The organism is Mesorhizobium sp. M8A.F.Ca.ET.208.01.1.1, assembly GCF_004791315.1.
Lineage (GTDB): Bacteria > Pseudomonadota > Alphaproteobacteria > Rhizobiales > Rhizobiaceae > Mesorhizobium.
In genome coordinates this window covers 1-55623 of the sequence record NZ_SRUT01000015.1, presented here as the reverse complement: position 1 = coordinate 55623, position 55623 = coordinate 1, and the positions used below count along the sequence as shown (strand labels likewise).

Genomic DNA, 55623 nt, shown 5'->3' with positions numbered 1-55623 from the left:
GCCAGCTTGCTGCTTTCGATCTCGAAGCGGTTGGCGCTGACCACCGTCTTGGTGAAGGTGTCGGTGTCGACCTTGTTCTCCGAGACCGCCGGCAAGGTGCTGACCGCCTGCTGGGAAAAGGCCGAAGGCGTTCCGGCCAGAAGGGCCAGCATGGCAATGGCGAGATGCGGTTTCATCGAAACGCTCCGTGAAGGTGTCCTCGCAGACCCAACGCGGCAGATGCGGTGAGGTTGCCAGCCGCGTCCCTTCTCTCGTGCGGGGAGAAGGGGAAGCAGCCTTGCGACCGCGGCGTGCTCTCTCCCTACGGGCGGCGAGGCCCCAGCAGAAAGGCTGTCATCATTGCGCTCACGCACGCCACCGCCAACAACGCCACGGCGCCCGAAGAGCTGGGCTTTCGGCGCATTGAAACAACGTTTTGTAGAGCGGGAGCAGTTTGAACCCACCCGTCCAGGTCGGACCTGCTCCCATGGCGAACGGAATAGGCGCGGGTCAACTCTGCACCGAGCAGAAAGATCTCCGATGAATAATAGACCCAGAGCAGGATGACGAGCAGCCCTCCAGCCGCACCGTATGACGATGCGATCGCACTCGTGCCGATATACCAACCGATGAGCGACTTCCCCAATGTGAACAGGGCGGCGGTCACGACAGCACCGATCCCGACATCCCGCCATTCCAAGGCGCGGTCCGGCAACACTTTGTAGATCGCGGCAAACATCAACGAGATCAGGGAAAAGGAAATCAGGGTGTTGATCGCGCTCAGAACAAACTCGCCGAACGGCAAATGAGCGCTGATCAAATTGCCCAGGGCGGAGATCGCCGCGCTCGCCACCAAGGACACCAGCAACATAAAGCCGAGGGCGGCGACCAGGCCGAGACTTGCCGCACGCGCCCGCAAGAGACGCGACAGCGAACTCCCTTTCGCTTCAACCTTCCATATTGCATTCAGGGCCTGCTGCATCTCGCCAAACACGGCGGAGGCGGTGACGAGCAAAGTGGCCACGCCGATGATGGCCGCCAGGGTCCCCGATGATTTGCTGGATGCCCCTTCGAGTGCTGTCTGAAGGAGCGCCGCACTTTCCGAACCCATCAGCCCCGATATCTGGGCCGACAAAGCCAACTGTGCCGCGTCATGGCCAAATGCGATGCCAGCTATGGCGACGACAATTATCAGAACCGGGGCCAGCGACGTGGCGGCATAAAAGGCCATCGCCGCGCCATGACTAAGCGCATTGTCGTCGACAAAGCCAACCACGCTTTCTCGCACCAGGTCCCATACGTTTTTAAGTGTGGGTCGCACTTCGAATCCGTGAAAGGGGTCGCAAACCGTCTCCTATCAATGCAGCGGGTCTTCCGATGTTCCGGCCGACTTGAGCGAGAGTTTCAGCAAGAGCGCGCCTGCCTCAGTGACAGCACGCCTCGCCATATTGCAGCTGCTCGTTCCAGTCCGGCCGGCCTTCCGGGGTGAAATCCATCAGATTCCACAGGATCTCGCAGGTGCCGATGGCGCGCGGGTCCTGGCCGGGTTCGGTTGGCGCGAAGCCGAGTTCCGACGACCAGAAATGCCTGATGCCGTCACCATCCCTATGAAACACCGATAGCAGCGGGATCTGCGCACCGTCGGCCGACTCGGCGTTGTAGTCACGCTTGAAGCTGTTGTTGGCCGAAGACACCAGCCGCATGTTGCGCCAGCCGCGATCCCGGCCCAGCGTGACCAGATTTTCCAGCGCCGTCTTGGCCACGACGGCGAAGTTGAAGCTTGCGGCTTCCAAATGGCCGACCGCGCCGTCGAACTGGTCGAGCAGCGCGGTGCAGGACGGGCACGGCTGGTCGGGCCGCGCGAGCTTCGCCGTGCCGCCGCTGGTCGCCACCTCGCGCGTCTCCTGCGGGTGGCGCGGAAACATCATCTGGTAGAGGATCAGCGTGTCCTTGCCGGGCGCGAACAGCTCCGACAGTCTTATCTTCGCGGTCTTGCCGGCGATATCCAGCCCTTCGAACACATAGTCCTTCGGCACCAGCCCGCCCGGCGGCAGGGTGCGCCGCGCCTCGGCCACGGCTTCCATGGCGCGGCGCAGCTCGATTTCCTTTTTCAGCAGCTTTTCGCGCGCGGTGCGGTATTTGGCGGATTCGTTGGGAAAGGTGATCATGATCTGCTCCTTCAAGTCGTGCCGGCGTCCCGGCAGGGTGCTCTACCCCCTAAGGACGCGACACGCCGGCCGGTTCCGACATTTTGCATCGGAACCGCTCCGGCTTTGCGACATTCCCTTCATCGGCTACAGCTTCCAGCACGGGGGGACGAAATGAGCGAGACCGACGAGATCGACCTGCGCTGCCCGCAAGTGGTGGCCGATAACGCCACCAAGGGCTTGCGGCTGCGCAAGCAGTTCGGGCGCGGCGGCACCGAGATCGGCGTCGCGCGGGCCACCGAACTGAAGAACCGCGACAAGCTGGCGCCGTCTACCATCCGCCGCATGGTCAGCTACTTTGCCCGCCACGAGGTCGACAAGCGCGGCAAGAATTACGGCAATGAGGACAATCCCTCCGCCGGATACGTCGCGTGGCTGCTGTGGGGCGGCGACGAGGGCCGCGCCTGGGCGCTGGAGCTCAAGCAGAAGATTGGCAACGCGCCCGATATCTGAGCGCTGGTTCCCTGCTCACCCCTTGACCCCACCGGCGGTGAGGCCGGAGACGATCTTGCGCTGGAAGATCAGCACCAGCACCACCAGCGGCACCGTGACGATCACCGAGGCGGCCATGATGTTGCCCCATGGAATCTCGAACTGCGAATTGCCCGAGAGCAGCGCGATCGCCACCGGCACGGTCCGCCGCGCATCATTGGAGGTGAAGGTCAGGGCAAACAGGAACTCGTTCCATGCGCCGATGAAGGCCAGCAGTCCGGTGGTCGCCAGCGCCGGCCACATCAGCGGCAGAAAGATGCGGGTGATGATGATCCACGGCGTCGCGCCATCGAGGATCGCTGCCTCCTCGACCTCGACCGGCAGGTCTCGCACGAAGGCGGTGAGCACCCAGACGGTGAACGGCAGCGTGAAGATCATGTAGGAGAAGATCAGCGCGAAGAGCGAATTGTAGAGGCCGAACATCCGCACCAGTTCGAACAGCCCGGCCAGCACCGCCACTTGCGGGAACATCGAGACCGACAGGATGGCGAACAGCAATGCCGAGCGGCCGCGAAAACGGACACGCGCCAGTGCGTAGGCCGCGGTGACTCCGAGGAACAGCGAGAGCGCCACCACCGCGCCCGAGACGACCAGCGAATTCAGGAGATTGCGCATGAAGGCACCCTCGGCCAGCACGTTGCGATAATTGTCGAGGCTGGGTGCCTTCGGCCACGGATCGGCCTGGAACAGCTCGGTCCCCGATTTCAGGCTGGTGACGATGGCATAGTAGAACGGGAACACCGCGATCAGCACGATTGCCCCGACCAGCAGATAGAAGGCCGTGCGCTTCAGGAGCCACATCTCAGCGGCCTCCTTCCAGGCTTATCCGGCCGACGCGGATGGTGAGGATGGTGAGCAAGGCGAGGATGAGGAAGAGCAGGGTCGAGGCGGCCGAGCCATAGGCGAACTTGTCGAACTCGAACAGGTTCTCGCGGGCGAACACCGACATCGACTTGGTGTGCGCATTGTTGGGCGTCAGCACATAGATCAGGTCGAAGATGCGCAGCGCATCGAGCGCCCGGAAGATCACGGCCACCATCAACGCCGGGCGGATCAGCGGCAAGGTCACCCGCCAGAAGATCTGCCATGGATTGGCGCCGTCGAGCCTGGCGACCTCGATGATCTCGCGCGGCAGCATCTGCAGCGCGGCCAGGATCAGCAGCGCCATGAAGGGCGTCGTCTTCCAGATGTCGACGATCAGCACCGCCGCCATCGCGGTGTCGGCACTGGCTGTCCAGGCGATCTTGGTGTCGATCAGCCCCAGATTGATCAGCACGACATTGATGATGCCGAACTGGTCGTTCAGCATCCACTGCCACATCTTGGCCGAGACGATGGTCGGGATCGCCCAGGGGATGAGGATCGCCGCCCTGACGATGCCGCGGCCGGGAAATTCGGCGTTGAGCACCAGGGCGACGACCATGCCGAGGATCGTCTCGCAGGTCACCGAAACCACCGCGAACCGCACTGTGTTCCACACGGCGCCCCACCAGACCGGGTCGAGAAGCAGCCCGTCGTGGATGACCCTGCCGCTCGGCATGCGCAGAACCGAGACATAGTTGGCGAGGCCGACCCATTGGCGGGCGTCGAGATCGGACAGCGAGGCATCGGTGAAGCTGAAATAGACCGTGCGGGCAAGCGGCCAGCCGGCAGCGACGGCGAGCACCAGAAGCATCGGCGCCAGGAACAGCCACGCCGAGCGCACACGCTGGCGCATCAGCCGCGAGCCCTGGCGCCGGTCGGCGGCATCAGACGGTCGCGCGCTCACCAGCCCTTGCCTTTCAGCCGGGTCAGCGTCGCCTCGAGGTCGGCCAGATTGTCGGCGGCGCTGCCTTCGCCGGACAAGGTCTTGTGGACGGCGTTCCAGAACTGGCTCGACGCCTCGTTGTACTTATTCCTGGTCACCGCCGAGGGCCGCGGCCCGGCATTGAGGAAGACATCCTTCCAGTGCGGTATGATCGGCTGCTGGCCGGCGATGTCGGCATCGTCATAGAGCGCCTGGATGGTCGGCAGGTTGGCGGTCTTCAGCGTGCGGTATTTCTGCATTGCCGGCGAGGCAATGAACTTGACCAGTTCGATCGCCGCATCCGGGTGCCTGGAATATTTCGAGACCGCGAGGTTCCAGCCGCCGAGCGTCGCCGCCGGGCGGGCGCCCTCGCCCGTGCCCGCCGGCAGCGGCGCGACGTCGAACCTGCCCTTGATCGGCGACCCCTGGCTGTTGCCCAGCGCATAGGCATAGGGCCAGTTGCGCATGAAGACCGCATTGCCCGTCTGCCAGACGCCACGCGATTCTTCTTCCTGGTAGGCGAGCACGCCCGGCGGCGCGATGGTGCCGATCCAGCCCTTGGCCATGTCGAGCGCGGCCGCCGCCTGGGCGTTGTTGATGGAAATCGCGCCATCCGGCTCGACGATATGGCCGCCGCCGTTCGACACGACCCATTCGAACGCGTCGCAGGTCAGCCCCTCATAGGCGTTGCCCTGGAAGACGAAGCCCCAGATATCCCTGTTGCCCGAGGCACGCTCCTTGTCCATCACCAGCCTGGCGGTGTCGCCCAGCTCCTTCCAGGTGGCCGGCACCTTGGCGCCGTATTTGTCGAGCAGATCCTTGCGGTAATAGAGCGCCGGTGCATCGGTGAAGATCGGCAGCGCCACCAGCCTGCCATCGACGGTCTGCGACTGGATGATCGACGGGAAATGCGTGGCCACGACATCCCTGGTCGCCTCGGTCAGGTCGACGAACTGGTTGGCGAGCTGCGGCGCCCAGATGACATCGGTCTGGTAGACGTCGACGTCGCTGTTGCCGGCGGCGAGCCACAGCCTGTACTGGCCGAACTGGTCGGTCCCGGACGACGGCATGGCGACGATGGTGACCTTGTCGCCGCTCTCTTTCTCATAGCGGTCGAGGATCTCGCGCAGCACCTTGAGGCCGTTGCCGGTGTCGCCCGACACGATCGACAGCTCGACGGCCCGCGCCGAACCCGCAGCGAGCACGGCAGCGACGCTCAACGCCAGCAGTGCGTGGAAAACCTTCATCGGTGGATCTCCTTGGCAGCCGGCGGCGCATAACACCGGCAGCCGGTCAGACCCCACCGTTCATTGAATGCGGAGCAGCGCTTTGGGTTCCGAACAGGCCATCACCAGTGGTCGAACAGGCCATGACGGTGACGGGTGGGTTAACGCCCCCGGTCAGCCTTCCCAGGCGACCGGCCGCATGCCCAGCCGCTCGTAGAGCCGCACGGCGGCCGCGTTCTCGAGCGTATTGGTCTTGAGATCGACATGGGCGGCACCCCGGTCGCGAAAAATGGCGAAGGCGTGCCACATCAGCGCTTCGCCGACACCCTTGCCGCGTGCCTCCGGATGAACGGCCAGGTCCTTGACGAATGCCGAGCTCCAGCACAGTGCGGCCGCGGCCAGCCGGCCCTTGGCATCGATGACGAGGAAACACAGCGCCGGGTCGAATTCGGGATCTTCGGATATGCGTGGCCACCATTCGTCGAAGGGGCCGTCTGTGCCATCGTCGAACACTTCGCCCAGCAGCGCATGCAGCGGCAGCGCGTCACCGCGCTCGAAGCTGCGCATGACAAAACCGTCAGGCCAGTGCGGCGCAACCAGCGTCTCGTCGAGGATCTTGCGCAGCCGGATGTCGTTTGGAGCCGGCGGACGCGGTTCGGGCATCGCGCTCAGGCGTCGGGCTGAAGACGTCCGCGCTTGCGGTCGACACCGAGGCCGGTCGCCTCCAGCAGGCCCTTGCGCTTGGCGTCGAAATAGTAGCCGGTCTGGTAGAGCCAGTCGGCCTTCTTGGCGTTGCCGTTCGACACCAGCCAGGCGCCGCGCAGATATTTGACCGCGTATTTGAGATTGGTCTCGGCGTCGAACAGGCCCTTGGCCGGCCCGTCATAGCCCATGCCGCGCGCCGTCGCGTGCTTGATCTGCATCAGTCCCCAATGGCCGTTATTGTAGGCCTTGGGATTGTAGGTGCTTTCGCGGTTGACGACATGGCGCACCAGATCCACCGGCACCTGGTAGAAGGCGGCGTATTTGACGATCAGCCGGTCGACGTCGCCGCGCATGCCGGTCGCATGCTGTTCTTCCGCCGGCTCGACCGGCGCCGACGGGAACTGCACCAGGGCAGCCGGGTTCTGCGGCACGACATAGGCCACCTGCTGCACGCCGGGCATTTTCTGGCCGCCCTTGGCAACCGCCGGCACGATGAGCCCCGCGGTCGTGTAGGTCGCGGCGACCCCGACCGGCTGGCCGGCCTTGGACGGCGGCGGCGCCTGCCAGGCATTGGCGGTCATCACGGCGGGGACTGCCGGCGTTGTAGGCGTTGCCCCGGCAAAGGCGGCGGTCGCCGCGGCCGGCTGGGCGGCGGGATCGAGTGCCGGGGTGGCCGGGCCGGGGGTCAACTCGGCCGTCTGAACCGGCGTGATTCCGGAGGATTGAGGCAGCACCGAAACCGTGTCCGGCAGCGGCACGGTGAAGCCGGCATCGCTGCCTGCCATGGTCGCGGTTTCGGTCAGGGACGGCGCGGCCTTCATCTGCGAGGTCGAGGTGCAGCCGCTCATGCCGGCTGCCGCGACGATCACACCGATGGCGATAAGGGTTTGTTTTGCTGGCAAGCCGCGCTCGGAGTCCGGTTTGTCGGGTCGTTAAGATTTCCCTTACACCAGCGATTCTTGGGTAGCAATCGGGGCCATCTGGTGGTTTTCGGGTGGCGGGATGCAGGCGGCGATGCCATATTGTTCCTGATATGTACCAGCAGGAATCCCGGATTCCGCCGCTTTGCGGAAAGGAGCGCAGCATGGAAACGACCTCTTCGATCACAGCTGGCCACGCAGTGTTAGAAACAGTGATCGGCTTCATGGGCATCGCCTGGAGCGAAAAGGGCCTGATCCGGCTCTGCCTGCCCGAACGCAGCCGCGAAGCGGTGGAGCGGCGGCTGATGCGCCACGCCGGTGTTTCCGCCTCCACCGCCCAGCCGTCATGGGTGGTCGAGCTGATTGCCTCGATCAAGGCCTATGCCGCGGGCGAGGACGTCGATTTCACCGGCTTTCCCGTCGATCTCGACGGCATCGACGATTTCCGCCTCGCCATCTACGACGCCGCACGAAAACTCGGCTATGGCGAAACCACCACCTATGGCGAACTCGCCAAGCGCGCCGGCCATGCCGGCCTGCCGCGTGAAACCGGTGCCGCCCTTGGCGCCAATCCGGTGCCGCTGGTCATCCCGTGCCACCGCATCCTGGCCGCCGGCGGCAAGATCGGCGGCTTCTCGGCGCCCGGCGGCTCCGTCACCAAGGAAAAGATGCTGGCCATGGAAGGCGTGCGCGTCGGCCCGCCGCCGCCGGCGCAGGTGTCCTTCGGGTTTTGAGAGCAGTAAGCTGCTCCCGGGTGTGTTGAGATTCAGGTCAGGCCAAGCCGAAAACTGTGGCTTTCGAGAACCGGAGCGGAGCGTACTTGAAGTACGTGAGCACCGGAAGCGGAGGAAGCCACGGTTTGCAGGCCGGCATCACCTGAATATCGGCACACCCTAGTGGCGGCGTATGAAGCGATGCCTGAAACGCTCATTGTCCGGCCGCTTGCAGATATAGACCGGGCAGGACTTGGTGTCGGCGCTGGGCACATAGGCCCGCGTCCTCACCTCGCCCATGGTGCAGAACTGCTGGCTCTGCACGTAGCGGTCGTAGAGCGGCAGCCCCGGCACCCGTTTCGACTGATAGCGCAGGATGACCGCACCTTGGCGCGCGATCGTCGACTGAACCTTGCCGCAGCTCATGCGCGTCGGGTCGTAGCGCGAGATCGCCTGCGCCTGGGCGGCCACCAGCGTGAGGCAGGCGGCAAGCAGGATGGTTTTCATGGTCCTCTCCCCTCGATCCGCCGCCCGGGGACGGCGCGATCGTGCGTCACGGTTTCACCAGATTGGGGCGGCCGTTGGGCGGCCCCCGATCACGGCTTTTTCACGCAGTCTTGTTTTTTGTGCGAAAGCAGCCTATATCAGCCCCATTGATATTTCGGCCGATCGATCCGGGCCTCGCGATCTTCGCGTTTGCTGACGTCTATCTCCAAAATCTCGATGCACACCGGCTGGATTTCGGTCCGGTCATACCAAAGCAAATGTGAAGGACTATTTTTATGGCAACTGGAACGGTCAAGTGGTTCAACGCCACCAAGGGTTTCGGCTTCATCCAGCCTGACAGCGGCGGCGCGGACGTTTTCGTCCACATCTCGGCTGTCGAGCGCGCTGGCCTGTCGACCCTGGTCGAAGGCCAGAAGATCAACTTCGAGATCGAGCAGGACCGCCGCACTGGCAAGTCGTCCGCTGGTTCTCTGAGCAAGGCAGCCTGATTTTGAAAATGGCGCGCGCCGGACGAGAGTTCGGGGCGCGCGGCAAGTCACGGATGTACTGACGGTCGCGCGAGAAGCGCGCCGGAGTGGAAAGACCCGACAAGCTGGAACAGCAGATAGCTGCCAGCCCGGACCGGACGCTCCCGATCAGGCTACCGAAATGGGAAGGCGGGATTTATCCCGCCTTTTTATTTGCCTGGATTTTGGCCATCTAAGCCCGGCCTATGTCCCACCGGTGGCACCATATGGCCAACAATGGTACCATCCAGGTCATGACCAAGCTTGAACAAATCGAAAAATCCATCACCGAGTTGAGCCCGGAAGAACTGAAGGCGTTTGCCGCCTGGTTCGAGGCACTGCAGGCGGACATCTGGGATCGGCAGATTGAAGCCGATGTCAAGGCAGGCAGACTGGACAAATTGGTGGCCGAGGCTCGCGCTGAGATTGCCGCCGGTAAATTGCGCGACCTGTGAGACATCGCGCCACGGCAAGTTTTTGGACGATGTATCGGTCCTTGCCGAAATCGGCTCGCCGTTTAGCCGACAAGAGCTTTACATTGTTGAGGGAAAACCCACGTCATCCCTCCCTCCATTTCAAGAAAGTCGGTGAGCTTTGGTCGGCGAGAATAGATAGCAACTATCGTGCCTTGGCTCTGGAAAGTGCTGACGGCTATAACTGGATATGGATCGGCAGCCACGCAGAATACGACCGCCTTACAAATAGCACACAGACCCCAACGCACAATTCGGAACGACCGAGACAGACCTACCCCACCCACTCGATCGGCACATGCCCCGGATCCGCCTCCACGCGGCCGAGCCAGGCCACCACCTCGGGATAGGCGTCGAGCTGGAAGCCGCCCTGCTCCGCGGTGTGGGTGTAGGCATAAAGCGCGATGTCGGCGATGCTGAAGGCGCCGCCGGCGAAGAAGGCGTTGTTTTCCAGATACGTGTTCATGACGCCGAGCGCCTTGTTGCCGCGCTCCAGCGTCGTCGCCAGCCGCTCGGGCGTCGCGTCCGCGGCCCGTTCGGGAAAAGTCAGCAGCGCCTTGCGCACGGCTATGTAAGGCTCGTGGCTGTACTGCTCGAAGAACAGCCACTGATAGGCGAGCCCGCGCTCGTATCTGTCGGCCGGCAGCAAGCGCGTGCCTTCCGCGAGATAGAGCAGGATGGCGTTGGATTCGGCCAGCCGCCGGCCATCGTCCAGTTCCAGCAGCGGCACCATGGCGTTCGGATTCTTGGCGACGAAATCGGCTTTGCGCGTGTCGCCGGTATGCGAGCTCACCTCGACGGTGGTGAAAGCGAGGCCGAGCTTGGCCATCAGCAGCCTGGGCTTGTAGCAATTGCCGCTGTCGATCATGCTGTAAAGTATCATTGCCGGTCCCCGAGCGCTGCTTCTGCGCTGACTATCGCAGCGGCGGCATCCTCAACCAATGATTTGTTTTGGCGCGACCATCAGCGCCGCTTATGCAACGGCACGACCTTGTTGTCGAAGCCCAGCAGCCCATCGACCGCAAGCGGCTCTTCGTTGAAAATGGTGCCGGCAAGCGCCGGACGCCCGAGAAGAAAACCCTGCAGCAAATCGACCCCACCTTCGAGCGCGACGCGCAGGTGGGTGGGCTGCTCGATTCCCTCGACCAGCACCTTGGCGCCACGGTCGTGCAGGCTGGACACCAGCGGGCGGAAGAAGCGTTCCGCGGCGGCGTGGCGGCAGAATTCCGCGAACCAGCCGCCATCGATCTTGACGATGTCGGGCTGAAGCAGGCTCACCCGCTCCTCGGTCGAATGGCCGGTCCCGAAATCATCGATGGCGATGCGGATGCCGTCGCGCCGCATTTCACGCACCAGCCTGGCCAGCAGCGCATCGTCCGCCGCCTGTTCGGTGATTTCACAGACCAGCATGGCGGGCGCCAGGCCGAGTTCGTCGAGATGCCGGCTCATCAGCCGGATCTCGGCCAGCGCCCGGCCAGCATGGTCGTTGACCAGTGGATTGTAGTTGAAGAACAGGTCGAGCCTATCGACGCCGATATTGTGGAAATTCCTGAGATGCAGCATCCGGCACATGGTTTCGACGAACAGGCGGTCCGAGGCCGCGACGCTGTCGAAGAACATCCGCGGCGACCCCGGGCGGCCGGCCCGGTGCGGCTCGATCAGGCCTTCCACGGCCACCGGGTGCAAGCTGCCGCCGTGCGGGGCGTAGATCGGCTGGTAGGCGCTGCGCAGGCGGAAGTCGCCATGGATGCCATATTCGATGCCGATCTCATCGACGAAGATCGCATCGCCAATGGTGCGCCGGCGCTCGACACTCATGGCACGATCCTGCGCCCGAAAGCCTTTGCCCGCCGCCCCGTGCGCGGCGCAACCGCGGCGGGAGCGGTCGTATGGCTTGCGGCGGGGACAGGTTCGGGACTGCTCATCGCGAAAACACGGAAACTTGTCGGCGCGAGTTCTGGACGGGCCAGCACGTAGCCCTGGACCATCGAGGCGCCCGATCGCTCGGCCAGCTCCAGTTGCCAGCCTTCCTCGATGCCCTCGAACACGGTGCGGATGCCCTGGTCCTCGAAGCTCCTGACCATGGATGTCAGCAGCGCGAAACCAGCGCCCGATTCCATCAGTTGCGTGATCCAGTGCGCATCGAACTTGACGATGTCGGGGCGCAACTCCTTGACGCGGGTGATGTCGGAATCGTCGGCGCCATAGTCGTCGACGGCGATCCGGAAGCCGTTGGCTCTGAGCGCGGTGACGAAGCTGTGCAGGGTCTCCTGCGATGCCGATCTCTGCTCCGTCACCTCGCACACGACGCGGCCCGGATCGATACCGGCTTCGTGCAGGACCAGCCTCATGTCACGCAAGGCGTTGTCGACGATCGATCGCTCGGTGAACACCGAGGGATCGAAATTCACGAAGATCGATGCCTCCTGCGGCAGGCAGGCGCCGGCATTGAGCAGATGCAGTGTCCTGGTCAGCGCTTCGACATGCAGGCGGTCGGCCGCCGGACATGTCGAGAAGAAGGTCATCGGCGATTGCGGCTCGCCGTCGCGAAACGGGCGGATCAGCCCTTCGAACGCGGCGACCGACAGCTTGCCCTCGCTGAAGGCAAAGATCGGCTGGAAGGCGCTTTGCAGCGTATAAATGCCCCAGACACCGCTCGAGGTGCCGTCATCATGACGGATGATATGGGCAAGTCCGATGCTGCGTGACAAGGGTTCCTCGCTCCGCGACCTGGCGGAATTGAACCGCGATCCTGCCATGCAAGCCTCTACCGCCCGTTAATGAACTTTCTTTTGCCGATCACGCCTCATTGACCGCGCCACGCCACCTGGCCCAGCCGACAAGGCTTGCGCTGGGGGGAATGATGCGACATGAGAAGCGCCGCGGCCGCTCCTGGCCGCGCCTATCCTTTGGAGAGACAGAAGGTCATGGCCTTTCTTGCCGACACCCTTTCCCGCGTTAAGCCTTCCGCCACCATCGCGGTGACGCAGAAAGCCCGCGAGCTGAAAAATGCCGGCCGGGATATCATTGGCCTTGGCGCCGGCGAGCCCGATTTCGATACGCCCGACAACATCAAGAATGCGGCGATCGAAGCCATTCGCCGTGGCGAGACCAAGTATCCGCCGGTTTCGGGCATCGTGCCGCTGCGCGAGGCGATCGCGAAAAAGTTCAAGCGCGAGAACAATCTCGACTACAAGCCCGAGCAGACCATCGTCGGCACCGGCGGCAAGCAGATCCTGTTCAACGCCTTCATGGCGACACTGAACCCCGGCGACGAGGTCATCATCCCCCGCCCCTACTGGGTCAGCTATCCCGAAATGGTGGCGATCTGCGGCGGCAGTTCGGTGTTTGCCGACACTTCGATCGACAACGGCTTCAAGCTGACCCCGGCGGTGCTGGAAAAGGCGATCACGCCGAAGACCAAATGGCTCTTGATGAACTCGCCGTCCAACCCGTCGGGCGCGGCCTATACCCACGCCGAACTGCGCGCGCTGGCCGATGTCCTCCTGAAGCATCCGCATGTCTGGACGCTGACCGACGACATGTACGAGCACCTGACCTATGGCGACTTCGTCTTCAAGACCATCGCCGAGGTCGAGCCGAAGCTCTACGACCGCACCCTGACCATGAACGGCGTCTCGAAAGCCTATGCCATGACCGGCTGGCGCATCGGCTACGCGGCCGGTCCGGTTCAGCTGATCAAGGCGATGGACATGATCCAGGGTCAGCAGACGTCGGGCGCCTGCACCATCGCGCAATGGGCTTCGGTCGAGGCGTTGAACGGCCCTCAGGACTTCATCGCCAAGAACAAGGCGATCTTTCAAGGCAGGCGCGACCTCGTCGTCTCGATGCTCAACCAGGCGCGCGGCATCACCTGCCCGTCGCCGGAAGGCGCCTTCTATGTCTATCCGTCCTGCGCCCAGCTGATTGGCAGGAAGACCAAGGCCGGCAAGGTGATCGACACCGACGAGACCTTCTGCTCGGAACTGCTCGAGGCCGAGGGCGTCGCGGTGGTGTTCGGCTCGGCCTTCGGCCTCGGCCCCAACTTCCGCATCTCCTACGCCACCTCGGAGACGCTGCTGGAGGAAGCCTGCACCCGCATCCAGCGCTTCACGGCATCCCTGACCTGATCTGGTAAGTCCAAAACAAAACCCGGCGTCAACGCTCAGGCGTTACCGCCGGGTTCGTCAATCCAGGCTCAGCACTCAGCCGCCATATTGCGCCGGCGTCACTGCTTCCAGCCAGTCGGCATGGATGCCGTCGAGCGCCTCCTGCATGGCGATATGCGTCATCGCCGATTTCGGCGCCGCGCCATGCCAATGCTTCTCGCCGGGCGCGAAGGAGATGACGTCACCGGCCCTGATCTCCCGGATTGGCCCGTCCCATGTCTGGGCCAGGCCGGCGCCCGCGGTGACATAAAGCGTCTGCCCAAGCGGATGCGTGTGCCAGTGGGTGCGCGCGCCGGGTTCGAAACTGACCAGCGTGGCCCTGAGCCGCGCCGGCGCCTCGGTCTCGATGATCGGCGTCTGCAGAACCCGGCCGGTGAAGTATTTGTCGGGCGCTATGATGGTCGGCACGCTGCCGCAAGCAATTATTTTCATCGTCTGTTCCTGGAACTGGTCGGAGCTGGCGAGGCGCCGGCCCCTTGAAGTCAAATGCATTCTCGGCCCGGATTGGCCCGGACGCAACCGGCCGGGTCGCCCGCTCGGCCTGATTTTTCTTGACTACGAACCTTGCCCGCATGGGACGGCCGCGCTGTTTGCCGGGCGCTCGGTCGAACCGCTCGCGCTCAGCGCCTGAGCCGGCCAGCCGCGCCGGCTTCCTATTTTTCTTGCCCTGCCGGCAAACAAGTGGGACGATGCATCAGGGCAGGTGGACATGAAAAGAACCCCGCCCGCGACGGTCGAACAGGCCGGCCGCCGCTCAGGACCGATTGACCACGCCTGAACCATGCATGCCAGTCGGTCCTACGGGAAACGCCTGAGTGGAGGTCAGCCATGGGTACTCGCGCCGGAGGACGACGCACGGGACCGAAATGCATTGCCATAGTCGGTCCCTTCGCAAGCGGTAAGACGACACTTCTCGAAGCCATATTGGCCCGTACGGGCGCCATCCCCCGCCAGAATCCGGTTTCATCGGGCAACACCGTTTCAGATCATTCGCTCGAGGCCCGCGCCCACGCCATGAGCGTCGAGGCGTCGATCGCCACCACAGAATTCATGGGCGAGCAATTCACCTTCGTCGACTGCCCCGGGTCGATCGAATTCTCCTTCGAGGCCGAACCGGTACTGGCGGCCTGCGATGTCGCGGTGGTCGTGGCCGAGGCCGACGAAAAAAAGATTCCAGCCCTGCAGCTCATCATGCGCAAGCTTGACGATCTCGGCGTGCCACGCATCCTGTTCCTCAACAAGGTCGACAAGGCGATCGCGGGCGTGCGCGACACGCTGAAGATGCTGCAGCCGACAAGCGCGGCGCCGCTGCTTCTGCGCCAGATTCCGCTGCGCAAGGACGGCGTCGTCATCGGCTCGATCGATCTGGCGCTGGAGCGCGCCTACATCTACCGCGAGTACGCCGAGAGCGAGGTGGCCGAGATACCCGGCGACGACAAGGCGCGCGAACTGGAGGCGCGCTTCTCCATGCTGGAGACGCTGGCCGACCATGACGACCAGCTGATGGAGCAGTTGCTCGAGGAGATCGAGCCGCCCAGGGACGCGATCTTCGACGATCTCGCCGCCGATCTGCGCGACGGCGCGGTGACACCGGTGCTGATCGGCACCGCCGAGAAAGGCAATGGCGTGCTGCGCCTGTTGAAGACGATCCGCCACGACGCGCCCGACATCGAGGCGACCCGCAAGCGGCTCGGTGCCCCGGACGGCAACGCGACGGTGGTCCAGGTGATGAAGACCATCCACACGCCGCATGGCGGCAAGCTGTCGGTGTCGCGCATTCTGTCGGGCCAGGTCGCCGACGGCTTGGAACTGTGGCTGCCCGGCGGCGACACCGCCAAGGTTTCCGGCATCTACAGGATGCTGGGCAAGGACCAGGTCAAGCTGACCGCCGCCAGAACCGGCGACACCGTGGCGCTCGGCAAGCTGGACGCGGTCAAGACGGGCCAGACGCTCAGCTCCGCCAAGGGAGGCATCAAACAGCTCTTCGATGTCGAGCCGCCGCAGCCGGTCTTCGCCTTCGCGCTGCGCCCCAAGGAGCGCAAGGACGAGGTCAAGATGTCGGCGGCCATCCAGCGCCTGGCCGAGGAAGACCCCTCGCTCAGCCTGCGCCACAACCAGGACTCGGCCGAGACCGTGCTGTCGGGTCACGGAGAGATGCATCTGCGCGTGGTGCGCGAGCGGCTGGAGGGCAAGAACCAGATACCGGTCGAAGGCCATGCGCCGGCGGTGCCCTATCGCGAGACGATCCGCAAACCGGTGCAGCAGCGCGGCCGTCACAAGAAACAGTCGGGCGGCCACGGCCAGTTCGGCGATGTGGTGATCGAGATCAAGCCGCTGCCGCGCGGCTCCGGCTTCCAGTTCACCGACACCATCACCGGCGGCGTCGTGCCCAAGACCTACATCCAGTCGGTCGAGACAGGCATACGCGACTATCTGAAGACCGGCCCGCTCGGCTTCCCCGTGGTTGACGTCGCGGTCAACCTGTCGGACGGCTCCTACCATGCGGTCGATTCCTCCGACATGGCGTTCCAGATGGCGGCAAAGCTCGCCATGAAGGAAGGCATGGCCGCCTGCTCGCCGGTGCTTCTGGAGCCGGTGATGAAGATCGAGATCGTCACGCCGTCGGACGCGACATCGAAGATCATCGCGCTGATCCCGCAGCGGCGCGGCCAGATCCTCGGCTATGACGCGCGGCCCGATTGGCCCGGATGGGATGTCGTCGAGGCGACCATGCCGCAGGCCGAGATCGGTGATCTGATCATCGAGCTGCGGTCGGCCACTTCAGGCGTTGCCAGCTACCGCGCCGCCTTCGACCATATGGCCGAGCTGACTGGCCGTCTCGCCGACGAGGCGATGAACGCCAACGGCAAGGCCGCCTGATTTCACTCGTTTCATGAGAAGCCCCCTCGAAGGATCGAGGGGGGCAAAAACCAAAAACGGCGCCCGGGGGGCCGGACGCCGTTTTGTTGTGCGGACCGTTTTCTTGGGAGGAGAAACGGCAGGTCCGCCGCATGTAGGTCGCCGAACTTCGGCGGAAAAGGTTCGGACGCGGTAGCCGCCTGAGCCCGGGCCGTACGAGTGATGCCCCCATCTCCCGTCCGAACCACACCGCGTCCTAGCATCTACATAGCAGCGGAAGGCATCGTTGTCATGTTACCAGAGGTTACATGACACTGTTACGTGGCAATTCTGATGAAATTTTCGCTCGTCCCGCCCGGGTCCGGGCAACAAAAAAGCCGGATCAACGAAGATCCGGCTGAGTTTGATTGGAAGTGCCTGTTAAGGCTAACCTCCAGAGGGGAACACTCGAGGGCGCTAATGGGAGGAGAACGCGCCCAGGAGATGATCTATATATGTGCTCATCATGCCCAAGAAACAAGCATCTATTTTGCAACACACGCATGCAAAAAGGCACAGGCTGTGGTCCAACCCATTTAGGGAGCCAATAGGACCAGCAGAATCGTGAAAATGAAGCGTACTTTCGGGTCATTGTCGTCTCGAAAACGCCAATCCCAACCGATTTTGTTCCAAAATGCCGAAAAACACTGATGATGTGGAATGAGGCACCGGCGGTTCAATTCCAAGGCAGTCAAGCGGAGATCAACCAATGCGTAGGTTTTCGGCGATTGCCGGCAGCGGCATTTTCCTGATTGCTGCCCCCGGCGTGGTCGCCGGGCTGATTCCCTGGCTGCTCAGCGAGCGCTGGAGCCTGCCATGGTCGCCCCTGCCCGGCCTTGTCGTCGCCGGCGGCGTCCTCATTGTCGCCGCGGCCGCCGTGCTGCTACATGCCTTCGCCCGCTTCGCACTGGAGGGGCTGGGCACGCCGGCCCCCGTCGCACCAACCGAAAGACTGGTGATCGGCGGCATCTACCGCCATGTCCGCAATCCCATGTATGTCGCCGTGCTGTCGATCATTATCGGCCAGGCGCTGTTGTTCTCGAGCTGGTCGATCGCCACCTACGCGGCGATCGCGGCGGCTGCCATGGTGACCTTCGTCAAGCTCTATGAGGAGCCGACGCTCGCCGGCCGCTATGGCGCCGAATACAAAGCCTACCGCCACAACGTACCGGGGTGGCTGCCGCGGATTACGCCCTGGAAAGGATAGGCTCGCGGAGCTGACCCTGGATCAGAAGGACCAGCTTCTGGCCTTGGCGATGATGAAGTCGCGGAACACGTGCAGCTTGGCCTGGTTCTTCATCGCGTCGGGATAGGCGAAATAGGTGTCGAAGGACGGCACCTCGGTTTCCGGCAAAAGCTGCACCAGGCCGGAATCCTTGCTGATCACATAGTCCGGCAGCATGGCGATGCCGGCGCCGCCCTGCACGGCGCGCTTGATCGACAGGATGTCGTTGATCTGCAGTGTCGGCACGCGCCGGCCGCTCTCGAAATCACCGACCGTCTCCAGCCAGTTCAACTCCGACAGATGCGACGGCACAGGCAGGCCGAAGGTGACGATGCGATGGCTTCTCAACTCTGCGATCGAGCCCGGCTTGCCGTATTTGGCGACATAGGACGGTGCCGCGTAGAGATGGAAATGCACGGTGAACAGGCGGCGCTGGATCAGGTCCGGCTGTTGCGGCTGGCGCAGCCGGATGGCGCAATCGGCCTGGCGCATGGTGAGGTCGAGTTCCTCGTTGGCGAGGATCAGTTGCAGGCTGATTTCGGGGTAGAGTTCGATGAACTCCTGCACCCGCTCGGTCAGCCAGCCGGCGCCGAGGCCGACGGTCGTCGTCACCCTGAGCACACCGGACGGGCGGTCCTTGGTCTCGGTCAGCCGCGACTTGATGGTTTCCAGCTTCATCAGCACGTCATGCGCCGTGCGGAACAGCATCTCGCCCTGTTCGGTCAGCACAAGGCCGCGTGCATGACGATTGAACAGCGGCACGCCGACATCATGTTCGAGCGCGCTCACCTGTCTCGATATCGCCGATTGCGACAGATGCAGCGTCTCGGCCGCATGCGTAAACGACCCCGCTTCCGCCGCAGCGTGAAACACGCGTAGCTTGTCCCAGTCCAACGCCATGATTTCCCCTCGTTCCGGTTGGCGTTTGAATGAAAAATCAGGCTTTTACACGGCGCTTCTAAGCCGTTCTTTTAACAGTTTTGCGAGCCGCTTATTCCGCTGCCTCGCGATGCACCTCGATGCCGGCCAGATACTTTTCCGCTTCGAGCGCGGCCATGCAGCCGAGCCCCGCCGCCGTCACTGCCTGACGGTAGATATCGTCGGTCACGTCGCCGGCCGCGAACACGCCAGGCACGTCGGTGCGCGTCGAATCCGGCGCTGTCCACAGATAGCCGTTCGGCTTCTGCTTCAGCTTGCCGGCGAACAGCTCGACCGCGGGCGCATGGCCGATGGCCACGAAGATGCCGTCGACCTTGAGGTGGCTCTCGGCACCGGTCACGGCATGCCTGAGCTTCAGCCCCTCCACCGAAGGCGGCAGCGGTGCCTTGCCGGGGCGGCCGGTGATCTCGTCGACGATCGTGTCCCAGATGACGCGGACATTGTCCTTCTTCAACAGCCGCTCGCGCAGGATGCGCTCGGCACGGAAGTCCGAGCGCCTGTGAATGACGGTGACGCTCTTGGCGAGGTTGGACAGATAGAGCGCCTCTTCCACCGCCGAATTGCCGCCGCCGACCACCGCGACATCCTTGCCGCGATAGAAGAAGCCGTCGCAGGTGGCGCAGGCCGAAACGCCGAAGCCCATGAAGTCCTGCTCGGTGGGAATGCCCAGCCACTTGGCTTGTGCGCCGGTGGCGATGATCAACGCGTCGGCCGTGTAGGTCGTGCCGGAATCGCCCTTGGCGCGGAACGGCCGCACATTGAGGTCGACCTCGGTGATGATGTCGTTGATGATGTCAGTGCCGACATGCTCGGCCTGCTTGAGCATCTGCTCCATCAGCCACGGCCCCTGGATCGGGTCGGCGAAGCCGGGATAGTTTTCGACGTCCGTGGTGATCATCAGCTGACCGCCCTGCTGCAGGCCGGCGACGAGCATCGGCTTCAGCATGGCGCGCGCGGCATAGACCGCCGCCGTATAGCCGGCCGGACCGGAACCGATGATGAGAACGGGCGCATGCTTGGTGGTCATTTGGAGCCTCTGCGGGGCGGACACGAGTGTGCCTTGGAAAAAGACGTGGAATGTCGCGCTTAATGTAAGGGCTGCCAGCCACGCCAGCAAGACGAGCCGACCGTCGTCCCCGGAAAGCTTCGGCCCGTGTGGATATTCGCGCGATCAGCGCTTTTCGTTACCTGTCCAAAATCGCGTCGACGAGGGCTGGCTTCGACACAAAAGTCGTTTAATTACAAAATCGCGAAAGATTCTTGCGCCACACTGATCATCGAGAACCCTGATGCCCCTCAAGGCCGATCTTGACGCCATCGACTGGAAGATCCTGCGCGAGCTTCAGTCGGACGGGCGCATGACCAATGTCGAGCTCTCGAACCGCGTCGGCATTTCGGCCCCGCCCTGCCTGCGCCGGGTCAAGCGGCTGGAGGAAGCCGGTATCATCCGTGGCTATCGCGCACTGCTCAACGCCCCGGCGCTCGGCCTCGATGTCGTCGCCTTTTGCCTGGTCGGGCTGCATCACCAGGCCGATGCCGAACTGCGCATCTTCGCCGACCGCACGCGCGGCTGGCCGATCGTGCGCGATGCCTGGATGGTGTCGGGCGAGTCCGATTTCCTGCTGCATTGCGTGGCAAGCGACCTCGGCAGCTTCCAGACCTTCGTCATCGAGGAACTGACCTCGACGCCGAACGTCGACACGGTGCGCACCGCGCTCACCATTCGTCGCGTCAAGGATGAGGGTTTGGTGTCGTTCGAGCGACCCTGAGGCCAGGCGACGCCCGCGCGATAGGCGAATTCCTGACCTTCGCCACACCGGCGCCGCGTTGGTATTCGAAAGACGTTGATATACAAGGCTGAACGGCTCTGCCGGACTTCACTGCTTGACTGGGCGCTTGACTGGTTTCTCAAGCCATTCCAGAAAAAATGTGTAACGGTTTTCCGCCCGGAATTGCTTGAGAACAGATGGCGCGAGCAACGTGAAATCCGGGAGAACCCGCATGAGAAGGGGACCATGACCCGTTTTGCAAGCCCGGTCTCGGCGCTCATCATCTGCGTGAACGAGGCCGATATGATCGGCCCGTGCCTGGAAAGCATCGATTTCTGCGCCGAGATCATCATCGTCGATTCCGGCTCGACGGACGGCACCGTCGAATGCGTGAAAAGCTATATCGCCAAGGGCTATCCGATAACGCTGCTGCACAATGACTGGCCGGGGTTCCCCCGCCAGCGGCAATTCGCGCTCGACCATGCCAACCAGCCCTGGTGCCTTTCGATCGACCCGGACGAGCGCGTCGACGGCCGGCTGCGGCAGTCGATCGTGGCCATCACCCAGGCGGCCGGCGGCAAGGCCAGCGGATGGTACATGCGCCGCCGCGACTGGCTGAAGGGCTACGGCTATGCCCATCGCTGGGTCCTGCACAACAGGCTGCTCAGGCTTTTCCGCAGGGAAGGCGCCACCATGGATCTCACCGCGCGGGTGCATGAATCCGTTCGCGTGCCGGGCGAGACCGACACGATCGAGGACGGTGTCTTGCTGCATCGCCGTGAAATATCGGTCGAGGAGGATCTTGCCCGGGCCAACGCCTATTCCAGCCTCAAGGCGGTCACGCTGGTCGAGAAAGGCAAGAAGCCCGGCCTGGTGCGGCTGGTGCTGTCGCCGTTCGGCAACTTCCTGAAATTCTACCTGGCCAAGCGCTACTTCCTGTGCGGCCGCCACGGCTTCGTCTACTCGATGTCGGTGATGATCTATTCCTTCGCCACCGAGGCCAAGCTCTACGAAGCCTCGCAGCGCGACGATAAGGCCTAGGCCGGCAGGCCGCGGTCCCGACCGAGCGTCTCCACGGCCGCGAGCAGGCCGCCGAGATCGCGGTCGTCATGCAAGCGCCTGATGGCGAAGCCAGGCTGAAGTGCCCCCTCACCGTCGACCAGCCAGCCCTGCGCCAGGCCCGCGCGTTGGCCCGCCTGCATGTCGGCCAGCTTGTCGCCGACCATCAGGGAGCGCTGGAGATCGAGATCAAGGCGCCTGCCCGCCTCGATCAGCATGCCCGGATTGGGCTTGCGCATCGGATGATCGGCAACAGCGAGATGCCCGACGCCAGCCTCGTGATAGGCGCAGGCCAGCACCATGTCGACGAACACACCCTGCCCGTTCAGCAACTCGACCACGCGGGCGTTCACCTTGGCGAAAACGTCCCAGCCGAAATAGCCGCGCGCGATGCCGGACTGGTTGGTGACGACGATCACCGGTATCCCCCTCAGGTTGGCGGCGGCGATCGCCGGCAGCATCCGTGGCCTAAGCTCGATCTCGGCCGGATCGCTGGGATAGTCGGTGTCGACATTGATGGTGCCGTCGCGGTCGAGGAACAGCGCCGGCGAGCGTACCGGGAAAACCCGGCCGCCGATCCGCTCCACCCAGAGCCCCGGTTCGGTCAGCGGGTGCGGCGTCCCGATCCCGTCAGCCATTCGACAGGCGCGCTTCGACCACCTCGCACAGATAGTGATAGAGGCACAAATGGCCTTGCTGGATGATCGGCGTCGAGGTCGAAGGTACGTTGAGCAGGATGTCGGTGAGCGGCTTCAGCTTGCCACCGGTGTCGCCGGTCAGGCTGATCACCGTCATGTCCATCATGCGCGCCTGTTCGGCGGCGGCAAGGATGCTCGGCGAATTGCCGCTGGTCGAGATCGCCAGAAGCACGCCGCCTGCGGCCCCATGCGCTTCGACCTGGCGTGAAAACACCGTGTCGAAGCCGTAATCATTGCCCCAGGCGGTCAGCATCCCGGCATTGGCCGGCAGCGCAATCACATTGTAGGCCTTGCGCTCCTTCAGGAAGCGGCCGACCAGTTCGGTGGCGATATGGATGGCGTCGCTGGCCGAGCCGCCATTGCCGCAGACCAGCAAGGCCTTTCCGGAGGAAAGCGCCGACACGACGGCACTCGCCGCACGCTCCATCTCGCTGGTCAGATCTCGCTCGACCGTGGCAGTGATGGCGGCCGCCGAGCGGACCAGATAGTCGTTCAATTCGGACATGAGATCCCTCAGTTGGTGGCGCCGCCGGCGCGCAGTTTGCCGATCGTGCCGGTGGTGCTCTTGCCGGCGACGAGGTCGACCAGCACGACGCGGCCGCCCGCCTTCTGCACCACATCGGCGCCGACCACGGCGTCGATCGTGTAGTCGGCGCCCTTGACCAGTATGTCGGGCAGAAGCGCTTCGATCAGCGCCAGCGGCGTATCCTCCTCGAACACCACCACGGCATCGACGGAAGCGAGCGCGGCGAGCACGCAGGCGCGGTCATGCTGGTCGTTGACCGGGCGGCCCGGCCCTTTCAGCCGGCGCACGGAAGCATCGCTGTTGAGGCCGAGCACCAGCCGGTCGCACTGGCTGCGCGCCGCGTGCAGCAGGCTGACATGGCCGGCATGCAGGATGTCGAAGCAGCCATTGGTGAAGCCGACGCTCAGCCCCTCCGCCTTCCATGCCGTCACCATGCGCGCGGCCGAGGCGGCGTCCAGGATAGCGTCCTTGTGGGCGGTCGGACCATGCGAGCGGAACAGGGCGCCGGTGAGTTCCTCGACGCTCAGCCGCGCGGTGCCGCGCTTGCCGACCACGACGCCGCCGGCGGCGTTTGCGATGGAGGCCGCGGCGACAGGATCGGCGCCGGCTGCAAGCGCCAGCGCGAAGGTCGCGATCACCGTATCGCCGGCGCCCGAGACGTCGAACACCTCGCGCGCCTGGGTGGCGATGTGGCGCGCCTCCTCGGGGCCGACCACGCTCATGCCCTTTTCGCTGCGCGTGGCGACGACGAAGTCGAAGCCGTGCGCCGAAATCAGTTCCCGCGCCGCCGCCACGATCTCGTCATCGGCGAACACCGCATGGCCGACGGCCTCGCCGAGCTCCTTGCGGTTGGGGGTGACGGCGGTCGCGCCGGCATAGCGCGCATAGTCGCGGCCCTTCGGGTCGACAAGCACCGGCTTGCCCGCCTCCCGGCAGATGGCGATCAGTTCGGCGGCGACGCCGTCCAGCAAGATGCCCTTGCCGTAATCGGACAGGATGACGATGTCCGCCTGTTGCAGCGCGTCCCGGAAACGGCGGATCAGCTCAGCCCGTTCCGCCTCGCCGAGCGGCCTGATCTCTTCTTCGTCGAAGCGCAGCACCTGCTGGTTGAGCGCGCTGAAGCGGCTCTTCGACGAGGTCATGCGGCCGCGCTGCTGTGAAAGGCCAGCTGTCTCTGCGCCAAGCTCGCCCAGGATCCGCGCCAGGCTGTCGCCGGCGGGATCAGTGCCGATCACCGAGACCGGAATGGCGCGCGCGCCAAGCGAGACGATGTTGGCCACGACATTGCCGGCGCCACCCATGGCCGAGCTTTCGCCGCGCCCGTGCAGCACCGGGATCGGCGCTTCCGGCGAAATCCGCTCGATGACGCCATTGACGAAGCGGTCGAGGATGAAGTCGCCGACCACCAGCACGGCGATGTCGCCGAAGCGCGCGATGGCGCGGTGCAGGGGCTCGGGAGAAGGCGGATTGTGCTTGATCATGTCATCTGCCACGCGCGGGAAACGCCGATCTCAGATAGGTCGAAACACCAGATTTGCGAGGCCGGTCGGTCATGCCTGCCGATATACCGCAATTCGGCGCAGCGCAACGCCGGGGCGGAGGCAAACTCGGACCGGTCAGGTTTTCTGCAGGGCGACGTGGACGCCGAGCCCGACCAGCACCGCACCGCCGGCCCGCTGCATCAGCCGCTGCGCCCGGCTCGAACGGCGCAGCCGGCCGATCACCAGGCCGGCCAGGAACACGCACACGACATCGGCCGAGGAGAACATCAGGTTGACGATGGTGCCCAGCACGACGAATTGCAGCCACACCGGCAAGGCCGCGGAGGCATCGATGAACTGCGGCAGAAACGCCATGAAGAATATCGCGGTCTTGGGATTGAGCACCTCGACGGCGATGCTCTCGAAGAACGCTCGGCAAGCCGATTTGCGCTCGATCGCCGGCAGCGCCACGTCGCCCTCCACGCGCTTGCGAAACAGCGAGATGCCGAGCCAGATCAGGTACAGCGCGCCGACCAGCTTGACCGCCATGTAGAGCGGCGGAACGGCATGGAACAGCACCGACAGGCCGGCGGCGGCGGCAAAGACATGCACATAGCCGCCGAGGTGAATGCCGAGTGCCGCCGTCAGCCCCGACCAGCGTCCGCGCGCCATGGTCTGCGCGGCGGCGTAGAGCATGGCCGGACCCGGAATATAGGCGAAGATCGCCGTGGTGGCGAAAAACGCGATCAGCAGTTCGGTCGACGGCATTTTTTGTTCCTTTGTCGTTGGGTCTATGACAGGCAGCGCTTACTAACTTCAGCCCTTCGTCTCCGTTTTGGCGATACCACAAATGTTGGGTGTCTTCGAATTCGACCTATGACCTTTTTCTGGCGTTGGCGCTGCCCCTCACCTGCCTGCCGGCATCCTCTCCCCGTATAGAGACGGGGAGAGGGACGCTGTCATCGATGGTTTCGCCAATTTTCAACGTTGCAAGAGAAGGCGGCGAGGTTGCGTCCAGTTTCTTCTCCCCGTCACTATACGGGGAGAAGATGCCGGCAGGCGGATGAGGGGCGGCGCTGCCCTGACGTGATTGTCAGCAAGAAGCCTATGGCGACTCGCTAGACAGCAGCTTTGGGCCTAATCACGGATCCTGCTTTGTCGACAGCCCGGCCAGCCTCCCTTATAAGGACCGGAATCGCACGCAACCAGAGGCCTTCATGATCATCGTCACGGGCGGCGCCGGCATGATCGGCTCCAACATCGTCGCCGCGCTCAATGCGGAAGGTCATGACGACATCCTGGTCGTCGACGACCTGACCGACGGCCACAAGATCGCCAACTTGGCCGATCTCAGCATTGCCGACTATCTCGACAAGGACGACTTCCTGGCCCGCATGGAAGCCGGCTCGCTCGGCCGCATCGAGGCAGTCTTTCATCAGGGGGCTTGCTCGACCACCACCGAATGGAACGGCAAGTTCATGATGGACGTGAACTACGCCTATTCGAAACAGCTGCTGCATGCCTGCCAGGCGCTGCGCGTGCCCTTTCTCTACGCCTCCTCGGCTTCGGTCTATGGCGGCGGATCCGAATTTCGTGAGGAGCCGGCGTTTGAACGGCCACTCAACGTCTATGCCTATTCCAAGAAACTCTTCGACGACTATGTCAGGCGCACCGTGTTCGACAGCGATCATTCGCAGGTCGCGGGGCTGCGCTACTTCAATGTCTATGGCCCGCGCGAGGCGCATAAGGGCGCCATGGCCTCCGTCGCCTTCCATCTGTTCAACCAGGTCGAGCGCGGCGAAAATCCGAAGCTGTTCGGCGCCCATGACGGCTTCGGACCGGGCGAGCAAAGCCGCGATTTCATCCATGTCGGCGATGTCGCCGACGTCAATCTGTGGCTATGGAAGCGTGGCGCGAGCGGCATCTTCAACTGCGGCACCGGCCGCGCCCAGCCGTTCCGCGCCATCGCCGAAACGGTCATCGACACGCTGGGCAAGGGCGAGATCGAGTTCATAGAATTCCCCGACCATCTCAAGGGCAGCTACCAGAGTTTCACCCAGGCTGATATGTCCCGCTTGCGCGCGGCCGGCTATAACGGGCAATTCCGCACAGTAGAAACCGGCGTCAGAGACTATGTCGAATGGCTGAAAGCCCAACGATCCTCGTGATCGGCCCACGCTGGGTGGGCGATATGGTGATGGCGCAGTGCCTGTTCTCGGCGCTGAAGGAGCTCCATCCCAACGCCGCGATCGATGTGCTGGCGCCCGCCTGGGCGGCACCTCTGGTCAAGCGCATGCCGGAGATCCGCCAGCAGATCGACTTTCCGCTGAAGCCCGGCACGCTCGAATTCAGCCATCGCCGCCGCTTCGGCCGCCTGCTGCGCGGCCGCTACGACTTGGCCTATGTGCTGCCAGGCAGCTGGAAGTCGGCGCTGATCCCGTTCTTTGCCCGCATTCCGCGCCGTTTCGGCAATCTGCGCGAAATGCGCTATGGCCTTTTGACCGACATCGTACCATTGTCCGACGCCGTGAAACGGCGCACCGCGCAGGCCTATTTCGGCCTCGCCCAGGGCGGCAGTTTCCGCGCACCCCGGCTGACCGTGGACGCGAAAAACCAGGCCGCCCTGCTCGACCGCTTCGGTCTGGCGCCGCAAAAATTCGTGGCCCTGATGCCCGGTGCCGAGTTCGGCCCGGCCAAGCGCTGGCCAAGCGAAAGCTATGCCGGCCTTGCCCGCGAATTCATGGGCAAGGGACTGAAGGTCGCCCTGTTCGGCTCGAAGAACGACCGCGACGTGACGGCCGAAATCGCCGCATTGGCCCCCGGCGTCGTCGACCTCGCCGGCCAGACGCGGCTGGAGGACGCCATCGACCTGATCGCGGCCGCCCGGCTCGCGGTCTCCAACGACAGCGGGCTCATGCATGTCGCGGCCGCCGTCGGCACGCCGATCGTTGCCGTCTACGGCTCGACCTCGCCTGAAAATACGCCGCCACTGGCGGAACGGCGCGAACTGGTCTGGCTCGGCCTGTCCTGCTCGCCTTGCCACCAGAAAATCTGTCCGCTCGGCCACCTCAACTGCCTCAAGACATTGGAAGTCGGGCGGGTCGCCGCGGCGGCGGACCGGCTGCTGGAAGTTCCGGCCGCGGCATGAAGGTGCTGATCGTCAAGACATCGTCGATGGGCGATGTCATCCACACCTTTCCGGCACTCGAGGATGCCTGCCGCGCGCGGCCCGATATCGCTTTCGACTGGTGCGTGGAGGAGGCGTTTGCCGGCATCGTCGCGCTGCATCCGGCGATCGGCACCATCCACACGGTGGCGATAAGGCGCTGGCGAAAGAGCCTCTTCGACACGAACACCTGGCGCCAGGCGGCGGCCCTGCGCCGTGCCTTGCGCGCCTGCCGATATGATCTCGTCGTCGATGCGCAAGGCCTGCTGAAATCGGCCCTGGTGGCACGCCAGGCGCGTGCGCCGATCGCCGGCTTCGACCGGTCGAGCGCGCGCGAACCCTCGGCGACGCTGTTCTACGACGTCCCCTACGCCGTGCCGCGCGACCTGCACGCCATCGAGCGGACAAGGCGGCTGTTCGGGTTGGCGCTCGGCTACCGGCCCGACCTTTCGACGCTCGACTCCGGCATCGTCGCACCGATGGGCACGATCGCCGGCATCGACGGAAAAGCGGCCTTCCTGCTGCACGGCACCAGCCGCGAGGACAAGAAATGGCCTGCCGAGGACTGGATCGGAACCGCCCGCCTGCTGGTCGAGTGCGGCATGACGCCGGTCACCACCTGGTCGAACGAACGGGAGAAGGCCGTGGCCGAAGCGATCGCCAAGGCCGTGCCATCCACGGTCGTGCTGCCCAAATCGCCGCTGGCCGACATCGCAGCCATTCTCGGCCGCTCGACGCTCGTCATCGGCGCCGATACGGGATTGACCCACCTCGCCAGCGCCTTCGGCCTGCCGACGGTGGCGGTATTTTTGGCAACTGAACCGGGTTTGACCGGGCCGCGTGGGCAATATGCATCGACGCTGCTGGCCGCACCGGGGGACCATGTGATGCCTGAACAGGTAGTCGCGGAGGCGGAACGACTTTTAGAGCTTACCCGGACAACCGCCGGAAAAGGCTGACTTTCGACCGAACGATTGGAAAGGTCAGCGCTGCCCCTCATCCGCCTGCCGGCATCTTCTCCCCGTATAGTGACGGGGAGAAGGGGCTGATTGCACCCTCGCCGCCTTTTTTTCTGCGGCGCCGGCGATTGGCGAAACCATCAGCGAGGGCGTCTTTCTCCCCGTCACTATACGGGGAGAAATGCCCGGCAGGGCAATGAGGGGCGGCGCAAACCTTCGCGCGAATAGCGCCTGTCAGCGCGGAGCCGCACCCAGCCGACGCCCTCAGATAAACTGCACCTGGACGATTTCGTACCCGCGTGCGCCACCAGGCGCGTTGACCTCGATGGCGTCGCCGACTTCCTTGCCGATCAGCGCGCGCGCGATGGGCGAAGAGATCGAGATGCGGCCGGACTTCACGTCGGCTTCCTGGTCGCCGACGATCTGGTAGGTCTTCTTCTCCTCGGTGTCCTCGTCGACCAGCACCACGGTGGCGCCGAACTTGACCTTGTCGCCGCTGAGCTTGGTGACGTCGATCACCTCGGCGCGCGCGATATAATCCTCGAGCTCGTTGACGCGGCCCTCATTGAGGCTCTGCGCCTCTTTCGCGGCATGGTATTCGGCATTTTCGGACAGGTCGCCATGCGAGCGCGCCTCGGAGATCGCCTCGATGATGCGCGGCCGCTCTTCCTGCTGGCGCCAACGCAGTTCTTCCTTCAATGACGCGAACCCCTCGCCTGTCATCGGGACCTTGTTCATAGTGCCTGACCTTTCCTGCCGCCGCCCCCGCGTTTCGGGGGAAGCCTTGTCGTTGGGTACAAAAAGAAAACGGTCCGGCAGCCTCGGGCTAACGGAACCGTTTCACCGCAATTTCCCTGAATATAGCAATCTTTGCGGGCTTTTCACGCTCAAAAATCGGTTTTGCAAAAATCATCCCTTCTTTTGTCAGCGAAGGTGGCTGTGGAATGGAGCGAACAAAAACGGCCGCGATCGCTCGCGGCCGCTTCGAGAAACCATGGTGCCCGATCAGCTCCTCATGAAATGTTCGATCTGCTCGGACAGCATGCCGTATTCGCGCGAACCCTTGCCGGTGCGCTTTTCGATCTCCGTCAGCTGCTGCTGGGCGCCGGCCAGGTCACCGATCTGCAGATGCGCCTCGCCGAGATATTCGCGCACCAGCGTGTAATTCGGGTCGATGCGCAGCGCTTCCTCGTAGTAGCCGAGGCCGACGGTAACGCGGCCGGAATGGCGGTGCGAATAGCCGAGATAGTTGAGGATGCGCGGATCCTGCTTGTTGGCGGCCAGAACGAGAACCGAGATCGCCTCGTCGTAGCGGCCGGCCATCGCCAGTGCATGGCCCGCATCATAGATACTGTCGTCGTCCAGCATGCCTTCCTTGGGCGGCACGCATTTCTGCTTCTTCTTATCCCAGACCTCGCCCTTTTTGCATTGGGTGACAGTCTGGTCGCTGCCACCGCTGCTGCCGGCGGCAAACGCCGGAACGGCGAGGAACTGCAGAGCGACAAGCGCGCTCGCCGCCTGGATAAGCACTCTTTTATGCATGGAAACCTCCTGAGGCTGTGACAATGCCACACTAACGCCGAGCAGTCCGCGTTTCATCCCGGAAAAAAGCCCGCCTGGAGAACATGAGGTGACGGATGCCGCAAATCCGGTATCATCCGGCAAACGACTGACGGAGAGGCCCGTGCAGCGGCGGCGTGAAAAGACCTGGGATCTGACGATCGGACCCGACACCGTGCGGCTGTTCATTCTCAAGGCCAAGGCGCTGAGCGCGGCCGTCAACGAGGACTATGCCGACGGCGCCGAACACGAGGTCGAGTTCGACGGCGACAGGCATGACAACCATCACCACGACGGCCTTGCCGAGGAAAGCTCGGAAAACCTCACCGAGGAAGAGCTGCGCGAGCTGATCAACGACCTCAATATCGACGAGGCGGCCGAGCTGATCGCGCTGGCCTGGGTCGGCCGCGGCGACTACGACGCCTCGGAATGGGCCGAAGCGGTGGCGGCGGCGCGGGAGCGCGCCAACAAACGCACGGCGAAATACCTGCTCGGCATGCCGCTGCTCGCCGACTTGCTGGAAGAGGGGCTGGAAGCGATCGGCGCGTAACGCGGAGGTAACCGATTGTGATCGGGTCGAAGCGCCTGTCCAGGCAACTTCAGCCGACCGGCGCCGTTTCCGAGCGATGGCAACGCTGAGCTTTTCCCGATTCTGCACTCTGGCGCTGCTTTTGGCGGCGGCGGTTCTGCTGGTGACGCCGGCCGACGCCAGACATCGTCACAGACACCACGGGCCGCTAAGCCCGCGCGTGGATCAGCCGCTGACGCAGCGGGCCGACCAGCCGCTGCGGCCAAGAGGCAAGCGACAGTCGAGAGCGCGGGTCAGGCAGCATATCGCGCCAAAACCCGCACCGCAAAAAACGCAGGATGCCCAGCCGTCCGCCGATGTTCCGGTGCCCGAGCCACGTCCGGCGGACGCCCCAAAGGTAGACGCTCCAAAGACGCAGGATCGGAACACCGAAGGTCCGAAGAGCGGCGGAGCGCCCGATCTGCTCAAGGACGAAAAGTCCCATCGGAAAAGCCAGACACCGCCCGAACCACCGGCCGAAACGGAAAGCGAGCCGGAGCCGCCAGCCGTGGTGCCAACACCGACGCCTAAGCCAGACACCACGACGCCCGAGCCTCAGCCGCCGGCCGTCGCCCCCCAGCCGACGCCAAAACCGGCGGATGCGGGCGACGAGGAGAAGATGCTGCCCGATCCGCGCTCGGCCGATCTCCCCGCCGACAAGATGCCGGCTGAGGAAGTCGCCTGCCGCGAGCGCCTGAAGACGCTCGGCGTCGAATTCGAGGACCACAAAGCCGAGAGCAATCCCGAAATCGGCTGCTCGATCCCCTACCCGATCGTGCTGAAGTCGCTCGGCAAGTCGATCGCGATTGCCCCCGGCACCGAACTCAACTGCCAGATGGCGGAGGCGGCAGTGCGTTTTGCCGCCGACGTCATCCAGCCGGCGGCGAAGGCCGAATTCGGCGCGGACCTGAAATCGATCAGCCAGGCATCCGCCTTCGTCTGCCGGCCGCGCCACGGCACGCGCAAACTGTCGGAACATGCTTTCGGCAACGCGCTCGACATCGCCAGCTTTACGCTGTCCGACGGCAAGACGATCGAGGTCGGCCCGACACCGCCGGAAAAGGACGGCAAATTCCTCGACGCCGTGCGCAAGGCCGCCTGCGGCCCATTCAAGACCGTGCTCGGCCCCGGCGCCGACGCCGACCACGCGCTGCACTTCCATCTCGATCTCGAACCGCGCCGGCATGGCGGCACGTTCTGCCAATAAATGCGGCTGTTACAGGCTCGCTGCCGCATTTCAGCCGCAGGCGTGAACGCAGGCGCTGAGTTTTCCTTTACCCTTGATCGTTAAAATGCCGGATATCCAACAGGATTCCGCCAATGGCCGGCACATTTCGCGCCGTTTTCCGCGCCGCCGCGCGGCAACTGAAACCTGCATCGCTGCTGGCCGCCGGTCTGGGGATGGCCGCGGTTTCGGCCTGCAACACCGGCAGCGTGCTGTCGTTGCAGCCCGCCGTCGATGTCGGCTCGCAGACCGCGGCCGTGCCGCAATATACGGGCATGCAGAGGTTTGTCCCGTCCAATCCCTACATGACGCAGGCCGCCTATCCACGCATGGATGAACCGATGTCGCCGGTGGAGCAGATGCCGGCCAGCGAAACCGATTGCCGCCAGCAGCTGAAGCGCCTCGATGTCGCCTACACCGACCTGGCGCCGATCCACGAAGGCCAGTGCGGCATCGACTATCCGGTCAAGGTCACCGCAATCGGCGGCATCCAGATGAAACCCGCCGCGACGCTGACCTGCGACATGGCCGCCACCTTCGCCGCCTGGACGAAGAACGAACTCGTTCCCTCCGCCCGCTGGCGCTATTTCTCCGGCGTCAGGACCATCCACCAGGGCTCGAGCTATTCCTGCCGCAACATTGCCGGTGAGGGCGTGCTGTCCGAGCACGGCAAGGGCAACGCGCTCGACGTCATGAGCATCGAACTCAACAATGGCGATGACATCGACGTGCGCAAGCCCGGCCTGTTCGCCTTCCGCACCCGGGGCTTCCTCAACAATGTGCGCGCCGACGGTTGCCAGTATTTCACCACCGTGCTCGGCCCCGGCTACAATTACGACCACCGCAACCATTTCCACTTCGACATCAAGAACCGCAAGAGCGGTTATCGCGCCTGCCGGTAGAGCACCGCAATCAAGGACGATGGAATTTAGCCGGAGCCGGTACTTCGTCATCCTAGGGTGGAGCAGTCGCGAAGCGACGTCGCGGAGACCCTAGGATCCATGCCGTGACCCCTGAGCAGGTGCGACGTGAGATGCTATCAGAAGAACGTGTGTCCACTCTCAGGCAGTTCCGCTCATTCTGAACCGCTGTATTCTTCGGCCGTTGTCGTGGCATGGATCCTAGGGTCTGCGCTGCGTCGCTTCGCTCCTTGCTCCGCCCTAGGATGACGAAGGCATGGTGGCAGCAACGAGACAGTGAGTAGATGATCCACGGAAGCCTTCGACGACGCGTAACGATCTGGCTGGTGGCAGGTCTGGCCGCCTATGTGGCGCTCGCCTATGTCGCCGCGCCGGAATTCTGGACATTGCGCGATCGCGGCTTTCGCAACCAGCGCTTCGAAATGGTCACCCACACGCCGCAAGGCATTCCCGGCGATCCCATCAATGTCGGCCTGGTCGGTACGGAGAAGGAGTTGGTGCACGCTTTCGCCGTCGCCGGCTGGGACACCGCCGACGCCGTCACCTTGAGGACCGCCATCGATATCGGCGAGAGTGTCCTGTTTTCCCGCCCCTATCCCGATGCCCCGGTGAGCCGCCTGCTGTTCGAGGGCCGCGCCCAGGAACTCGCTTTCGAAAAGCCGGTCGGCGACAGTGCCGACCGGCGCCACCGCATCCGTTTTTGGCGGACGGATACGGTCGGCGACGATGGCAGGCCGCTCTGGCTGGGCGCCGCCAGCTTCGATCGCGGTGTCGGCTTGAGCCACGACACGGGCGCCATCACCCATCATATCGGTCCCGACATCGATGCCGAACGCGACTTTGTGATCGGCGATCTCAATGCCGCCGGCCTGTTGTCCTCGACCAGCGACCTGGCGGGCATCGGCGCCACCAAAACCGGCCGCAACGGTGGCGGCGACCCCTATTTCACCGATGGCAGGGCGATCGTCGGCGTGCTGAAGCAGTTGCGGTGATCACAGGTCAGGCCGTGGCGATGACGATCTTGCCGAACGGCCCCTTCTCCAGATGCTCGAAGGCCCGCGGCACCTCGTCGAAACCAAAGACCTTGTCGATGACCGGCTTGATCGCCAGCGCCTCGATCGCCTCGTTCATCCGTTCGAAGGCGCGGCGATGGCCGATCGAAATGCCTTGCACGACAATACGGTTGCGCAGGAAGGGCACGATGGGAAAGCTGAGTTCCATGCTGCCCAGCAGGCCGATGATCGACAGCCGCCCATCGGCGGCCAACGCGTCGAGCGATCGCCGCGCATTGTCGCCGCCGACCATTTCGAGGATATGGTTGACGCCGGCGCCACCCGTCAACTCACGCGCCACCTCGTCCCATGCCGGTTTGGCGCGATAGTTGATCACCTGCCAGGCGCCGAGCGTCTTTGCCCGCTCGAGCTTGCCGTCGCTGCTTGACGTGACGATGGCGCGCAGGCCGAAGGCGTGGGCGAATTGCAGCGCAAACAGGGAGACACCGCCGGTGCCCTGGATCAGGACGGTCTGGCCGGGCACCGGTCGTGTCGCCTCGGCCATGGCGAACCAGGCTGTCAGCGCCGCGATCGGCAGCGTCGAGGCCTCCGCATCGTTGAGCGACGGCGGCGCCAGCACGGCGGCGTCCTCATGCAGGAGCAGATAGTCGCTCAACGTGCCGGGCAGCGACGATCCCAGCGTGTGCTGGTGCAGCACCGGCGGCGCATCGCCATCCGGCCAGTCGGCGATCACCTGCCCCAGCACGCGCTGGCCGGTCCGGAAACGGCTGACACCGCCGCCGACCGCCACCACTTCGCCAACGGCATCGGAGGTCGGCACGAATGGAAAGGCAAGGTCGGGGATCAGCACGCCATCGACGATCATCCTGTCCTTGTAGTTCAGCGATATGGCCTTGATCCGCACCAGCAGTTCATGCGGCCCGGGCTCGGGAACCCTCCCTTCGGCCAATTCCAGCCTGGGCAGGCCGAAGCCGGTCATCCGCCAGGATCTGTTGATGTCGCTCTTCATTGCGTCTGCTCCCGATTGCATGGCTGGCGGGATATCTACGCCGTTTCACTGTGGAAAAAAGCGCTTCCATGATCCATAATCGGAAACGAGTTGGTGATCAGATTTCTACAATGGGAATAGATCGATGGAATCCGCGGATCTGCAAGGCATCGTCGCCTTTGTTCAAACGATCGAGGCCGGAAGCTTCACCGGCGCCGGCGAGCGGCTGCGCGTGACGAAATCGGCGGTCGGCAAATCGGTCGCGCAACTGGAACAGCGGCTTGGCATCCGCTTGCTCAACCGCACCACGCGCAGCCTCAGCCCGACCAGCGAAGGCCTGTGCTATTATGAAGCCTGCGTCAGGGCGCTGTCCGAGATCGAAGCCGCCCAGGCGCTGCTGGCCTCGCGCCGGCAGGTGCCCTCGGGCTGCCTTCGGGTCGACCTGCCCTCGGCCTTCGGCCACCGCTGCGTGGCGCCTGTGCTGTTCGACATTTCCAGGCGATTTCCCGATCTGGCCATGGAGATTTCCTTCAACGACCGCCGCGTCGACCTCATCGAGGAAGGCATCGACCTCGCGGTCCGCATGGGCGACCTCGACGACAGCCTGTCGCTCGCCGCACGCCGGCTCTATACCCAGCGCTCGGCCATATGCGCCGCCCCCGCCTATCTCGACAGAAACGGCAGGCCACGGACGATCGAGGACCTCGCTGGCCATGACCTGATCGGCTACACCCGCAACGGCGTCGCCCACGCCTGGAGCATCAGGCAAGCCGATGGCCATGTCGCGAAATTCACGCCGCGGGCAAGGCTGGTGCTCGACAATGGCGAGCCGATGCTGGGCGCGGTCCTTGCCGGCTGCGGCATCACCTTCCTGCCGACCTGGCTGGTGGCGGACAGCCTCAGGAGCGGCGCGCTGGAAATGGTGCTGGTGGACACGCTGGTCGAAAACATTTCCGTCCATGCCATCTGGCCGGTGACACGAGCCTTGACGCCCAAGGTGCGGGTCGTCGTCGACGCGCTGGTCGCGCATTTCTCGTCGCCACCCTGGGATGCCGCCTGATCGGCCCGTATCGCCGTCATCTTTTTAAAATGGTCGCCGACTATTTTCGAAAGCCGTGCGGCAATGCTATTGACCCCCTCATGTTATACGTTGAAATCGCCACCGTGGTCGTCCTCATCTGCGTGAACGGCCTTCTGTCGATGTCCGAACTCGCCATCGTCTCGTCGCGGCCGGCTCGCCTGAAGGCGATGATCGACCGCAACGTCAAGGGTGCCGGCCGCGCTCTGGCACTTGGCTCCAATCCGGGCAAATTCCTGTCCTCCGTGCAGATCGGCATCACGCTGGTCGGCGTGCTCTCGGGCGCCTTTTCCGGTGCCACGCTCGGCCAGAGGCTGGCGCAATATCTGGCCTCGACAGGCATCCGCGAGACCATCGCCGACCCGCTCGGCGTCGGCATCGTCGTGGCCATCATCACCTACGCCTCGCTGATCATCGGCGAACTCGTGCCCAAGCAGATCGCGCTGCGCGATCCCGAGCGCGTTGCCGTGAGAGCCGCGCCGGCGATGACCATCCTCGCCACCATCTCGGCGCCTCTGGTCTTCCTGCTCGATATTTCGGGCCGTGCCGTGCTCTGGCTGCTCGGCCAGCGCGGCGAAAGCGAGGAAAAGGTCACCGACGAGGAGATCAAGATGCTGGTCGCCGAGGCCGAGCATCACGGCACCATCGAATCCGACGAGCGGCGCATGATCGCCGGCGTCATGCGGCTCGGCGACCGCGCCGTGCGCGCCGTCATGTCGCCGCGCACCGATGTCGACTGGATCAACCTGCAGTCCGATGAAACCACGATCCGCAAGCTGCTGATGGACACCCAGCATTCGCGCCTGCCCGCCGGCGACGGCGGGGTGGACGCGATGATCGGCGTCATCCAGACGCGCGACGTGCTGGCAGCACTGCTCGGCGGCCGCGCGCTCGACCCGCGCAAATACGTGCGCGCGGCACCCATCGTGCACGACCAGGCCGACGCCCTTGACGTGCTGCAGAAGCTGAAGGAGAGCGACGTGCCGATGGCGCTTGTGCATGACGAATACGGCCATTTCGAAGGCATCGTCACGCCCGCCGACATTCTGGAAGCCATCACCGGCGTCTTCCGCTCGGACCTCGAGGCCGGCGAGGAAGAAAGCGCGGTCCAGCGCGACGACGGCTCATGGCTGCTCGCCGGTTACATGCAGGCAGACGAGATGGCCGAGGTGCTGGGCATCGACCTGCCGGAGAACCGCGATTACGAAACCGTCGCCGGCTATGTGCTGTCGCACATGCACCATCTGCCGGCGACCGGCGAGTGCGTCGATGCGCAAGGCTGGCGCTTCGAGGTGGTCGACCTCGACGGCCGCCGCATCGACAAGCTGATCGCCACCCGCCTGGCCAGCGGCCACCGCGAAGTGGTGCGCTGACCGTTCAAATGTCCAAGCGCCGGTGGACTGCCGGTCCTCGATCTACTGCTCCGCGAAAGCGCGCGAAAATGAATCGAGCATCGGCCGCGCGAGATACTCCAGGAAAGTGCGATCGCCCGTGCTGATGAACGCCTCGACCGGCGTCCCCGGATAAAGCTGGTCGCGCCGCACGCCGGGCGGCAGGTCGGCGGCAATCGTCAGCTTGGCGCGGAAATAGGGTTCACGCGTGGCCGGATCGATGAGCCGATCCGCCGAAATCTGTGTCACGGTGGCTGAAACCTCTGGCGTGAGCCGCGCGTTCAAGGCGGACAATCGCAGTTTCGCCGGCTGACCGACACGGACCTGATCGATGTCCTTCGGCCGCAGCTTCGCATCGACGACCAGGCCAGACGCGGTGGGCAGGATTTCCATGATCTTTTCGCCCGGAGCAATCACGCTGCCCTTGGAATTGTAGGTCGATGACACCACGATGCCTGCCGCCGGCGCTTTGATCGTCGTTCGCCGCAGCACCGCCTCCGCCGCCCTGATCTGTTCCTCGACATCGGCCAGATTGGAGCGGACGTCGTCGAGTTTCGTCAGCGCCTCCTCGACGCGTTGCGTGGTCAGGCGCTCGGTCTGCTCCTGGGCCTCCACGATCTGGGTATTGGCCGTCGCCAGATTGGCCTCCAGCATCCCCGCTTGCCCGACGAGATCGGCCTCGCTGCGCAACAGCTGGGAGTATTCGGTACGGTTGGTGAGGCCCCTGTCCAGCAGGCTGGTCTTGATGCCGAGTTCTTTCTTGACGACTTCGGCTTGTTGCTGAATGGCCTGTTTCTGGGCCTGCAATCCCACCACCGACTGCCTGTGCATGGCGACCCGTTGTGCCAGGATCGATTGCTCCGACCGGAACCGGGCGAGCCTTGCGTCGAATTCCTTTTGCTGTTCTCGAATCAGGATCTCGAAATCCGGCTGGAAAGGTGCCGGCGCCGCTTCGGCGATTGGCGCCAGCCTGTCCAATCCGTCGCGTTCCGCCTCCAGCCGAGCCGCACTCGCCCTGAGCGCGATCGACTGTCTCGTCAGCCGGTTGAGCTCGGCCTGCGCGGCCGTTGGGTCCAGCACGACCAGATCTTGGGCCAGTTGCACGCGATCGCCTTCATGGACCAGCAGCGCCTGGACGATGCCGCCCTCGCGATGCTGGATCTGGATGTTTCCTCCCGTCGCCGAGATCGTGCCTTGGGTGATCACCGCGCCCGACAAGGGGGCGCTGACGGCCCAGTAGCCGAAGCCGCCCGCCAGCAGCGCCATGGCTGCATAGCCGGTGAGGGCCACGCGTCTTATGTCGGTGCGTGGCTGGCTGTCCAAGGCGATGCTCTGTGTCGTCATCTCACGATCCGAAACTGCCACCCGCGCGGATCGTCGGGACGAACGACCCGGTCACCACCGTGCTCTGCTGGACGCCCTTGCCGACGACCGAGCGCCGCAGCATTTCGCTGCTTGGCCCGAAGGCTTCGATCATGCCGCCGCGCAAAAGCATCACGCGATCGCAAGCAGCGGCGATCGAAGGCTGATGGGTGATCACGATGACCGTGACGCCCGCCGTCCGCGCGGCCGAAAGCGCCGCCTCGAGCGCGGCCTCGCCGCTACCGTCGAGATGGGAACTGGGCTCGTCGAGCACCAGGAACCGCGGATTGCCGTAGAAGGCGCGCGCCAACCCGATCCGCTGGCGCTCGCCGCCCGACAGCGCCCTGTCCGACGGGCCGATCATGGTCTGGTAGCCGTCGCGCTGCGCCAGGATCAGCTCATGCACCTGGGCGCGCCGTGCCGCGTCCACGATCGCGGCATCGTCCGCCTCCGGATCGAAGCGGGCGACGTTTTGCGCGATCGATCCCGGAAAGAGCTCGACCTCCTGCGCGAGGTAGCCGACATGCTTTCCGAGCTGGCTTTCGTCCCAGGTCCCGAGGTCGGCGCCGTCGATCCTGATCGAGCCGCCGGTCGGCTGGGCGGCACCCACGAGCAGCCGCGCCAGCGTCGATTTGCCGGCGCCGCTCGGGCCGACGATGGCCAACACTTCGCCGGCGCCGATCGCGAAATTCAGCCGCTTGAGGATGGGCTCCGTGCCGGGCCGGGCATTCGGCGCCATGAAGAAAACATCCTGCGCGGAAATCGCGCCTGCCGGATCGGGCAGGATCAGTTTTCGCGGCTCGGCCGGACGTGCCGCAAGCGCCTTTTCCAGCCGCGTCCACGCGCGCCGGGCGTCGGCGATCTGCCGCCAGGCTCCGATCAGCTGGTCGAGCGGCTGCAGCGCGCGCGACGAGACCAGCGACGAGGCGAAGATCATGCCCGCCGTCATCTGCCCTTGAAGCACCAGCCATGCGCCGGAGCCCAGGATCGCCAGCTGCAGCATCATGCGCAACGCCCGCGAGGCGCCGCTGAAGATCGCATTGGCGCTCGAGGAGCGGTCATGGAAGGCGAGCGCCGCCGCTACGTGCCGTCTCCAGACCCGCGAGGCATTCTCCACCATGCCCATGGCGCGCAGCGTCTCGGCATTGCGGGCGAAGGCCTGTTCCGCCTGGCTGGCCAGAGCCGAACGCTCCGTGGACAAGGCGTCGTTCCGGCCGATAGCAAGCTGGTTGGCCACGACCAGGAAAATGAGAAGCACCGCGCCGGAGACCGTCACCCAGAACAGCACCGGATGGATGAGATAAAGCAACGCAAGGAAGACAGGGGCAAAGGGCAGGTCGAACAGCACCGCCACGCCGCGCGACCTGATAAAGGCGCAGACCGAGGCGAGGTCGCGCAGCGGCGAAAGGCCGCCGGCATATTTTGCGCCAAGCGAAACGGCGAAGGTGCTGGCACCCAGCTTGCGGTCGACGGTCGCCGCGACGCGCTGCGTGTAAACCGCCCGGATCGCGTCCAGCAGCCCGAGGAAGGCGAGCGCGAGAACCGCGATGCCCGAAAGATAGACAAGCGTCTCGACGCTGGAGGACGGCAGCACGCGGTCATAAACCTGCAGCAGGTAGAGTGGAATCACCAGCAGCAGGATGTTGATCAACAGCGAGAAGACGCCGACATCGGCGATGGCACGTATGAACACTGGGCGCAGGCCGGACGGTCCGGTCATTTGCGCATTTCCCGCCGCTGCATGACCCGGGACCTTACACGTGGCCCCCGAATTCGGAACCGCCGTGCAGCGTGCTGCTGGCGATGCTGTGCGTGGCGGTGCTGCTGGTGAGGTGCAGGGCGCTCGCCGGCGCATTGTCCAGCGTATAGGCGCGGATGTAGTCGATCTTCATCTCTGCAGGCGTCGCCAGATGATCGGGAGGCGCGCCGGCAAAGCCGCCGACCGCGAGATCGGCCAGCATGTACATGGGCTTGTTCATGTCGGACGGCGTCGCCGCTTCCGCGACCTGCACACCGTCATAGGTCCAGACGAGCTTGTCCGGTGTCCAGAGCAGGCCATAGGTGTGGAAGCCGGCGGTATCCATGGTATTCACCGTCGACGAGACCTTGGTGTGCGTTCCCGTTTCATTCGAGTGCGCCGTCATGATCAACGAGTTCGGGTCCTGCCCGCGCGTTTCCACGACATCTAGCTCCGGCGGCCACGAACCGTCTTCCGGCAGCAGCCAGAAGGCTGGCCAGGCGCCGGCGTTCTCGGGCAGGTCGGCCCGCATTTCGAAATAGCCGTAGGTTTGGGAGAAGGTGTCATGCGTGGTGATGATGCCTGACGTGTATTCGTAGTTGTTGATCAGCGGCTTGATGTCGGCCGGCGCCTGCGCGGCGGTGATGGTCAGCACGCCGTTGTTCACGCTGAACGGGTGGACGGAGCTCGTCGGCGCGTAATTGGCGTCGATGTACCATTGCAACTCGCCATTGTTGGTCAACGTGCTGCCGTTGGGCGCTCCCCACGAGAAATTGGTATCCCATGTGCCGCCCTGGTCGTTGTGAAGATTGAGCGAGTTGAACTCGTCGCTGAACGACAGCTTCATTGCCGACATGTCGATCGGCAGTTCGAACTGGCCGGGCTGCATCTTGTCGATGGTCGTGTCCTTGAACTCGAGAATCTCACCGGATCCCAAATTCAACAGCACGTTCGATCCCGCCTGGATCATGTTGGAATGGATGGCGTCGAACGACGTGAACCCATAGCCATTGAGGCGGACCGTGTCGGTGGCGGCAAAATTCGCGATCAGGTCGCTTCCATTGCCCTTCGAGACGATGAACGTGTCGTAACCGCCGCCGCCGTCGATCAGCACATCGTTTCCCGCGCCGCCGTCCAGGGTCTGGTGTCCGACCGTGGCGGTGATGATGTTGTCCAACCCATTTCCGAAGGCATAGTTGTTGGCGTGTGTGACGATGAGGTTCTCGACATTGTCGGGGAGCTTGTAGCTCATCCATGTGCTGATCGTGTCGATGCCTGCGCCAGCCGCCTCCGCCACCTTGTTGCCGGCCCCGTAGAGGTAATAGATGTCGTCGCCCGTGCCACCATGCATGGTGACGTTGACATTGCCTGCTCCATAGAAGGAGTCATTTCCCGTGCTGCCGTACAAGTGCGGCCCGGATCCCGCCGCCGAGTACCAATGGCTGGAAGCGCCGCTATAGGGAAGAGGAACGCCCACGGCGTTGACGAAGAAGCTCATCGGATAAACCCTTCTCGTGATGCCTGGCCAGTTCGCATCGTTCGATTCCCGCCGGCCGCATCCGGACCAACGTTGCCTTGCACGATATCGTTCCAGGAGCTTGCCACATAGTCTGTCATAGCATCGACCATTCGGTGACATTTTCTGAGCGGACAGCACAACAGACCAACATAAAGTCTATGGACCGTAATCACGCGGGCGAAATATTTAATAAAAATTTCATGATGTGCAGAAGTCTACTTGCGGCCCGCCTGACTCAGGTCCGCACGGATGGAGCTCTGCTTTTTGGCGAGCCCATACAATTGCCGCTCCGGGAACGAGGTCGAGCAAGGCTGGCGCTTCCACGTCGCCGATCTCGGCGACCGCCGCATCGATGGCGAACCACGCTTTTTGATTACCCGACTATCTCGGCATACTCGTCGATGACGAGAAACGCCTTGTGGACCCTCTCGGGATCCAGGCGCTCATCGACGACCAGATAATGGAAATCCCTGAAGATGCCGATGATGCTTTGCGCGCCGCGAATCTGGCGGCGTGCCTCGAAGGCCGCGCCGCCCGTGCTGGCATATCCCGCCGACCAGTCGACCTGGCCCTCGCCGACGATGAGGCCGACGGCGACATGGCCACGCGTCGGGGACTGATCGTCCCATCCGCTCCAAGCTATCAACGCTTCATGCGCCTTCATGTCATCGCCTCGCGGCATAAGCATAGGACGCTGGCTTGATGGCTTCAAACGCAAATGAGGGATTTGGAAATTTCAGGCTGAACACTGCCGTGAGCGGTGCCCCCTTCCGGCCCTCGAAACGAGGCCGCACCCGTCGCGCCCCGGCAGTCTCGCCGCCATCCAGGCATGCAAGGAGTTACTTATATATATTGATTATATTCAGAATATCTAATGTTGCGTTGAAGTAACGGCAGAAAAAAATCAGTAACGAACGCTTCAACTGCGAGACAGGAATCAAACCCGGAGTTAACCTATTGCCGGTTTGGTTCGGCGCGAGCCACCCGAACCGCGACATTCGGCATGGCAGGCAGCAGAGTTTCGAGCGGGGCAGACTGATGAAGGCGAACGGCGGCGCGCTTCGGCGCATTTGGGACGGCACGCTCCTTGCGGGTGTGAACGGCGCGGCGGTCGCCTGCCTGTTTCCAGGGATGGCATCGGCGGCGCAATACGACGTCGCCAGCCTGGGCGAACTCAACAATGCCCTGGCCACGATCACTTCGACGGGTGACCCAACGCCCGTTATCGTCCTGAGGGCCGACATCACGACCAGCATCAACGTCCTGACTTCGACCAGCCCGCTGACGATCGACACGAATGGATACACGCTGACGGCTCCTCAATTCAGCGGTGGACAAGCGGTGATCGTGACCGGAACCGGCAATGTTGTCGGACTGAGTAACGTGGCCGGGCTTGTGGTTAATAATGGGGCTAACGTCACCAATGAGGTATCGGTTGAAGGCGCCTCATTCAGCACTCCGGGCACCACCGGACAAATTGGCGCGAGCGTCATGAACAATTCGACGCTTGCCAACAGCGGCAGCATCGTAGGCGGCAACGGCACCACGGCTGGCGGTCCAGGTGTGCAAGTGAGCTCCGGTGGCCAGTTGATAAACAACGCGGGCGGCACCATTCAGGGAGGTAGCGGTAGCCAAGGACCGGGAGGCATCGGCGTTGCGATTGGGAGTCCCGCCGGCGCGCAGACAAAGCTCACCAACAACGGTACCATCCTGGGTGGCGAGGGTACGACCAGCGGTGGCATCGGCGTAGTGGTGCGCACCAGTAATGTCGGGACGATTATCAACACCGGCAAAATCCAGGGCGGCACCGGGGCGGCCGCAATCATGACCAACAGCGTCGCGGGGTCGCTCAGCATCGTCAACAGCGGCACCGTTAGCGGCGGCGCGGGCGCCAATGCCATTTCTCTTATCGCAGGCTCGACAGCGAGCCTTAAGCTTGAACTTCAGGCCGGTTCGGTGATCGTCGGCAATGTCGTGGGCGGAAGTGGAGCCAATGACGTCCTCACCCTCGGCGGCGACAACTCCGCGGTCCTCGACGGCATGATCGGCGATACCGGCCAGTACCGGAACTTCGACGTACTCGAAAAGACCGGCGCCGGCACCTGGGCGCTGACCGCGGACAACACCGCCACGCAAGCCTGGACGATCTCGCAGGGAACGCTTCAGATCGGCAATGGCGGTACGACCGGCAGCATTCTTGGCAATGTCACCAACAACGGCACGCTGGCCTTCGACCGCTCCGACACCTACACCTATGCCGGCGTCATCTCCGGCAGCGGCGCGGTGAGCCAGATCGGCACCGGCACGACGGTGCTCACCGGTGCCAACACCTATAGCGGTGGAACCACGATCTCCGCCGGCACGCTCTCGGTCTCCGCCGACAACAATCTCGGCGATGCTTCCGGCGGCCTGACCTTCAATGGCGGCGTGCTGCAGGTGACCGGAACCGCCTTCACCGGCACCGACCGCACCATCACCTTGGGGTTGCTGGGCGGCAGCTTCGACATCGCCGACGCCGGTAACGCTTTCACCGCCAGCCAGGCGGTCACCGGCAGCGGCGCGCTGACCAAGCTTGGCGCCGGCACGCTGATCCTGACCGGCGACAGCAACTACGGCGGCGGCACGACGATCTCGGCCGGCACGCTGCAGCTCGGCAATGGCGGCACATCAGGTTCAATCACCGGCAACGTCGCCAACAATGGAACCTTGGCCTTCGACCGCTCGGACACCTATACCTTTGCCGGCACGATTTCAGGCAACGGCGCAGCGATCCAGCAGGGTTCGGGCACAACGATCCTGACGGCCGACAGCAACTACACCGGCGGCACGACGATCTCCGCCGGCACGCTGCAGCTCGGCAATGGCGGCCTGTCGGGTTCGATAACTGGCAACATCACCAACAACGGCACCCTCGTCTTCGACCGCTCCAACGGCTTGGTTCTTGCCGGCGTCATCTCGGGCAGCGGCGGCGTGATCCAACAGGGTTCGAGCACCACCGCCCTGACCGGCGGCAACACGTACAACGGCGGCACGACGATCTCGGCCGGCACCTTGCAACTCGGCAATCGCGGCACATCCGGTTCGATAACAGGCGACGTCACCAACAACGGCACGCTCGCCTTCTACCGCACGGATAGCTATACCTTTGCCGGCACCATTTCCGGCAGCGGAGCGGTGAACCAGTTGGGGTCCGGCACCACGATCCTGACCGCCGACAACACCTATGCCGGCGTCACGACGATCTCGGCCGGCACGCTGCAGCTCGGCAATGGCGGCACGTCAGGTTCGATCACCGGCGACGTAACCGACAACGGCACGCTTGCCTTCAATCGTTCCGATGCAGTGACCTTTGCCGGTGTCATCTCCGGCAGCGGCGCGGTGAACCAGATCGGCACCGGCACCACGATCCTGACCGCCGACAACACCTATGCCGGCGTGACCACGATCTCGGCCGGCACGCTGCAGCTTGGCAATGGCGGCACGTCAGGCTCGATAGCAGGCAACGTGACAAACAACGGCACCCTCATCGTCGACCGCTCCAACGGCGTGACCCTCGCCGGCGCGATATCCGGCAGCGGCTCAGTTGTGCAGCAGGGCGCCGGCAGCACGACGCTCGCCGGTACGAACAGCTACGGCGGCGGCACGACGATCTCCGCCGGTACGCTGATCGGCCAGGCAACGAGCTTCGGCACCGGCAACATCCTGAACGACGCCGCGCTCGTCTTCGACCAGCCGTCCAACGCCGCCTTTGCCTCCATCATCGAAGGCAGCGGCACGCTCACCAAGCGGGGCGCCGGCAATCTCGATCTCACCGGCATCAATACGCTGAACGGCGCGACCACGATCGAGGCCGGCAAGCTCTCGGTCAATGGCTCCCTTGCCAACTCGGCCGTCACCATTCTCGGTGGCGGAGCGCTTGGCGGCAACGGCACCGTGGGATCGACGACACTCCAGGTCGGCGGCGTCATCGCGCCCGGCAACTCCATCGGCCTGCTGACCATCCAGGGCAATTTCGTCGGCGCGGGCGGCACGGTCGAGATCGAGGCTATTCTCGATGGCGACGCCTCTTCCACCGACAAGCTCGTCATCACCGGCAACACCTCGGGCACCGCCAACGTCAAGGTGATTGGCCTCGGCGGTGGTGGCGCGCAGACCGTCGACGGCATCAAGATCATCGATGTCGGCGGCACGTCGGCCGGTACCTTCAACCTTTTGGGCGATTACGTCTTCCAGGGCGACCAGGCCGTGGTGGCCGGCGCCTATGCCTACCGCATGTATCAGAACGGCATTTCCACGCCGGCCGACGGCGACTGGTACCTGCGCTCCGCGCTGATCAATCCCGTCGATCCCGGCGGCCCGACGTCGCCGCTCTACGCTCCCAGCGTGCCGGTCTACGAGGCCTATGCCGGCGTGCTGCAGAGTTTCAACCAGCTCGGAACGCTGCAGCAGCGCGCAGGCAACCGCTCATGGACCGGAGCGGCGCAACCCGATGCGGACGACCGCGTCGAGGGTGGCAGTCCGATCTGGGGCCGCATCGAAGCCGCCCACAAAAAGTTCGACCCCGGCACGTCCACGACCGGCACCGACTACGACGCGGATCTGTGGAGAGTGCAGGCGGGCCTCGACGGCCAGCTCGCGCAAATGGCCTCCGGCGTCCTGATCGGTGGCGTGACCGTTCATTACGGTACGGTGAAGTCGGATATCTCCTCGGCTTTCGGCCTCGGCTCGATCGACACGACAGGCTACGGCTTCGGCGGCACGCTGACTTGGTACGGCAACAGCGGCTTCTATGTCGACGCGCAGGCCGAACTGACCTGGTTCGACAGCGACCTGTCCTCCGCCACGCTCGGCAAAAGGCTGGTCAAGGGTAATAACGGCTTCGGCTATGGCCTCGGTATCGAAGCCGGGCAGAAGATCGGTCTCCAGGGCAACTGGTCGCTGACGCCGCAGGCGCAGCTCAGCTATTCCTCGGTCGATTTCGACAGCTTTACCGACCCCTACGGCGCCGTCGTCGCCAATGGCGGCAGCGACAGCCTGATCGGCAGGCTCGGCCTGTCGGCGGACTATGAAAGCCGATGGAAGGACAAGACGGGCAAAACGAGCCGCTCGCATGTCTACGGCATCGGCAATCTTTATTACGACTTCCTCGACGGCTCCGATGTCGATGTCTCGGGCACCGTGTTCAGCAGCAAGTCGCGGCAGCTGTCGGGCGGGCTCGGTCTCGGCGGCTCGCTGAGCTGGGCCGATGACCGTTATTCCGTCAATGGCGAGGTCTTGGCACGCACCAGCCTGGAAGACTTCGGCGACAGCCGCTCCATCGGCGGCACGGTCGGCTTCAAGGTCAAGTGGTAAGTCGAGCCAGGCGCGCTTTCCCCGGGAGACGGGCAGCGCGCCTGGTGTGAGCCCGGCGGCAAACCTGCCCTCAGACCGCGGCTTCGATCGGCTCGGCAAGCCTTGGATTGGAACGCGCCGCGATCAGGCAACTGGCCACGATGAGGCCCGCTCCCGCCAGCGTGGTCCAGGTCACCGCCTCGTCGAAGAAGAACCAGCCAAGCGCGATCGCCCAGATGAAGGCCGAGTACTCCGTCGGGATCAGATATTGCGCTTCGGCACGCGCGTAGGCCCAGCTCATCAGGAACTGGCCGGCGAGCGACAGCGCCGTCACCCCGGCGAGCGGAAGCCAGAGCTCGCCCGGCAGGGCAATGGCGAGCCAGGGCGCCGCGAGACCGAGCATGACCGCCACGCACAGGTTCTGGAACAGCATGATCTCGATCGGCTTGGCCACCAGCGCCTGCTGCCGCGCAAGGATCAGATTGTAGGCGTAGAACACCGTCGATACCAGCACCGCCGCCGTGCCGAGCAAGGCATCCCTGGCATGGTTCGCCTGCCCGAACTGGCCGCTCACGATGATCGCGACGCCCGCTATGCCGGCCAGCGAGGCCCAGATCGCCTGCCGCTGTATGCGCTCGCCGAGCAGCAAGGCGGCAAGCAGCAAGGCAAACAGCGGCGCGACGAAACTGAGCCCGATCGCCTCCGCCAGTGGCAGGCGGGCGAGCCCCCAGAAGAAGGAGAGCAAGACAAAGCCGACGACCGCGGCACGCAGCGCATGCAGCCTGAGCACGGGAAGCGCGGGCAGCCTGCGTGGCCCCATCGACCAGCCTGTGCCCGCAACCACGGTTGCCAGCATGCTGCGCCACAGCACCGTGTTGTAGACGCCTACCGCGATGACCAGGACCTTCATGGCCGCGTCCATCCCCGACAGCAGGAAGATGCCTAGAGCGCAGACAAGCACCGGGACCATGGGAGAAACGGCGCCTGCCAGGCTAGATGACTTCACGAGGCCCCTCATGTGATGGATCGCAGCCGGATATATCAGGGCGGACCGGCGGGGCCAGATGGCAGCCTCGCCGATATGGCGGTCCAACACGCGTTCGAGATCCGGGATTCGAAGTTTCTCCCGCGCCTGTCGATTTCACCATGGCCCGTTCGTCATATGATTGAACCAACCCAACCAAGGAGAAGACCATGCGGTTCATGATGCTGATGATCCCCGGCGGCTACGCGGAGGCGGCGCCCGATGTCATGCCCAGCGCCGAGGCGGTGGAAGGGATGATGAAGTACAATCACGAGCTGAAGAAAGCCGGCGTGCTTCTGACGCTCGACGGCCTGCATCCGCCGTCCGCCGGGGCGCGGGTCAGCTACAAGGGTGGCAAGCCTCTGGTCGTCGACGGCCCCTTCGCCGAGGTCAAGGAAGTGCTGGGCGGCTATTGGGTGATCGACGTGCGCTCACGCGACGAGGCCATCGAATGGGCCCGCCGCTGCCCCGCTGGAGAAAATGACGTGATCGAAATCCGCCAGGTCTTTGAAATGAGCGAATTTCCCGAGGACGTCCAGAAGGTGGCGGATCGTCTCGGCAGGATCAAGGATTGATCGCCAACAGAACCATCGAGGCCGTCTGGCGGATCGAGCAGCCGAAGCTCACCGCCAGATTGGCACGCACCCTCAGGGATGTCGGGCTGGCCGAGGAAATCGCGCAGGACGCCTTCGTGCTGGCGCTGGAGCGCTGGCCTCGCGACGGCATCCCGCGCAATCCGGCCGCCTGGTTGACGCAGGTCGCCAGGAACCGGGCGCTCGACCGGCTGCGCCGCACCACCATGATCGACGGCAAGCATCGCACGCTCGCCATCGACCTCGCCGAGCTGGAGCGCGAGATGCCCGACATCGAGACGGCGCTCGACGAGGATATCGACGACGACCTCTTGCGGCTGATATTCACCGCTTGCCATCCCGTCCTGCCCGCCGAGCAGCGCGCCGCGCTGGCGCTGCGACTCCTGGGCGGCCTGTCGACGCCGGAGATCGCCCGCGCCTTCCTGGTGCCCGAAGCCACCGCTGCCCAGCGCATCGTGCGCGCCAAGCGAACCCTTCGCGATGCCGCCATCCCGTTCGAGACGCCGCGCGCGGAAGAGCGCCGCGAGCGCCTCGCCGCAGTGCTGGAGGTGGTCTATCTCATCTTCAACGAGGGCTATGTGGCGACCGCCGGACCGGACTGGCTGCGCGCCGATCTCTGCGCCGAGGCGCTGCGCCTCGGCCGCTCGCTGGCGGCGCTGATGCCCGACGAGCCCGAGGTGCGGGGGCTGGTGTCGCTGATGGAGTTCAACGCCTCCCGCTTCGCGGCCCGCACCGGCAAAGCGGGCGATCCGATCCTGCTGCTCGACCAGGACCGCGGCCGCTGGGACTGGTCGCTCATCCGGAGCGGCCTCGACGGCCTGAATCGCGCCATGGTCCTGACCTCGGCGCCCGGCCCCTATCTGCTGCAGGCGATGATCGCGGCCTGCCACGCCCGCGCGGTCACCGCCGCCGACACCGACTGGATCGCGATATCGGCCTATTACCAGGCGCTTGCCTTGGCGGCCCCCTCGCCCATCGTCGAGATCAACCGGGCCGTGGCCGTCGGCATGGCGTTCGGTCCGGCGCAAGGCCTCGCCATCGTCGAGGCGCTGAAGGACGAGCCGCGCCTGAAGGACTCGCATCTCCTGCCCACGGTGCGCGGCGATTTCCTGGAGAAGCTCGGCCATCGGGCGGAAGCCAGCGCGGCGTTCCGCCACGCCGCCCAATTGACCGGCAATGACAGAGAGCGCGCGCTGTTGCTGGCCCGTGCCACCCTCAATGAGCGTCCGGCGGCGGCGCCTTCGGCGTGACATTGCGCAGGAACGGAACCAGCGCCGTCGCGATGACGAAGGCGGCCATGATCGCCAGGAAGGCGTCGGCGTAGGCCATGGTGGATGCCTCGCGATAGGCGAGCGCCCATAGCTGCTTCAGCGAAGCGGTGTGACCGTCGGCGACGGCACCGGGCAACTGCCCGTAACGCAGCGCGACGTTGTCGACCAGACGCATCGCGGCTTCGTTCCGCGGCGTCAGATGCGAAGCGATCGTCAGGAAATGGAAATTGGTGCGGTCGTTGAGGATCGCGCCGCAAATGGCGATGCCGACCGCGCCGCCGAGATTGCGCATCGTGTTGAACAGGCCGCTGGCATATTTCAGCCGTTCGGGCGGCAGGCTGCCAAGGCCGAGATTGACGCTCGGCGCGACGGCGAACACCTGCGGGAAGCCGCGAAACAGTTGCGGAATGAGCAGCTCGGCCGCACCCCACTGGCTGGTGATGGCGCTGAAACTCCACATCGAGGCGCCGAAGGAGGCCAGCCCGAACATCATCAGCCAGCGCGTGTCGAAGCGCTTGGCGAGGAAGATGTAGACGGGAACGCCGACCATCGAGGCGACGCCGGTGGAGAACACAGCGAGCCCGGTCTGCAAGGCGTCGTAGCCCCTGACATAGCCGAGGAACAGCGGCGTCAGATAGATCGTGGCGAAGATGCCGATACCGGTGACGAAGGAGAGAAAACAGCCGATGGCGAAATTGCGGTTGCCGAAGGCACGGAAATCGACCACCGGCTGCGCAAAGGTCAGGCTGCGGATGACGAACAGAACCATGGTGATCCCGGCGACGATGGCGCCATTGCGGATCGTGGCATCGTCGAACCAGTTCCAGCGCGAGCCTTCCTCAAGGACGTATTCCGCCGTGCCCAGGCTGACCGCCATCAGCACCATCCCGATATAGTCGGCCCCCCTGAGCAGCGACGGATCGGCCTTGTCGATCTTGACCAGCAGCGCAATGAGGATGGTGATGATGGTGCCCGGAATGACGTTGACATAGAACAGCCAGTGCCAGTTCAGCGTGTCGGTGATCCAGCCGCCGATGACAGGCCCGAGCGTCGGCGCAATCGAGGCGATGCTGCCGACCACCGCTGCGGCATAGACCCGCCTTGGCCCCTGGAAATAATGGAACGACGAGGTGAACACCGTCGGGATCATCGACGCGCCGAGCAGCCCCTGCAGCGCGCGGAACACGATCATGCTTTCGATGCTCCAGGCGAAGCCGCACAGCATGCTGGCGAGCGTGAAACCGGCCGCCGAAATGGTGAACAGCCAGCGTGTCGAGAACACCCGCGTGAGCCAGCCCGACAGCGGGATGACGATAATTTCCGCCACCAGATAGGATGTCTGCACCCAACCGATCTGGTCCTGCGCGGCCGACAGGCCGCCGCCGATGTCCTGCAGCGACGACGCCACGATCTGGATGTCGAGAAGCGCGATGAACATCCCGACGCACATCACCATGAATGGCAGAATGCTGGCGATGAAGGATTGCGGGACGGCGCGCTCAGACATGGCGTCCTCAGTGCGCGCCAGTATCGACCGTGACCGTGGTCGACAAGCCTGGCCGCAACGCGACCTTTTGCGCCTGGTCCTGGTCGATGGCGATGCGAACGGGCACGCGCTGGACGATCTTGGTGAAATTGCCGGTCGCGTTCTGTGGCGGGATCACGCTGAAGATCGCTCCCGTCGCCGGCCCAAGGCTGGTGACATGACCCTTGAGCGGCGCGTCCGGCGCGATGTCGGTATAGACCGTCGCCGCCTGCCCGTCGGTCATGTCGCGCAACTGGTCTTCCTTGAAATTGGCATCGACCCACAGGCCTGAAGCCGGAACGATGGTCAGGAGATAACTGCCCGGCGACACATAGGTGCCGACCTGCGCCAGCCTGTTGCCGACGATACCGTCGATGGGCGAGCGGACCTCGGTAAAGCCGAGATCGAGCTGCGCTGTATCGACATCGGCCCTGGCGGCCGCGAGCGCGGCGGTCGCTTCCGAGATCTGGGTGTTGAGCACATCGAGCCGTTGCGTGGCGGCCGCGAGCCCGGCGCGGGAGGCGGTCACCGACGCCCTGGCCTGGCCATCGGCGGCAAGGCTTCTCTGCGCGTCCTGCTGCGTGCCGGCTTTGGTGCTGGCCAGCGCCTCATAGCGTTTGGCGTCCTGGGCGGTGAAGACGGCCGCCACGTTCTTGGCCTCGAGATCGGCTTGCGCCTGCTCGATCAGCGAATTCTGCAGCGAGACCTGGGCGCGAAGATTATCGAGGGCCGATTGCTGCTGCTGGACGGCGGCCCGCGCACGGTCCAACGCCGCCATGAACGGCCGGTCGTCGATGCGGATGACGAGCTGGCCCGCCGTGACATGCTGGTTGTCCTCGACGAGGATCTCGTCGATGTGCCCGGCAACGCGTGGCGCCAGCGGCGTGACGTTGCCGCCGACATAGGCATCGTCGGTCGAGACGAGGAAACGGCCTGCCTGCCACCATTGGAGGCCATACCATCCGGCGACGCTGACAGCGACCAGGGCGCCCAATACCAGCAACGGCTTGCGGCGCTTCCTTGCCGGCGCGGGAATTTCAACGGTCGAGGGCTGCACTGGCTGCAACTCGGCAGCGGAGAGAACCTTGTTCATTTGCTCCGCGCCTCTTCACGGCTTTGATCAACCAGCGCGTTGTCGACAAGCGGCAGGCCGGAGCCGTTGCTGGTGAAGCGATATCGCTGGCGCATGCGGTCGGTGGCCATCGGCCCCGTGGCCATGGTGAAATCATCGCTGTCGAGCTGCCTGCCGCTCTGGCGATCCACCAGAACCGGCTCGGCCCAGCGACCATCAGTCTTGTCCACGACCACCAGGCTCGGGCCCTCGGGCGCCAGATGCTTGTTTCCCCAGGCGAGCAAGGAAAGCAGGACCGGGCGGAAATCGCGCGCCTTGGCGGTCAGCACATATTCGTGACGAAGCGGCCGTTCGCAATAGACGCGCTTTTCGAACAGCCCGCGCTCGACCAGGCTGTTCAGCCGCCGCGTCAGGATGTTGGGCGCGATCGCCAGGCTCTTTTGAAACTGGTCGAAGCGCGTCAGCCCCTGGAATGCGTCCCGCAGAAGCAGGATGCTCCACCACTCGCCGACATCGTCGAGGCTGCGCGCGATCGGGCACGGGCGTGTTTCGAAGCTTGTTTTCGCAACCATGATCGACAGTCTCTTTCAAGATGAAAGTGACTTGTAGCCAAGTTAGTTGCATTATGCAAGTCACTCGGTCGTGATCATGCGAGTGGGCGCGAGAGACGCAATTGACTGCGGGCGCAGCCGCAACTTCTTTGCAAGAACCCCAATGAAAAAGGGCGGCGCAAGGGCCGCCCTTCGGGAGGATGATGATCTGCTACGAGATCAGGCCGCCTGGGCTTCCCCAACGACGGCATCGGCGGCACGAGCGGCTTTCAGTACCTTGGCCCACCAGGCGACGTCGTTGACCAGCGCGGTGGCGGCCTGGTTCAGGTGCTCGAGATCCTCCAGCTTCTTCTCGCCCTGGCGCACGGCAAGGAAATCACCCCAGGCGATATGGACGGCGGACTTGACCGGCGCCATCTGCAATTCGACGGCGTGCAGACGAAGCTGCTCGACGGCGCGCGAGCCGCCGACACTGCCATAGCCGACAAAGCCGGCCGGCTTCTTGTTCCACTCGTTGGCGGCGTAGTCGATGGCGTTCTTCAGCACGGCCGTCGGGCCGTGATTATATTCGGCGGCGGTGAAGATGAAGCCGTCGAATCCGGCGACCTTCTTCTGCCAGCGCTGTGCGACTTCGTTCTGCGACGGCGCCCAGGCCGAAGACGCTACCTCATCGAAGAAGGGCAGCGGAAAGTCGCGCAGATCGACAATTTCGACATCGATATCGGCATGTGCCTTGGCGATCTTGGCGATCCACTGCGTCGGCACGTCGGCGAAGCGGGCGGCGCGCGTCGAACCGATGACAATGGCGATTTTGGGCTTGGACATAAGGGGCTCTCCTTGCGGGAATTTTTGGTATCGTTTGGATACCGGCGCTATATGTGATACTGACAAACAGGCGCGCAAGGAGGCACGTTTTTGTTACTGAGGCACCCGCATAACACCGAGGACTGCCGGGCCGTGTCGGAGATCCTGCAGCGCGTCGGCGACAAATGGACCGTGCTCGTGGTCGGCAAACTGGGCGGCGGACCGCTGCGTTTCAACGAACTGCGCGCGGCTGTCGGCGGCATCTCGCAGAAGATGCTGACGACCACCTTGCGCGGCCTGGAGCGCGACGGCTTCGTCACGCGCAAGGTGTTTCCGACCATTCCGCCGCGCGTCGATTACGAGCTGACCGAACTCGGCCATGAGTTGCTGGTCCCGGTCGGCGCGCTTGGCGAATGGGCGCGCAAGAACACGCAGCGCGTTCAATCGGCGCGCGCCAGATTCGACGAGATGCAAGCCTGAAACCCTTGCACGGCAAGGGCTCCTGGATTCGCACCGAGCGACGCTGCGTGTTTGCAGGGAAGTCATGGTTCCCTGAAATAGACGCCTTGGTCCGCTGAAAAAGACCTGGGAGTTTGTCTGTGGCGCTCGAGGCTCGGCCTCACGCATGCTCGCGCCCCGCGACGGTGACCGCATTCCAAAGGCAGCCAATCAGGCTCTTGGCGCCATGGCCCCGCAAGGCATCGGGCTGCAGATCGCGCACGTCGCTCTCCGCTCCTTCACACCAGTCGTGTCATGCAAACAGGCGGTGCGCCCGAGGTCCTGTTTGACTTCGGCATAAGCAGTTATGCCGAGCAGGCAGGCCAGGGCGGCGAGAGCCGCCGCAAGCCAGCCGTTCAATAGGTGTTGACGCATTGTCTTCCTCCGACGCCAGCAGAATTGGCCGTGGAGGCCACGGCAGGATGTCGCTGAGCGCATCGCTCCGCTCGGGCGATGTTACAAATGTCGCGCGGTGGCGGTATCGAATCAGCTCTCGGCCGGAACGGCCTTCGGCTTGCCCTCGCCGTCGAGCGCCACCATGACGAAATCCGCGTGGGTGACCTTTTCCATCAGGTCGGAGAGATAGCGCTGCGCCCAGGCCTCGACCTTGAGCGTCATCGAGGTGCGGCCGACGCGTTCGACATGAGTGTAGATGCACAGCGTGTCGCCGATCTTCATCGGCTTGGCGAAGGACATCTCCTTGACCGCCGCCGTCACCACGCGGCCCCTGGCGCGCTCGGCGGCGCGGATGCCGCAGGCAAGGTCCATCTGCGCCATCACCCAGCCGCCAAAAATGTCGCCGGCCGCATTGGCGTCCGAAGGCATGGCCAGCGTGCGCAGCGTCAGGTCTCCGAGCGGCCGTCCATCCGCGTACTGCACCATGCGAGAAATTCCTCGATATAATGATCATCGGTATCGCCACGGCAGGAATAGGTCAACGCAAGGCAGCCCCCGCTTCCTCGCCTCCATGGGATCACAGGCTCGCCGGTGGTGCCCCATTTTCGGTGATAGTGGGTTTTGGAGAGGGCTTCCCCCACTCCGTCGCTGCTTCGCAGCGCCACCTTGTATCTACACGAGAGAGATTTCGTGGGATTGAAGCGATTGAGCCAAGGTCCGGGCGGCCGCCCGGACCTTGGCTTGGCGAAGTCGCCCGTACCACCTGAGGTTACAGCCGCGGGAGAGCTTGGGA

General features: G+C 64.2%; 54 protein-coding genes (1 of these 54 only partly in view). 22 read left to right on the top strand and 32 right to left on the bottom strand.

What is annotated here, in order from left to right:
- From EN851_RS33090 to EN851_RS33080, 3 genes are all read right to left on the bottom strand, one after another.
- On the bottom strand, positions 1–176 hold the beginning of the coding sequence (locus EN851_RS33090) for a DUF4142 domain-containing protein (RefSeq protein WP_135930945.1). 370 nt of this gene lie to the left of the window's left edge; the window shows 176 of its 546 coding nt (coding positions 1–176); it begins with the start codon at positions 174–176; its stop codon lies off the left edge, out of view.
- 125 nt (positions 177–301) lie between these two features.
- Positions 302–1300 (bottom strand): YihY/virulence factor BrkB family protein, encoded by a 999-nt coding sequence (locus EN851_RS33085; RefSeq protein WP_135930944.1) that lies wholly within the window; start codon positions 1298–1300, stop codon positions 302–304.
- A gap of 103 nt (positions 1301–1403) precedes the next feature.
- Entirely contained in the window at positions 1404–2147 is a 744-nt protein-coding gene (locus tag EN851_RS33080; protein WP_135930943.1) for a DUF899 family protein, read from the bottom strand.
- Between the two features lie 153 nt (positions 2148–2300).
- Here EN851_RS33080 and EN851_RS33075 point away from each other — a divergent pair, with 153 nt between their 5' ends.
- A complete protein-coding gene (locus tag EN851_RS33075) occupies positions 2301–2639 on the top strand; it encodes a hypothetical protein (RefSeq protein ID WP_135930942.1) in 339 nt (112 codons plus the stop codon).
- Positions 2640–2654: 15 nt separating this feature from the next.
- Here the strand turns inward: EN851_RS33075 and EN851_RS33070 are convergent, their stop codons facing one another.
- The 5 genes from EN851_RS33070 to EN851_RS33050 form a co-directional block, all read right to left on the bottom strand.
- A complete protein-coding gene (locus EN851_RS33070) occupies positions 2655–3479 on the bottom strand; it encodes a carbohydrate ABC transporter permease (protein ID WP_135930941.1) in 825 nt (274 codons plus the stop codon).
- Position 3480: 1 nt separating this feature from the next.
- Complete coding sequence (locus EN851_RS33065) at positions 3481–4395, bottom strand: sugar ABC transporter permease (protein WP_135930954.1); 915 nt, start codon at positions 4393–4395, stop codon at positions 3481–3483.
- Between the two features lie 47 nt (positions 4396–4442).
- Complete coding sequence (locus EN851_RS33060; protein ID WP_135930940.1) at positions 4443–5711, bottom strand: ABC transporter substrate-binding protein; 1269 nt, start codon at positions 5709–5711, stop codon at positions 4443–4445.
- Between the two features lie 153 nt (positions 5712–5864).
- Positions 5865–6353, bottom strand: coding sequence for a GNAT family N-acetyltransferase (locus EN851_RS33055; RefSeq protein WP_135884107.1), 489 nt, complete (start codon positions 6351–6353; stop codon positions 5865–5867).
- A 5-nt stretch (positions 6354–6358) separates the two neighbouring features.
- Complete coding sequence (locus EN851_RS33050) at positions 6359–7297, bottom strand: lytic transglycosylase domain-containing protein (RefSeq protein ID WP_135930939.1); 939 nt, start codon at positions 7295–7297, stop codon at positions 6359–6361.
- 182 nt (positions 7298–7479) lie between these two features.
- Here EN851_RS33050 and EN851_RS33045 point away from each other — a divergent pair, with 182 nt between their 5' ends.
- Positions 7480–8049, top strand: coding sequence for a methylated-DNA--[protein]-cysteine S-methyltransferase (locus EN851_RS33045; RefSeq protein ID WP_135930938.1), 570 nt, complete (start codon positions 7480–7482; stop codon positions 8047–8049).
- Between the two features lie 159 nt (positions 8050–8208).
- Here EN851_RS33045 and EN851_RS33040 read toward each other — a convergent pair whose 3' ends face one another.
- Complete coding sequence (locus tag EN851_RS33040; RefSeq protein ID WP_127279108.1) at positions 8209–8535, bottom strand: hypothetical protein; 327 nt, start codon at positions 8533–8535, stop codon at positions 8209–8211.
- A gap of 275 nt (positions 8536–8810) precedes the next feature.
- Between EN851_RS33040 and EN851_RS33035 the strand changes: the two genes are divergently transcribed.
- Both EN851_RS33035 and EN851_RS33030 read left to right on the top strand, forming a co-directional pair.
- Positions 8811–9023: a cold-shock protein gene (locus EN851_RS33035; protein ID WP_015316174.1), complete on the top strand. Its 213-nt coding sequence runs from the start codon at positions 8811–8813 to the stop codon at positions 9021–9023.
- A 272-nt stretch (positions 9024–9295) separates the two neighbouring features.
- The gene (locus tag EN851_RS33030; RefSeq protein WP_127873492.1) at positions 9296–9496 is read left to right on the top strand and encodes a hypothetical protein; all 201 of its coding nucleotides are present in this window, start codon (positions 9296–9298) and stop codon (positions 9494–9496) included.
- A 292-nt stretch (positions 9497–9788) separates the two neighbouring features.
- Here the strand turns inward: EN851_RS33030 and EN851_RS33020 are convergent, their stop codons facing one another.
- The 3 genes from EN851_RS33020 to EN851_RS33010 all read right to left on the bottom strand — a co-directional run bounded on the left by EN851_RS33020 (position 9789) and on the right by EN851_RS33010 (position 12225).
- Positions 9789–10397, bottom strand: a complete 609-nt coding sequence (locus tag EN851_RS33020) for a glutathione S-transferase family protein (RefSeq protein ID WP_135915227.1) — start codon at positions 10395–10397, stop codon at positions 9789–9791.
- Between the two features lie 80 nt (positions 10398–10477).
- A complete protein-coding gene (locus tag EN851_RS33015) occupies positions 10478–11332 on the bottom strand; it encodes an EAL domain-containing protein (RefSeq protein ID WP_135930937.1) in 855 nt (284 codons plus the stop codon).
- Positions 11329–12225 (bottom strand): EAL domain-containing protein, encoded by an 897-nt coding sequence (locus EN851_RS33010; RefSeq protein WP_127873459.1) that lies wholly within the window; start codon positions 12223–12225, stop codon positions 11329–11331. The genes EN851_RS33015 and EN851_RS33010 overlap by 4 nt, the downstream gene beginning before the upstream one ends.
- 216 nt (positions 12226–12441) lie before the next feature.
- Here EN851_RS33010 and EN851_RS33005 point away from each other — a divergent pair, with 216 nt between their 5' ends.
- Positions 12442–13644 (top strand): pyridoxal phosphate-dependent aminotransferase, encoded by a 1203-nt coding sequence (locus tag EN851_RS33005; protein ID WP_135930936.1) that lies wholly within the window; start codon positions 12442–12444, stop codon positions 13642–13644.
- 75 nt (positions 13645–13719) lie between these two features.
- Here the strand turns inward: EN851_RS33005 and EN851_RS33000 are convergent, their stop codons facing one another.
- Positions 13720–14115 (bottom strand): cupin domain-containing protein, encoded by a 396-nt coding sequence (locus EN851_RS33000; RefSeq protein ID WP_127279112.1) that lies wholly within the window; start codon positions 14113–14115, stop codon positions 13720–13722.
- A 396-nt stretch (positions 14116–14511) separates the two neighbouring features.
- Between EN851_RS33000 and EN851_RS32995 the strand changes: the two genes are divergently transcribed.
- Together EN851_RS32995 and EN851_RS32990 are read left to right on the top strand one after the other, a co-directional pair.
- Positions 14512–16563, top strand: a complete 2052-nt coding sequence (locus tag EN851_RS32995) for an elongation factor G (protein WP_135884103.1) — start codon at positions 14512–14514, stop codon at positions 16561–16563.
- Between the two features lie 727 nt (positions 16564–17290).
- Positions 17291–17788: an isoprenylcysteine carboxylmethyltransferase family protein gene (locus tag EN851_RS32990; RefSeq protein ID WP_135915225.1), complete on the top strand. Its 498-nt coding sequence runs from the start codon at positions 17291–17293 to the stop codon at positions 17786–17788.
- Between the two features lie 21 nt (positions 17789–17809).
- Here EN851_RS32990 and EN851_RS32985 read toward each other — a convergent pair whose 3' ends face one another.
- Both EN851_RS32985 and trxB read right to left on the bottom strand, forming a co-directional pair.
- Positions 17810–18706 (bottom strand): LysR family transcriptional regulator, encoded by an 897-nt coding sequence (locus EN851_RS32985; protein ID WP_127873461.1) that lies wholly within the window; start codon positions 18704–18706, stop codon positions 17810–17812.
- A gap of 91 nt (positions 18707–18797) precedes the next feature.
- Positions 18798–19772, bottom strand: a complete 975-nt coding sequence (gene trxB, locus EN851_RS32980; protein WP_135930935.1) for a thioredoxin-disulfide reductase — start codon at positions 19770–19772, stop codon at positions 18798–18800.
- Between the two features lie 262 nt (positions 19773–20034).
- Here trxB and EN851_RS32975 point away from each other — a divergent pair, with 262 nt between their 5' ends.
- Positions 20035–20514: an Lrp/AsnC family transcriptional regulator gene (locus tag EN851_RS32975; RefSeq protein WP_127873463.1), complete on the top strand. Its 480-nt coding sequence runs from the start codon at positions 20035–20037 to the stop codon at positions 20512–20514.
- A gap of 246 nt (positions 20515–20760) precedes the next feature.
- Positions 20761–21555, top strand: coding sequence for a glycosyltransferase family 2 protein (locus EN851_RS32970; RefSeq protein WP_127278287.1), 795 nt, complete (start codon positions 20761–20763; stop codon positions 21553–21555).
- Here the strand turns inward: EN851_RS32970 and gmhB are convergent.
- The 4 genes from gmhB to EN851_RS32950 all read right to left on the bottom strand — a co-directional run bounded on the left by gmhB (position 21552) and on the right by EN851_RS32950 (position 25046).
- Positions 21552–22211, bottom strand: coding sequence for a D-glycero-beta-D-manno-heptose 1,7-bisphosphate 7-phosphatase (gene gmhB, locus EN851_RS32965; RefSeq protein WP_135884101.1), 660 nt, complete (start codon positions 22209–22211; stop codon positions 21552–21554). The two genes, EN851_RS32970 and gmhB, sit on opposite strands and share 4 nt — an antisense overlap.
- Positions 22204–22776 carry an SIS domain-containing protein gene (locus tag EN851_RS32960; RefSeq protein WP_127278285.1) on the bottom strand — a complete coding sequence of 191 codons (573 nt, stop codon included), beginning with the start codon at positions 22774–22776 and terminating at the stop codon, positions 22204–22206. The genes gmhB and EN851_RS32960 overlap by 8 nt, the downstream gene beginning before the upstream one ends.
- A gap of 8 nt (positions 22777–22784) precedes the next feature.
- On the bottom strand, positions 22785–24278 hold the full coding sequence (gene rfaE1 / locus EN851_RS32955; protein WP_135930934.1) for a D-glycero-beta-D-manno-heptose-7-phosphate kinase: 1494 nt from the start codon (positions 24276–24278) through the stop codon (positions 22785–22787).
- A gap of 135 nt (positions 24279–24413) precedes the next feature.
- Complete coding sequence (locus tag EN851_RS32950; RefSeq protein WP_127278283.1) at positions 24414–25046, bottom strand: LysE family translocator; 633 nt, start codon at positions 25044–25046, stop codon at positions 24414–24416.
- Positions 25047–25495: 449 nt separating this feature from the next.
- Between EN851_RS32950 and rfaD the strand changes: the two genes are divergently transcribed.
- From rfaD to waaC, 3 genes are read left to right on the top strand one after another with little or no spacing between them, the layout of a single operon-like run.
- The gene (gene rfaD / locus EN851_RS32940; RefSeq protein ID WP_127278282.1) at positions 25496–26446 is read left to right on the top strand and encodes an ADP-glyceromanno-heptose 6-epimerase; all 951 of its coding nucleotides are present in this window, start codon (positions 25496–25498) and stop codon (positions 26444–26446) included.
- Positions 26419–27426, top strand: a complete 1008-nt coding sequence (waaF, locus tag EN851_RS32935) for a lipopolysaccharide heptosyltransferase II (RefSeq protein ID WP_127278281.1) — start codon at positions 26419–26421, stop codon at positions 27424–27426. Before rfaD ends, waaF begins: the two co-directional genes overlap by 28 nt.
- Complete coding sequence (waaC, locus tag EN851_RS32930) at positions 27423–28403, top strand: lipopolysaccharide heptosyltransferase I (protein WP_135930933.1); 981 nt, start codon at positions 27423–27425, stop codon at positions 28401–28403. Before waaF ends, waaC begins: the two co-directional genes overlap by 4 nt.
- A gap of 264 nt (positions 28404–28667) precedes the next feature.
- Here the strand turns inward: waaC and greA are convergent, their stop codons facing one another.
- Positions 28668–29141, bottom strand: a complete 474-nt coding sequence (greA, locus tag EN851_RS32920; protein ID WP_023671981.1) for a transcription elongation factor GreA — start codon at positions 29139–29141, stop codon at positions 28668–28670.
- 267 nt (positions 29142–29408) lie between these two features.
- Entirely contained in the window at positions 29409–29945 is a 537-nt protein-coding gene (locus EN851_RS32915; RefSeq protein ID WP_127873473.1) for a tetratricopeptide repeat protein, read from the bottom strand.
- Between the two features lie 142 nt (positions 29946–30087).
- On the opposite strand from EN851_RS32915, the gene EN851_RS32910 reads away from it, so the two are divergent.
- The 4 genes from EN851_RS32910 to EN851_RS32895 all read left to right on the top strand — a co-directional run bounded on the left by EN851_RS32910 (position 30088) and on the right by EN851_RS32895 (position 33668).
- Positions 30088–30513: a DUF3775 domain-containing protein gene (locus EN851_RS32910; protein ID WP_135867506.1), complete on the top strand. Its 426-nt coding sequence runs from the start codon at positions 30088–30090 to the stop codon at positions 30511–30513.
- 199 nt (positions 30514–30712) lie between these two features.
- Positions 30713–31738, top strand: a complete 1026-nt coding sequence (locus EN851_RS32905; protein WP_245520867.1) for an extensin family protein — start codon at positions 30713–30715, stop codon at positions 31736–31738.
- Positions 31739–31851: 113 nt separating this feature from the next.
- On the top strand, positions 31852–32658 hold the full coding sequence (locus EN851_RS32900) for an extensin family protein (protein ID WP_135930932.1): 807 nt from the start codon (positions 31852–31854) through the stop codon (positions 32656–32658).
- Positions 32659–32960: 302 nt separating this feature from the next.
- Positions 32961–33668 (top strand): LssY C-terminal domain-containing protein, encoded by a 708-nt coding sequence (locus EN851_RS32895; RefSeq protein WP_135930931.1) that lies wholly within the window; start codon positions 32961–32963, stop codon positions 33666–33668.
- Positions 33669–33675: 7 nt separating this feature from the next.
- On the opposite strand, the gene EN851_RS32890 is transcribed toward EN851_RS32895, so the two are convergent.
- Positions 33676–34698 (bottom strand): NAD(P)-dependent alcohol dehydrogenase, encoded by a 1023-nt coding sequence (locus EN851_RS32890; protein ID WP_135930930.1) that lies wholly within the window; start codon positions 34696–34698, stop codon positions 33676–33678.
- A 124-nt stretch (positions 34699–34822) separates the two neighbouring features.
- On the opposite strand from EN851_RS32890, the gene EN851_RS32885 reads away from it, so the two are divergent.
- Both EN851_RS32885 and EN851_RS32880 read left to right on the top strand, forming a co-directional pair.
- On the top strand, positions 34823–35737 hold the full coding sequence (locus tag EN851_RS32885) for a LysR family transcriptional regulator (RefSeq protein WP_135930929.1): 915 nt from the start codon (positions 34823–34825) through the stop codon (positions 35735–35737).
- A gap of 80 nt (positions 35738–35817) precedes the next feature.
- On the top strand, positions 35818–37128 hold the full coding sequence (locus EN851_RS32880) for a hemolysin family protein (protein WP_135930928.1): 1311 nt from the start codon (positions 35818–35820) through the stop codon (positions 37126–37128).
- Positions 37129–37170: 42 nt separating this feature from the next.
- Here EN851_RS32880 and EN851_RS32875 read toward each other — a convergent pair whose 3' ends face one another.
- The 4 genes from EN851_RS32875 to EN851_RS32860 form a co-directional block, all read right to left on the bottom strand.
- Entirely contained in the window at positions 37171–38490 is a 1320-nt protein-coding gene (locus tag EN851_RS32875; RefSeq protein WP_135930927.1) for an HlyD family type I secretion periplasmic adaptor subunit, read from the bottom strand.
- A 1-nt stretch (position 38491) separates the two neighbouring features.
- Positions 38492–40228, bottom strand: a complete 1737-nt coding sequence (locus tag EN851_RS32870) for a type I secretion system permease/ATPase (protein WP_135930926.1) — start codon at positions 40226–40228, stop codon at positions 38492–38494.
- A 34-nt stretch (positions 40229–40262) separates the two neighbouring features.
- Positions 40263–41744 carry a family 16 glycosylhydrolase gene (locus EN851_RS32865; RefSeq protein ID WP_135930925.1) on the bottom strand — a complete coding sequence of 494 codons (1482 nt, stop codon included), beginning with the start codon at positions 41742–41744 and terminating at the stop codon, positions 40263–40265.
- Positions 41745–42138: 394 nt separating this feature from the next.
- Positions 42139–42429: a hypothetical protein gene (locus tag EN851_RS32860; protein WP_127279450.1), complete on the bottom strand. Its 291-nt coding sequence runs from the start codon at positions 42427–42429 to the stop codon at positions 42139–42141.
- 374 nt (positions 42430–42803) lie between these two features.
- Here EN851_RS32860 and EN851_RS32855 point away from each other — a divergent pair, with 374 nt between their 5' ends.
- Entirely contained in the window at positions 42804–47117 is a 4314-nt protein-coding gene (locus tag EN851_RS32855) for an autotransporter outer membrane beta-barrel domain-containing protein (protein WP_135930924.1), read from the top strand.
- A gap of 70 nt (positions 47118–47187) precedes the next feature.
- On the opposite strand, the gene EN851_RS32850 is transcribed toward EN851_RS32855, so the two are convergent.
- Positions 47188–48114, bottom strand: a complete 927-nt coding sequence (locus EN851_RS32850; protein WP_127280568.1) for a DMT family transporter — start codon at positions 48112–48114, stop codon at positions 47188–47190.
- 176 nt (positions 48115–48290) lie between these two features.
- On the opposite strand from EN851_RS32850, the gene EN851_RS32845 reads away from it, so the two are divergent.
- Together EN851_RS32845 and EN851_RS32840 are read left to right on the top strand one after the other, a co-directional pair.
- A complete protein-coding gene (locus EN851_RS32845; RefSeq protein WP_127280567.1) occupies positions 48291–48695 on the top strand; it encodes a YciI family protein in 405 nt (134 codons plus the stop codon).
- A complete protein-coding gene (locus EN851_RS32840; RefSeq protein WP_135930923.1) occupies positions 48692–49963 on the top strand; it encodes an RNA polymerase sigma factor in 1272 nt (423 codons plus the stop codon). Before EN851_RS32845 ends, EN851_RS32840 begins: the two co-directional genes overlap by 4 nt.
- Here the strand turns inward: EN851_RS32840 and EN851_RS32835 are convergent.
- The 4 genes from EN851_RS32835 to EN851_RS32820 all read right to left on the bottom strand — a co-directional run bounded on the left by EN851_RS32835 (position 49929) and on the right by EN851_RS32820 (position 53957).
- Positions 49929–51491, bottom strand: a complete 1563-nt coding sequence (locus EN851_RS32835) for a DHA2 family efflux MFS transporter permease subunit (protein ID WP_135930922.1) — start codon at positions 51489–51491, stop codon at positions 49929–49931. The genes EN851_RS32840 and EN851_RS32835 overlap by 35 nt on opposite strands.
- 7 nt (positions 51492–51498) lie before the next feature.
- Positions 51499–52602 (bottom strand): HlyD family secretion protein, encoded by a 1104-nt coding sequence (locus EN851_RS32830; protein WP_135930921.1) that lies wholly within the window; start codon positions 52600–52602, stop codon positions 51499–51501.
- Positions 52599–53153: a helix-turn-helix domain-containing protein gene (locus tag EN851_RS32825; RefSeq protein WP_127873488.1), complete on the bottom strand. Its 555-nt coding sequence runs from the start codon at positions 53151–53153 to the stop codon at positions 52599–52601. Before EN851_RS32825 ends, EN851_RS32830 begins: the two co-directional genes overlap by 4 nt.
- A 198-nt stretch (positions 53154–53351) precedes the next feature.
- Entirely contained in the window at positions 53352–53957 is a 606-nt protein-coding gene (locus EN851_RS32820) for an NADPH-dependent FMN reductase (protein WP_127873489.1), read from the bottom strand.
- Positions 53958–54047: 90 nt separating this feature from the next.
- Here EN851_RS32820 and EN851_RS32815 point away from each other — a divergent pair, with 90 nt between their 5' ends.
- Complete coding sequence (locus tag EN851_RS32815) at positions 54048–54416, top strand: helix-turn-helix domain-containing protein (RefSeq protein ID WP_127281183.1); 369 nt, start codon at positions 54048–54050, stop codon at positions 54414–54416.
- Positions 54417–54920: 504 nt separating this feature from the next.
- Here EN851_RS32815 and EN851_RS32805 read toward each other — a convergent pair.
- A complete protein-coding gene (locus EN851_RS32805) occupies positions 54921–55316 on the bottom strand; it encodes an acyl-CoA thioesterase (RefSeq protein ID WP_135884160.1) in 396 nt (131 codons plus the stop codon).
- Positions 55317–55623: the final 307 nt, after the last annotated feature.

Bases quoted from the DNA above. Each gene is read 5' to 3' on its own strand.
- EN851_RS33080 (WP_135930943.1), bottom strand. From the start codon at position 2,147: ATGATCACCTTTCCCAACGAATCCGCCAAATACCGCACCGCGCGCGAA.
- EN851_RS33075 (WP_135930942.1), top strand. From the start codon at position 2,301: ATGAGCGAGACCGACGAGATCGACCTGCGCTGCCCGCAAGTGGTGGCC.
- EN851_RS33070 (WP_135930941.1), bottom strand. From the start codon at position 3,479: ATGTGGCTCCTGAAGCGCACGGCCTTCTATCTGCTGGTCGGGGCAATC.
- EN851_RS33065 (WP_135930954.1), bottom strand. From the start codon at position 4,395: ATGCGCCAGCGTGTGCGCTCGGCGTGGCTGTTCCTGGCGCCGATGCTT.
- EN851_RS33060 (WP_135930940.1), bottom strand. From the start codon at position 5,711: ATGAAGGTTTTCCACGCACTGCTGGCGTTGAGCGTCGCTGCCGTGCTC.
- EN851_RS33055 (WP_135884107.1), bottom strand. From the start codon at position 6,353: ATGCCCGAACCGCGTCCGCCGGCTCCAAACGACATCCGGCTGCGCAAG.
- EN851_RS33045 (WP_135930938.1), top strand. From the start codon at position 7,480: ATGGAAACGACCTCTTCGATCACAGCTGGCCACGCAGTGTTAGAAACA.
- EN851_RS33040 (WP_127279108.1), bottom strand. From the start codon at position 8,535: ATGAAAACCATCCTGCTTGCCGCCTGCCTCACGCTGGTGGCCGCCCAG.
- EN851_RS33035 (WP_015316174.1), top strand. From the start codon at position 8,811: ATGGCAACTGGAACGGTCAAGTGGTTCAACGCCACCAAGGGTTTCGGC.
- EN851_RS33030 (WP_127873492.1), top strand. From the start codon at position 9,296: ATGACCAAGCTTGAACAAATCGAAAAATCCATCACCGAGTTGAGCCCG.
- EN851_RS33020 (WP_135915227.1), bottom strand. From the start codon at position 10,397: ATGATACTTTACAGCATGATCGACAGCGGCAATTGCTACAAGCCCAGG.
- EN851_RS33015 (WP_135930937.1), bottom strand. From the start codon at position 11,332: ATGAGTGTCGAGCGCCGGCGCACCATTGGCGATGCGATCTTCGTCGAT.
- EN851_RS33005 (WP_135930936.1), top strand. From the start codon at position 12,442: ATGGCCTTTCTTGCCGACACCCTTTCCCGCGTTAAGCCTTCCGCCACC.
- EN851_RS33000 (WP_127279112.1), bottom strand. From the start codon at position 14,115: ATGAAAATAATTGCTTGCGGCAGCGTGCCGACCATCATAGCGCCCGAC.
- EN851_RS32995 (WP_135884103.1), top strand. From the start codon at position 14,512: ATGGGTACTCGCGCCGGAGGACGACGCACGGGACCGAAATGCATTGCC.
- EN851_RS32990 (WP_135915225.1), top strand. From the start codon at position 17,291: ATGCGTAGGTTTTCGGCGATTGCCGGCAGCGGCATTTTCCTGATTGCT.
- EN851_RS32985 (WP_127873461.1), bottom strand. From the start codon at position 18,706: ATGGCGTTGGACTGGGACAAGCTACGCGTGTTTCACGCTGCGGCGGAA.
- trxB (WP_135930935.1), bottom strand. From the start codon at position 19,772: ATGACCACCAAGCATGCGCCCGTTCTCATCATCGGTTCCGGTCCGGCC.
- EN851_RS32975 (WP_127873463.1), top strand. From the start codon at position 20,035: ATGCCCCTCAAGGCCGATCTTGACGCCATCGACTGGAAGATCCTGCGC.
- EN851_RS32970 (WP_127278287.1), top strand. From the start codon at position 20,761: ATGACCCGTTTTGCAAGCCCGGTCTCGGCGCTCATCATCTGCGTGAAC.
- gmhB (WP_135884101.1), bottom strand. From the start codon at position 22,211: ATGGCTGACGGGATCGGGACGCCGCACCCGCTGACCGAACCGGGGCTC.
- EN851_RS32960 (WP_127278285.1), bottom strand. From the start codon at position 22,776: ATGTCCGAATTGAACGACTATCTGGTCCGCTCGGCGGCCGCCATCACT.
- rfaE1 (WP_135930934.1), bottom strand. From the start codon at position 24,278: ATGATCAAGCACAATCCGCCTTCTCCCGAGCCCCTGCACCGCGCCATC.
- EN851_RS32950 (WP_127278283.1), bottom strand. From the start codon at position 25,046: ATGCCGTCGACCGAACTGCTGATCGCGTTTTTCGCCACCACGGCGATC.
- rfaD (WP_127278282.1), top strand. From the start codon at position 25,496: ATGATCATCGTCACGGGCGGCGCCGGCATGATCGGCTCCAACATCGTC.
- waaF (WP_127278281.1), top strand. From the start codon at position 26,419: ATGGCTGAAAGCCCAACGATCCTCGTGATCGGCCCACGCTGGGTGGGC.
- waaC (WP_135930933.1), top strand. From the start codon at position 27,423: ATGAAGGTGCTGATCGTCAAGACATCGTCGATGGGCGATGTCATCCAC.
- greA (WP_023671981.1), bottom strand. From the start codon at position 29,141: ATGAACAAGGTCCCGATGACAGGCGAGGGGTTCGCGTCATTGAAGGAA.
- EN851_RS32915 (WP_127873473.1), bottom strand. From the start codon at position 29,945: ATGCATAAAAGAGTGCTTATCCAGGCGGCGAGCGCGCTTGTCGCTCTG.
- EN851_RS32900 (WP_135930932.1), top strand. From the start codon at position 31,852: ATGGCCGGCACATTTCGCGCCGTTTTCCGCGCCGCCGCGCGGCAACTG.
- EN851_RS32895 (WP_135930931.1), top strand. From the start codon at position 32,961: ATGATCCACGGAAGCCTTCGACGACGCGTAACGATCTGGCTGGTGGCA.
- EN851_RS32890 (WP_135930930.1), bottom strand. From the start codon at position 34,698: ATGAAGAGCGACATCAACAGATCCTGGCGGATGACCGGCTTCGGCCTG.
- EN851_RS32885 (WP_135930929.1), top strand. From the start codon at position 34,823: ATGGAATCCGCGGATCTGCAAGGCATCGTCGCCTTTGTTCAAACGATC.
- EN851_RS32880 (WP_135930928.1), top strand. From the start codon at position 35,818: ATGTTATACGTTGAAATCGCCACCGTGGTCGTCCTCATCTGCGTGAAC.
- EN851_RS32875 (WP_135930927.1), bottom strand. From the start codon at position 38,490: ATGACGACACAGAGCATCGCCTTGGACAGCCAGCCACGCACCGACATA.
- EN851_RS32870 (WP_135930926.1), bottom strand. From the start codon at position 40,228: ATGACCGGACCGTCCGGCCTGCGCCCAGTGTTCATACGTGCCATCGCC.
- EN851_RS32865 (WP_135930925.1), bottom strand. From the start codon at position 41,744: ATGAGCTTCTTCGTCAACGCCGTGGGCGTTCCTCTTCCCTATAGCGGC.
- EN851_RS32860 (WP_127279450.1), bottom strand. From the start codon at position 42,429: ATGAAGGCGCATGAAGCGTTGATAGCTTGGAGCGGATGGGACGATCAG.
- EN851_RS32855 (WP_135930924.1), top strand. From the start codon at position 42,804: ATGAAGGCGAACGGCGGCGCGCTTCGGCGCATTTGGGACGGCACGCTC.
- EN851_RS32850 (WP_127280568.1), bottom strand. From the start codon at position 48,114: ATGAGGGGCCTCGTGAAGTCATCTAGCCTGGCAGGCGCCGTTTCTCCC.
- EN851_RS32845 (WP_127280567.1), top strand. From the start codon at position 48,291: ATGCGGTTCATGATGCTGATGATCCCCGGCGGCTACGCGGAGGCGGCG.
- EN851_RS32835 (WP_135930922.1), bottom strand. From the start codon at position 51,491: ATGTCTGAGCGCGCCGTCCCGCAATCCTTCATCGCCAGCATTCTGCCA.
- EN851_RS32830 (WP_135930921.1), bottom strand. From the start codon at position 52,602: ATGAACAAGGTTCTCTCCGCTGCCGAGTTGCAGCCAGTGCAGCCCTCG.
- EN851_RS32825 (WP_127873488.1), bottom strand. From the start codon at position 53,153: ATGGTTGCGAAAACAAGCTTCGAAACACGCCCGTGCCCGATCGCGCGC.
- EN851_RS32820 (WP_127873489.1), bottom strand. From the start codon at position 53,957: ATGTCCAAGCCCAAAATCGCCATTGTCATCGGTTCGACGCGCGCCGCC.
- EN851_RS32805 (WP_135884160.1), bottom strand. From the start codon at position 55,316: ATGGTGCAGTACGCGGATGGACGGCCGCTCGGAGACCTGACGCTGCGC.